The following is a 56352-nucleotide window of genomic DNA, read 5'->3' on the forward strand; positions in this document are numbered from 1 at the left end:
GGTCTCGACGCCCTCGGCGATGACCTTCAAGTTGAGGGCGCGACCCATCTGCACGATCGCGTTGACGATGCCGGCGTCGCTGGCGTCGCCCGGCAATCCGTGGACGAAGCTCCGGTCGATCTTGAGCCGCTGGATCGGGAACCGCTTCAGATAGCCCAGGCTCGAATAGCCGGTGCCGAAGTCATCGATCGACATCAGCACGCCCAGCTCCGACAGCGCCTCCATGCGGTGCAAGGCTTCCTCGGCGTCCCGCAACAGCACGGACTCGGTCAGTTCGAGCTCCAGCAGCGACGGCGGCAGATCGTAGGCACGCAAGGCCTGCGCGACCTGCTCGACGAACTGCGTCTGCTGGAACTGCAGCGCCGACACGTTGACCGCCACCGGCACGCGCAGCCCCTTCTGGAGCCAGGCGGCGGCCTGCGCCACCGCCTGCTGCAGCACCCACTGGCCGATCGAGACGATGAAGCCGCTCTCCTCGGCCACGGGGATGAACTCGGACGGCGGGACGTCGCCGCGCAGCGGGTCGCGCCAGCGGATCAGCGCCTCGGCGCCGACGAGGTCGCCGGTTTCCAGCGAGACCTGCGGCTGGAAGTGCAGCCGGAATTCATGTTCCTGCAGCGCCTGGCGCATCGCGTGGTCCAGCCGCATGCGCGACAACAGGTCCACGTCCTTGCGCGGCTGATGGAAACGGAACGCGCTGCGCCCGCTCTCCTTGACCCAGTGCATCGCGCGCTCCGCGCTGGCCAGCAGCTCCTCGGCGCTGGCGCCGTCGCCGGGGAACAGCGCGATGCCGATGCTGCAGGTGACGGTGAAGCTCAGCGTGTCGAAGCAGAAGGGCCTCGACATCGCCTCCTGGACCCGGCGCGCCGCGTGTTCCGCGCCGCGGGCGTCGGCCTGGTGGACCAGCAGCGCGAATTCATCGCCGTCGAGCCGCGCGACGGTGTCGACCTCGCGCAGCGATTCCTTCAGCCGCAGCGCGACTTCCTTCAGCACGCGGTCGCCATAAGAGTGGCCCAGCGTGTCGTTGATCTGCTTGAAACGGTCGAGATCGACGTTGAGCAGCGCAAACGGCGTCGTCTCGCGACGGGCCATCGCCTGCGCGTAGTCGACGCGCTCCATCAGCGCGCGGCGGTTCGGCAGACCGGTGAGCATGTCGTTGTGCGACAGCTCCTCGATGCGCTGGTGCGCGGCCAGCTTCTCGCTGAGGTCGCGGAACGAATACACCCGACCGATCGGCCGACCCCGGCTCCACTGCGGCAGCGACACGCGCTCGAGGACGCGGCCGTCGATCAGCTTGAGGTTGTCGCTGGTGTGCAGCAACGGCGATTCCTGGATCGCTCCGAGCCGCATCGCATAGGCGGCGCCGTCGACGACGCTGCGCCGCATCCAGGCCTGCACCGCGTCGTCGTTGCGCTCGTTGAGCAGGTCTTCCGGGATGCCCCACAGCGACGCCAGCCGCTGGTTGAAGCTGCGGATCCGACCGGCCAGGTCCGTGACCAGGATGCCGTCCGCGGTCGATTCGAGCGTGGCCCGCAGCTCTGCGAGCAGCGTCTCGCGCTCCTCGTCATGCTGACGCTGCTGGGTCTGGTCGCGCATCGCGATCAGCCACAGGCCGTCGCCCTGGGCCTGCGCGACATGGCTGATGCGTCGGGAGATCCACAGCATGCGCCCGTCGGCGTGGCGCATCATGGTGTCGGTGTGCAGGCTCTCGCGACGGCCGATGGCGGCGTCCATCCAGAACAGCGCGTCCTCCGGCGTCGAGGCCAGCGATTCGACGCTGCTTCCGACCAGGTCCTTGGCCTGCAGTCCGAGCAGTTGCTGCGATGCGTGGTTGACCGCGACCACCTGATGCGTGCGCGCATCGACGAGCCACACCGCCTCCTGCAGACCGTCGATCAACGGCAGGAACGCAGGATTGAGCGCAGCGACGGACGCTGCGGTGGCTCGGGTCGTGAGCGTCACGCAGCCATCTCCCCGGGGGGCGAGGACGGCGGGGACATCGGACCAGCGGACTCGAAGAAGTAGGCGATGCGGCTGCGCGGGCTGAGGTAGTCCAGCGAGGCGCGCGGCAACTGCTGCGGCTTGACGCTGCGACGGATGCCGAGGTCGGGCAGCTCTTCCAGGTTCAGCACCAGGGCCTCGTCGCGCGGCACCTTGGGATCGTGGACCATGACCTTGGGCTTGAGCGGACGCGACGAGTTGACCGCCACGACCAGCGCGTAGCGGTCGTCGGTCAGTTGCACCGCCGAGCCCGGCGGATACACGCCCATCATCCGGATGAAGGCGTTGAGCATGGTGGCGTCGAAACGGCTGCGCCCCTGGGCGAACATCAGCGACAGCGCCTCATGCGGCGTCATCGCCTTGGAGCTGAGCAGCGGATTGCACAGACCGTCGAACCGGTTCACGAGCGCGACGATGCGGGCGCCGATGCTCATGCGGTCGGCATTCAGGCGCTGCGGGAACCCGCTGCCGTCGGCGTGTTCATGATGCTGCGCGATGATCAGCAGCGGCCCCGCGCCGACGCCCATCTTCTGTCCCAGCACCACGCCCCTGGCGACGTGCTGCTGATAGGCGGCCACCTCGGCGGCGGTGAAGCTGTCGTCGCGATGGCGGAAACGCGCCGTCAGATCCATCTTGCCGATGTCGTGCAGCAGCGCGCCCTGGCCCAAGTCCAGCATCTCGTCGCGCCCCAGTCCGAAGGCGCGGCCCAGCAGCATGGCGATCACGGCGACATTCAGCGCGTGCGCGGTGCCGCGGTCGCCCGCCCCTTCATTGAGCAGGCGGATGTTGATGTCGCCCTCGACCAGCATCTTGTCCAGCAGCGCGCGGGACAGCGCGGAGGACCGGTCGCGCGCGTCGGTCGGCTCGCGCGGCACGAGATCCATCAGGTCACGCAGGGCGGTGGCGGCCTCGGCGTACTGGCGCTCGCACAGCAGCAGCGCGTCGTGCTGCTCGGCCAGCAGGCGACGATGGCGTTCGCGCACCTCGTCCTCGGCGCTGCGGTTCTCCTCGACGACGGCCGCGGCGGGAGCCGGGGCGGGCATCGGCGTCGCCTCCAGCGGCAGATCGCTCTTGCCCGGACTCCAGCGCACCTGCTTCAGCCCCAGACGGCGCAGGATCAGCAGCTGCTCTTCCGAGCTCAGCTTGAAACTGCTGAGCGGAAACGGATGCGACATCCAGCCGAGGTCGAGATGGATGAACATCCCCACTTTCAGCTGGTTCACATCGATGAGCGGGTCGGCCGATCTGTCCTTCATTTTCTTGTAGTTCCGCGTCCCGGTTCGGACGCCCTCGTCAGCAGCTTCGGCTGCGGAGGGGCGCAACTTAAATCAAAAGCGCGTCAACCGTACGGTGTCGCGCAAGATCCCGGGGGGACCGTGCAACTTGTCACAGGTTATTCCTGCACCCCCCTATGATCCCTCGAACCTCGCATTCTCATAAAGATACAGGAGACTTTTCATGCACGCCTTCATCTGCGACGCGCAGCGCACCCCTTTCGGGCGTTACGGCGGCGCGCTGTCGTCGATCCGCGCGGACGATCTGGGAGCGGTGCCTATCCGGGCCCTGATGGCGCGCCACCCGTCCCTCGACTGGGAAGCGGTCGACGATGTGCTGTACGGCTGCGCCAATCAGGCCGGCGAGGACAACCGCAATGTCGCGCGCATGTCCGCCCTGCTGGCCGGCCTGCCGATCGCCGTGCCCGGGGTGACCTTGAACCGGTTGTGCGGCTCCGGCATGGATGCCGTCGGCAGCGCCGCCCGGGCGATTCGCGCCGGGGAGGCCCAGTTGATGATCGCCGGCGGCGTCGAGAGCATGAGCCGCGCGCCCTTCGTCATGCCCAAGGCGGAGTCCGCCTTCTCCCGCGCCAATGCGATCTACGACACGACCATCGGCTGGCGCTTCGTCAATCCGAAGATGAAGGCGCAGTACGGCGTGGACGCGATGCCGGAGACGGCGGAGAACGTCGCCGTCGATTTCGGCATCCAGCGCGAAGCACAGGACCGCATGGCGCTGGCCAGCCAGACCAAGGCGCTGGCTGCGCAGCGCAGCGGCTTCTTCGACGCCGAGATCTGCCCCGTCACCATTCCCCAGAAGAAGGGCGACGCGGTCGTCGTGCGCCAGGACGAGCATCCGCGGGAGACCAGCCTGGAAGCGCTGGCCAAGCTCAAGGGCGTGGTCCGAGCGGACGGCAGCGTGACCGCCGGCAACGCCTCCGGCGTCAACGACGGCGCCTGCGCGCTGCTGATGGCAGGCGAAGCGGCCATCGCCAGGCACGGCCTGACCCCGCGGGCCCGCGTGCTGGGCATGGCGACCGCCGGCGTCGCTCCGCGCATCATGGGCATCGGCCCGGCGCCGGCGACGCGCAAGGTCCTGGCACAAGTCGGACTGACGCTGGACCAGATGGACGTCATCGAGCTGAATGAAGCTTTCGCCGCCCAAGGGCTGGCGGTACTGCGCGATCTCGGCCTGCGCGACGACGACCCGCGCGTGAACCCCAACGGCGGCGCGATCGCGCTGGGCCATCCGCTCGGCGCCAGCGGTGCCCGGTTGGTCACGACAGCGATCAATCAGCTCCACCGCATCCAGGGTCGGTATGCGCTGTGCACCATGTGCATCGGCGTGGGCCAGGGCATCGCGGTCGTCGTCGAGCGCGTCTGAGCCTGCCGGGGGGCCGGCGCGGACCGGCTCCTTGTCCCTCGTTCATGGCGGCGTCCGTCCGCCGTCCGGACGCCAGAAGCGAGTTGAGGATTCCAGCAATCGCCCAGGTTGTCTGACCTCATTTTGGTGCAGCGCGGGAGCGCTGAGCGGTCTGACCCTGGTGGTGCGACCCATAGCCAAAAGTTGGGGGCGACAAAGAAATAGTCATGGGCGCACGTAGGACCACGTAGGCGCCAATCGCACACCGCGTGTGATACTGACTTCGTTTGATGGCGCATACCGCTCATATATGTAGGGTATGCGGTGACAAGCATGATGTCTGACTATTGACCGCCTGCTTAGCGACCACCGACCGCGGTTTCGCGCACCTTTTTCCCGCTGAACGCCCTTTCACGCTGCCTGAGTCAGGCGGTGGGGCGTTCTGCGCAGAAAATGCACCAAATTGATGCACAAGCGTGCGATTTGCGGATAAAACATTTGCCCTGGCAAACATTCTTCACAGGGTTGTCCCTATAGTCGTGGACATCACCTGCTTACGCCCAGCAGATTTGGGCGTCAAACGCACGTCGTCCCTCCCCGCCATGTCCGCTGCACGAGCCTTTGATGATGAACTGACCGCGATCCAAGCGGTCGTCCCCGCCCCTGATGCTGAAGTCCGTACCGGTCCGCTGAAGCGCGACCTGGTGGCCGGCCTGGAAAAGGGTCTGGCCGTGATCGAAGCCTTCGATCAGGAACGCCCCAGACTGACCATCAGCGAGGTCGCCGGTCGCACCGGCCTGACCCGCGCGGCCGCCCGCCGCTACCTGCTGACGCTGACCCACCTGGGCTTCGTCTCGCAGGACCGCAAGATGTTCGCGCTGACCCCGAAGGTGCTGCGCCTGGGCCAGAGCTACATGCACTCCGCCCGTCTGCCGCGCATCATCGAACCCGAGCTGCACAAGCTGGCGTACGCGATGAAGGAAGCTTCGTCGGCCGGCGTGCTGGACGGCAACGACGTGATCTGCATCTCGGCGACGAGCGCCGGTCGCGTGGTCTCCCCGACGCTGCAGCCGGGCACCCGCGTGCCGGCCTACTGCACCGGCAACGGCCGCGTGCTGCTGGCGGCGCAGCCGCAGGCGGAAGTCGACGCCTTCATCGCCCGCCAGGAACTGTCGGCGCTGACCCCGCACACGATCACGCATCCGGAACGCCTGCGCATCGAGATCGCCCGCGCCCGCGCGCAGGGTTACGCGCTGATCGACCAGGAGCTGGAGCAAGGCCTGCGTTCGGTGGCCGTGCCGCTGAAGAATTACAAGGGCGACACCGTCGCCGCGATGGCCATCAGCGTCCACGCGACCCGCATGAGCATGGAGCAGATGGTCGAGCATTGCCTGCCCCCGCTGCTGCAGGCGCAAGCGCACCTGCGCATGCTGCTCTGAGGCTTCCGAGGCAAAGCGCTGGAGCCCTCTGGCGACAACGGAAAAGCGACCCGCGGGTCGCTTTTTTCATGCCCGGATCGGGATCCGGCCTCTGATCCGGACGAGTGGCGCGGACCGGTCGGCGACTCAGACCCAGAGGCGCTGCCGCAGCAGCGGGCTAACGCGGTAACGCTCGCTGCGGTACGCATCGAACAGTCCGTCGAGCGCGTCCACGATGACTGGCGCGCCGAGCAGCGCGAGCCACTCGAAGGGCCCGGCCGGGTAGTTGACGCCGAGTTTCATCGCCGTGTCGGCACCAGCCTCGTCGCAGACGCCTTGCCAGACTGCGTCGGCGCCTTCGTTGACCAGCATCGCGATCGTCCGCGCGACGGCAAGACCCGGCACGTCGCGCAGCCCCAGCGGCTCCCAGCCGAGGCGACGCAGCAGCGCTTCGGCGAGTGCTTGCGGAGCGGCTGCTACATGCGGGGCGAAGGCGATGGCCAGACCGTCGATGCGATCCGGCGCCAGCGGCCAGTCGATCACCGCCAGACCAGGCTGACGGCGCTCGTGCGCCAGCTGCGCGGCGCTGCGGCCGCGCGTGAAGTGCAACTGGAGACCGTCGATGGCGAGGCCGTGCCAGTCGGCCGCCGTGTCGCGCTCGAACACCAGGCCTCGCGTCGTCATCCAGGCGCCGAAGCTTTCGACCAACGCGCCCTGCCCCGCCAGCGTGACCGCACCGACGTCCACGTCGGTGGCGCTTTCCGCAGACGACGTCGGCGAGGTCGAGGTCGAGGTCGGCACGCCTTCATAGAAGCCTTTGCCGGACTTCCGTCCCAGTCGACCGCCATCGACCAACGCCTTCTGCACCAGCGACGGTTGATAACGCTTGTCGCCGTAGTTGGCCTCGAACACCGACTGCGTCACCAGGTAGTTGGTGTCGTGCCCGATCAGGTCCATCAGCTCGCACGGTCCCATGCGGAAGCCGGCGCCGCGCAGCGCGCGGTCCAACTGCGCGGGTGAGCCGGCCTGCTCCTGCAGCAGCGCGAGCGTCTCGGCGTAGTACGGCCGCGCGATGCGGTTCACGATGAACCCCGGCGTCGACTTGGCATGGACGGGCGTCTTGCCCCAGCGCCGGGACAGCTGTTCGATCGCCTGCGCGGCGGACGGATCCGTCTCCGCGCCCCACACGACCTCCACCAGCTTCATCAGCGGCACTGGATTGAAGAAGTGCATGCCGACCAGGCGGCGCGGCGTCGTCATGCCGTTGGCCAGCGCGGTGATGCTGATCGACGAGGTGTTGGAGGCGATGAGCGCGTCAGGCGCCAGCAGCGCGTCGAGCTCGCGCAGCAACGCCTGCTTGGGCTCGAGCTTCTCGACGATCACCTCGATCACGAGCGCTGCTTCCTTCAGGTCAGCAGTCGTGCCGGCCGGAGAGAGCCGGCTCATCACCGCCTCGCGCTCCGCCGCTTCCATGCGGCCCTTGGTCACGAGACCGTCGAGCGCCTTGCCGATCTGCGCGATCGCCGCAGCCGCGGCGCCCTCGCGCAGGTCCATCAGCCGGACCGGGTGGCCGGCCTGCGCCGCCACCTGTGCGATGCCCGCGCCCATCACGCCCGCCCCGATCACCGCCACCTGCGCCTGCGCGGCCGGTGCCGTCGCGATGCGCCAGGATCCCGTCGATCCAGTCGATTCCGTCATTGCTGTCTCCGTATGCTTCGCGTTCCGCTTTTCGTTCCGGTTCAAGTTCCGGTGCTGGTCAATCGGGGCGCGGCACCCAGGTCGCAGGCCGCTTGCCGAGGAAGGCGGCAAAGCCCTCCTTCGCCTCCGCGCCCATGCGCACGCGAGCGATGGTCTGCGCGGTCAGTTCGCGGACCTCATCGGTCACGGGGCCGACTTCGAGCTGCGCAAACAGCGCCTTGATCTCCGCCTGCGCCTGCGGGCCGTTCATCAGCAGCTCCGCGATCCAGCGCTCGACGGCGCCGTCGAGCCCGCCGGCCGCATCGCTCTCGACGACCTCATGCAGCATGCCGATCCGCAGCGCCTCGGCGGCGGGAATGCGGCTGGCGGTCAGCGCGAGCCGACGCGCCTCTCGCGGCCCGACCGCGTTGATCACGTAAGGTCCGATCACCGACGGCAGGATGCCGAAACGGGCCTCGCTGACCGCAAACTGCGCGCCGGCCGCGGCGACGGCAATGTCGCAGGCCAGCGTCAGCCCGACACCGCCGCCCAGCGCAACACCGTGGACCTTCGCGATCGTCGGTTTCGGGCAGCGGGCGATGCGGTCGAGCATGCCGGCGAAGCGGCGCGCATCCTCGACGTTCCAGTCCTGCGTCGCTTCGGACGCACGCTTCATCCACTGGAGATCGGCACCGGCGCTGAAGGCCTTGCCAGCCCCTTCCAGCACCACGATCCGCACGGCCGGGTCCTGGCCGAGGCGCTCGAAGGCGGCATCGAGCGCCGCGATCATGGCCTCATCAAAGGCGTTGAACACCTCGGGCCGGTTCATCGTCACGCGGGCCACGCCACGCGCGTCGGTCGATATCTGCAGGGTCTCCACGATGCAGTCTCCGTTGTGATCGCCGGAGTATCGCAGCCCGACCGGTCGGTCGAAAAAGAATCCCCTGACAGGTCCCTCAGTCCCGCCAGACTTCCTCGACCAGCTCCCGCACGGCGGTCAGCGCGTGTTCCTCGGGGCCTTCCTTCTGCAACCAGCACAACCAGGTCTCATCCTGCCAGTGCGGCCAGATGCGCAGCTCGCCGGCCTCGGCGGCCGCCTGGGCCTGGTCGAGCCGGAGAATCGCAGCCCCCAGCCCGCTCGCGACCATGCCGCGCACGGCGGACTCGGTTTCGGCCATCAGGCTGTGCGGTGGCTCGCGGCCGGCGCTCTGGAACAGCCGTTCGGCCGCGGCGCGCAGACCGCAGACCACCGGCGTGCCAATCCAGGGCAGCGACAGCAGCGCATCCCGAGACACCGGCCACTCGCGGTCGGCGAATCGGCGCGGTACCGCGATCGCGAGTTCCATGCGTCGCAGGCGATTGACGATGAGCCCTTCCGCCGTCTCGTTGTCGTGCAGCACGTAGGCGCAATCGACCTCGCCCTGGCGCAGCGCCTGCACGCTCTGCAGCGACAGGCGCTGCATCAGCTGCAGGCCGATGCCGGGATGCCGCTCCGCCAGCTTGACCAGCACGTCGCCCAGGCGCAGCGAGATCGGATCGCTGACCGTCCCCATGCGCAGCACGCCTTGGACGTCGCCGCGGATCTGTGCGGCGGCGTGCCGCAGACGCTGCGCGGCATCGAGCGTGCGGCGGGCCTCCTCGGCGAGCTTCTCGCCGGCGGATGTCAGCGTCATGCCGCGCGAGCTGCGCTCGAACAGCTGGACGCCGAGCTCCTCCTCCAGCGCCTTGATCTGCGCGCTGACGGCGGGCACGGAGGTGAACACCTTCTCCGCGGCGCGGGTCAGGTTGCGTTCGGCCACGACGGCCAGAAAACTCTTCAGCTGGTACAGCTCCATGGGTCCGGATTCTGACAAGCCGGCGTGGAAGCGGCGTTCAGATTCTCAAAACGCCTGTTCCAAAGATGCGCATGGACCGCGCGAAGGGCGGCGCCCAGACTTCCGTTCCATCGAAGTCATGCGAAAGCGAAGGCCGTCATGAGCCTCTCCAACCCCTATGCCGCCACCGTCGCGATGCTGTTCGCGGCCATCTCGTGGGGCAGCCTGTTCCTTGTCGGCAAGCCGGTGCTCAGCCGCCTGGATCCGATCTGGTTCACGGCGGTGCGCTACCTGCTCGCGGGTGTCGGCATGACGCTGCTCGTCGTTGTCTTCGGCGAACGCCCCTGGGCCAAGCTGCGCGCCCATTGGGGCACGCTGACGGGCTACGGCGTGCTGGGTTACGGCTTCTTCGGCATCCTGGTGCTGGAAGGGCTCAAGCTCTCGCTGCCCTCGCACGGCGCCGTGCTGATGGCGACGATGCCCATGACGACCCTCCTGCTGCGCTGGCTGCTCGACGGCCAACGGCCGGGAATCGCCGTGGCCGGCGCGGCCGTGCTGGCGCTGAGCGGCGTCATCCTCGTCTCCGGCGTGCTCGGACGTACCGACGGTCCGCCGCACATGCTGCTGGGCGACGCGCTCACTCTGCTGGGTACCGTCGGCTGGGTGCTCTACACACGCGGTGCGGCGAAGGTGCCGGACCTCAGCCCGCTCGAATACACCGGCCTGACCGCCATCGCGGCGCTGCCGTGGCAGGTGGCGTTCGCCCTCGTCGCGACCGCGGGCGGATGGATCGCCGCGCCCGCGTGGACCGACGTCACGCCCGTCGTGCCGCACCTCGTTTACATCGCGGCCGTGCCGACGGTCGCGGCGGTCGTCGCCTTCAACTTCGGCGTGCGTCAGCTGGGTGCGTCGCGGGGGACGCTGTTCCTCAACGGCGTGCCCGTGTCCGCGCTGCTGATGAGCGTCGCGCTGGGTCAGCATCCGGCGATGCAGGAGTGGATCGGCGCGGCGCTCGTCATCGCGGCCCTCACGTTGAGCACGCGGTCGCCCACTGCCGCCTCCGGTAAAGCCGAGGTAAAGGCCGGGGCGATGGCCGGTGCCGGCGGGCGCTGCCCAGCCACTTGATGCGCCTCCCGGCAAGCTGGAAAGTCCCGGTGCGACGGGCGCCACAGGCGGCCTCATGCCTTTTGTCATGGGCCTGTCTTCTGGCATAGGCTGGCGGCCTCGTCGGGCCCGGCCCGCGCTCATGAGCTGCTTGCGATGAAGAATGCCCTCCGCCTCACCACCCTCGCCCTGCTGATGCAGCTGGGCGGCTTCGCGATGGCGGCACCGCCGCAATCGGGCCTGGACCTCAAGGGCTACGACAAGTCGGTCCGGCCGCAGGACGACCTCTTCCGCGCCGCCAACGGCCACTGGCTCTCGACCACCGAGATCCCCGCGGACAAGTCCTCCTACGGCGCCTTCCACCTGCTGGCGGATCTCTCCGACAAGCGGGCGCGGGCCATCATCGAGGACCTCTCGAAGAAGAAGGCCAAGGCCGGCACCGTCGAGCAGAAGATCGGCGACTACTACGCCGCCTACATGAACACCGCGGCGATCGACAAGGCCGGCCTGGCGCCGATCAAGCCGCTGCTGGACAGCATCGCCGCGATCCAGACGCGCGAGCAGCTCGCCACCTGGCTGGGCGCGCAGACCGGCGTCGTCGACCTGCCGGTGCCGCTGGGCATCGAGGCCGACTACCAGGACCCCACCATCAACCGCCTGCAGACCTGGCAGGGCGGCCTGGGCCTGCCGGACCGCGACTACTACCTGAAGAAGGACGACGAGCGCCTGGGCAAGGCGCGGGGCGCCTACGTCGACTACCTGCAGACGGTCGCGAAGACCGCCGGCATCGCCGATCCGGCCGGCAGCGCGCAGCGCGTGCTGGCGCTCGAGGAGCGCCTGGCACAGGTGCAATGGGACAAGGTCGAGCTGCGTGACCCGCAGAAGACCTACAACCCGATGACGCCGGCCGAGCTGGCGCAGAAGGCACCGGGCTTCGACTGGAACGCGTTCTTCACCGCCGCCTCGCTGCCGGGCCTGGACAAGCTGTCGGCCTCGCAGCCGAGCTACCTGACCGGTGCCGCGAAGATCCTGGGCGAGGCGTCCCTCGACGACCTCAAGCTGTACCTGACCTTCCGCACCATCGACGCCAACGCCTCGACGCTGCCCAAGGCCTACCGCGACGCGCACTTCGCCTTCCACGGCGCGGCGCTGACCGGCGCGAAGAGCCAGCAGCCGCGCTGGCAGCAGGCCGTGGGCAACGTCAACGGCGCGCTGGGCGAGGCCGTCGGCGAGGTCTACGTCAAGCGCCACTTCCCGGCCGCCGACAAGGCGCGCATGGTGCAGCTGGTCAACAACCTGCTGGCCTCGTACAAGGAGTCCATCGACAAGCTGAGCTGGATGACGCCGGCGACCAAGGCGCAGGCGCAGGACAAGCTGTCGAAGTACATGGTGAAGATCGGCTACCCCGACGTCTGGCGCGACTACGGCGCGCTGGAAGTGAAGGCCGGCGACCCGGTGGGCAACAACCTGCGCGCCTCGGTCTTCGAGTGGAAGCGCCAGGCCGCCAAGGCCAGCAAGCCGGTCGACCGCCGCGAGTGGCTGATGACGCCGCAGACGGTCAACGCGTACTACAACCCGACGCTCAACGAGATCGTCTTCCCGGCCGCCATCCTGCAGCCGCCCTTCTACAACACGAAGGCGGACGACGCGGTGAACTACGGCGCCATCGGCGCGGTGATCGGGCATGAGATCAGCCACGGTTTCGACGACCAGGGCAGCCAGTTCGACGGCGACGGCAAACTGCGCAACTGGTGGACCGACGACGACCGCAAGGCTTTCGACGCCATCGGCAACAAGCTGGTCGCCCAGTACGAAGGCTACGAGCCCATCGCCGGCAAGCACCTGAACGGCAAGCTGACGCTGGGCGAGAACATCGCCGACCTGTCCGGCCTGCAGATCGCCTACAAGGCCTACCTGCGCTCGCTGGGCGGCAAGCCGGCACCGGTGATCGACGGCTACACGGGCGAGCAGCGCTTCTTCATGGGCTGGTCGCAGGCCTGGCGCGAGAAGGCGCGTGACGAGCGCAAGCTGCAGCTGCTGACCATTGATCCGCACTCGCCGCCGGAGTTCCGTGCCAACGGCGCCGCCGTCAACCATGATGGCTTCCACGAGGCCTTCAAGACCAAGCCGGGCGACAAGATGTTCAAGTCCAGCGAGGACCGCATCCGGATCTGGTAATCAGACCTCAGCAAAGCAAATCGGCCGGGAATCCCGGCCGATCTTTTTAGTGCGTCGGAACGTCCCGATCCAACGCCCGGCTTGCTCCGAGCAGTGGGGCCTGGTCTGCCTCGTGGACGACGAAGGTCGGGATGGCGCGCAGATACGAGGTGAGCCGGCCGCAGGTTTCGAAGCGCGTCCGGAACGGGCTGCGGTCAAACCATTCACCGAGGCGAGGCACGATGCCGCCGCCGATGTAGAGCCCGCCGCGTGCGCCGAGCGTGAGGGCGACGTGGCCGGCGATGTCACCGAGCAGCGCGCAGAACATGTTGAGGACATCGCTGCTGAAGTGCTCGCCCGCCAGTGCGGCCGTGGTGATGGCGTGTGCACTGCGGCCTTCGCCGGGTGCGAGTTTGAGCCCACGCAGTTCGGCGAGCGCCGTGTAGAGATTCTCCAGGCCGGGCCCGGACACGGCGCGCTCCGCCGACACATGTCCGAAGCGGCGGTGCAGCAGGTCGAGCACGACGCGCTCCTCGGGCTCGTAGGACGAGAGCGTCGCATGCCCGCCCTCGCCGCCGACGGCGACCATCGAGGTCCCGTCCTCGGATGGAAGCAAACCGGACACACCCAGACCCGTGCCGGGTCCGACCAGGCCGCGCGCTGCGCCGACGACGGCTTCGCCGCCACCCACCTTGCGCGTCGACTGCGGCCCGATCGTCGGGAGCGCGAGCGCCAGCGCGGTGAAGTCGTTGATCACCAGCAGCCGCTCCGCCCCGAGCGCCGACTGCAGCGCCCGTGTGGAGAAGCTCCAGTGGTGGTTGGTCATCCGGACGTGGTCGCCGGTGACCGCCGTCGCGATGCCGATCGCGCAGCTCTGCGGCGTCCGCAGACCTTCGCGATGCAGGTGATAGAAGATCGCGTCGGCGAGCGTGTCGAAGTCCCGGCAGACATACCGCGCCACATGCTCCAGCGGATCGGCCGCGCCACCCTGGCTGGCGAACCGCACATGCGTCGCGCCCACATCCGCCAGCAAGCGCGCCGGCGCCGTTCTTGCGCCCTGTCTCATGCCCTGTCTTCCTTCACCGCTGCTCCAGACCTTCGCCGGGCAAGCTCGTCGCCTGCCCGCAAAAGCCTCGGATGCTGCCACAGCCCGCCGGCGGATCCCGATGGCGGACGTCATCGCGGCCGGTGTTTAGCGCGTCACGCTGAACGCCCCTTCAACGACCGGCCTTGAACGCCGCGATCGCATCGCGATACCAGTGCGCGCTGTCCTTGGCCAGCCGCTCCTGCGACGCGTAGTCGACGTGGAACAGCCCGAAGCGCTTGAGGTAGCCCGAGTTCCACTCGAAGTTGTCCAGCAGGCTCCAGTAGAAATAGCCGCGCACGTCGGCACCCAGCGCCACCGCCTGGGCCAGCGCCTCCAGATGGCCGCGCAGGTAGGCGATGCGCGCCGCGTCGGGCACCCGGCCGTCGACGATGCTGTCCGCATTGGCCATGCCGTTTTCGGTGATGACGATCGGAGGCGGCGTGTATTCGCGGGTGATGCGCAGCAGATGCTGCGTCAGCGCCTGCGGGTAGATCTCCCATCCCATGTCGGTGAAGCCGAGTTCCCCCGGCGGCGTCACGAACTGCTGCTGCCCGTTGAGCACGCTGCGCGTGTAGAAGTTGATGCCCAGGAAGTCCAGCGGCTGCTGGATCAGCGTCAGGTCGCCGTCCTGGATCTTCGGCGCGTCGGCACCGAGGTGCTCGACGATGTCGGCCGGGTACTGGCCGCGGAACACCGGGTCCATGTACCAGCGCACGTTGGTGCCGTCGTCGATGCGCGCGGCGCGGCGGTCGTCCTCGCTGAGCGGGTCGGCCGGGAAGGACGGCGTGTGGTTCAGCACGATGCCGAGCTGCGCCTTCGAGCCGACCGCGCGCATCGCCCGGATCGCGGCCCCATGCATCATCAGCAGGTGGTGAGAGACCTGGTAGGCCTCGGCGCGGTTGGTGTGGCCGGGCGCGAACTGGGCGGTCTCGTAACCCAGCGTCGCCGAGCACCACGGTTCGTTCAGCGTGGCGATGGTCGACAGCCGGTCGCCGAAGCGGCGCGCGATCTCGGCGGCGTATTCGGCGAACAGCGGCACCACGTCGCGCGACAGCAGCCCGCCGATCGACTCGTCCAGCGCCTGCGGCAGGTCCCAGTGGTACAGCGTCGCGTTGGGCTTGATGCCGGCGGCGAGCAGCTCGTCGATCAGCCGGTCGTAGAACGCGAAGCCGGCCTCGTTCCACGCGCCGCGACCCAAGGGCTGCACACGCGGCCACGAGAACGAGAAGCGGTAGGCGTCCAGTCCCAGCCACTTCATCAGCTTCACGTCCTCCGGATAGCGGCGGTAGTGATCGCAGGCCACGTCGATGTTGGACGCGTCCTTGATGCGGCCGGGCTGAGCGCAGAAGCGGTCCCAGATCGACTCGCCCTTCCCTTCTTCACGGGCGGCGCCCTCGATCTGCGCGGCGCTGGTGGCGGAGCCCCATTGGAAGTCCGCGGGCAACGACTGGATCAGCGATTGGAAGGTGGCGGTGTCTGCGGCGGGGTTGGCGTCGTTCGCGTGCATGGTGGTGTCAGTCGAGGTCGAGGAAGTCGATGAAGACGATGGGGTCGATGGCATCGCAGGAATGGGCATGGCGTTTCCGGCGTCGGTTCGGTCAGCCGCGCACGGCGCCCGAGGTCAGCCCGGCGACCAGCCGCCGGGCACTGAAGAAGTACGCCACCAGCAAGGGCAGCATCGCGATGGCGCTGCCGATCATCAGCGCGCCCCATTCGGTGTTGTTGGGCGCCTGCATCGATCGCAGCGCCAGCGGCAGCGTGTAGTGCTCCGCCGAGCGCATGACGACCAGCGGCGCGACGAAGTTGTTCCAGCTCGCGATGAAGGTGATCAGGCCCAGCGTGCCCAGCGCCGGCATCAGCAGCGGCAGCACGATGCTCCAGAAGATGCGCAGCTCGCCGCAGCCGTCGATGCGCGCGGCGTCGATCAGGTCGGGCGGGATCGCCGAGCCGATGTACTGCCGCATCAGGAAGATGCCCAGCGCGCTGGCGGCCGCCGGCACGTAGAGCGCGCGCGGCTCGTCGATCCAGCCCAGCGCGTCCATCACCATGAAGCTCGGGATCATGTGCATGAACGCCGGCAGCATCATCGAGCCGAGCACGATCGCGAAGAGCGTGCCCTTGAAGCGGAACTCGTAGATCGCGAACGCGTAGCCGGCGAGCGAGCACAGCAGCAGGTTGAGCACCGTCGTCATCGCCGCGACGTAGAGGCTCATGCCGAGGTTGCGCCAGAACGGCAGACGCTCTTCGAGCAAGCGCAGGTTCGACGCCGCCGCATCGCCGAACCACAGCGGCGGCGGGTTGTCGAAGATCTCCGTGCGCCCGTGCGTCGCGAACACGAAGGTGAAGTACAGCGGCGCCACGAGCAGCACCGCGCCTGCCGCCACGAGCAGCCGCGCCGGCCACGCCGACCGGACCCGCGAATGGCGTTCAGCGCTTGCCATGGGCGCTCCGCGGGTCGCGGCCGAACAGCCGCGCGTTGAGCCAGGTCAGCGCGGCGATCAGCACGAACATCAGCCACGACATCGCCGACGCGGTGCCGAAGTCTCCGTCCGAGAATGCCGTCCGGTACATGAAGATCGCCGTCGTCATCACCGACGAGGACACGCCCTTCTCGCCGTCGACGAGGATGAAGGGTTCCTCGAACAGCTGCAGGTTGCCGATGAGGGTCAGCGTCACCGCGAAGAACATCATCGGCTTGAGCAGCGGCAGCGTGACGTGCCAGAACTGCTGCCACTCGGTGGCGCCGTCCAGCGTCGCGGCTTCGTAGAGGTCCTTGTCGATGACCTGCAGGCCCGACAGGTAGAGCACCAGGTTCCAGCCCAGGTAGCGCCAGAACACGACGAACGCCACGGCGGGTCGTGTGACGTCCGCGTCGCCGAGCCAGTCGATGCCGCCGTCCTTCAACGCCGTCAGCGACGCCAGCGGGCTGCCGATGAACGGGATGCGCGTGAGCTCGGCCAGCGCGGCGTTGATCAGGCCGTAGTCCTTCGAATACAGCGTCGTGAAGATCAGCGCGATCGCCACGCTCGACGTGATGTACGGGACGAAGTAGGCGCCGACGATCAGGTCGCGCCCGCGCTTGAAGCGCCGATGAATGAAAAAGGCCAGCGGCAGCGCGACCAGGTGCTGCGGCACGCCGGCCACCAGCGCGAACCAGGCGGTGTTGTAGAGCGCGTCCCAGAACCACGGGTCGGTGAGCGCGTAGCCGTAGTTCTCCAGCCCGACCCAGTGCATCGTGTGCAGGCCCTCGGCCGGGTTCCACTGCTGCAACGACAGGTAGATCGAGAAGACCAGCGGGAACAGGCTGAACACCAGGAACAGCGCGAAGAACGGCGCGATGAACAGGTAGGGTGCGAGCCGGCGCGAGCGCAACGCCGGCAGCCGCAGCCACGAAGGGCGCGGGGCGGCGAGCGACGAAGATGGGCGCGCGGTCATGCGGGTGGTCTCAGCGGTGGCGAGCGCGGCGCTCGATGAGATATCGCGCATCGGCCAGTGCCTCCGCGATGGCTTTGCCCTTGGAGATGACGCGCTCGAACTCGTCCCGGATCACGGTCGTGGCGAGCACGTCGAACCGGTTCACCGGGATCGCGGGGATGTGCGACGCAGTCTCGCGCCACAGCTGGCGCGCGCGTTGTCCGCCGAGGAAGGCGATCGGCTCGTCCATCACCGGATCGCGCAATACCGCGCGCATCGCGGGGAAGCTGTCCAGCACCTTGAGCGATTCCAGCTGCACCTGCGCGTCGGCCGTCATCAGGCGGACGAAGTCCCACGCGGCGGTCTTGTTGGTGGCCTTCTTCGGGATCGCATAGAACGATCCGCCGTACGCGGCCTGCACGCCGCCGGGCAACGGCGCCGAGCGCCACAGGCCGGCCGTCTGCGGCGCGATCCAGTTGCGCAGTTGGCCCACGAGCCAGGCGCCCATCATCTGCGTCGCGATGCGGCCCTGCTTGAAGCCGGCCGCCCAGTCGTTGGTCCATGAGATCGCGCGCGCGTCCAGGCCCGCACGGCGCGCGGCGCGGCCGAGTTCGAAGGCATGGCGGAAGCGCGCGGACTCGACGAGCACGCGACCTTCCGCGTCGAAGTAGAGGCCCTCGCCGTCCTGCAGCCCCTGGCGCAGCGCGATGTCGCGCAGGTCGGCGGCGTCGGCCATCAGGTAGGCGCCGGTGGTCTTGCGGATGCGCTCGCCGGCGGCGAGATACGAGGCCCAGTCCCGGGTGATCTCGGCCTCGCTGACGCCGGCCTTGTCGAGCAGATCCTTGCGATAGATCAGCGTGCCCGGGCCGATGTCGGCGGGGATCGCGATCTGCGCGCCGTTCGGGCCCACGCCCTGCGCCATCGCGAAGCGGACGTAATCGTCGGCGTGCGCGGCCGCGTTGAACGGCGCCTGGTTCAGGTCGACGAAGCCGCCCGAACCCGCGAACTTGCCGATGTAGCGCAGGTCGATCGCCATCACGTCGGGCAGGCCGGAGCCCGTCGCCAACGCCGTCGTCATCGACAAGTGGTGATCCGCGTACTGCATCGACAGCAACTTGAGCTCGACGTCCGGATGCAGCGCACGCCAGCGGGGCGCCGCCGCGATCGCGGCGCGGTCGAGGTCGGGGAATGTGGCGACGCGCAGCACCGAGGTCGGCGCGCGCGTCGGGGCCACCTGGGCCACCGCCTCCACTGCTGCAGGGAAACCTGCAGGGAGCGCGGCGGCCGCCCCGGCCACCAGCAGCGCACGCGCTGCCGATCGCCGGGTCAGGGGGAAGTCGGGCACAGCGGTCAGAAGTTGTAGCCCGCGTTCACGCCGAAGGTCCGCGGCGCCGCGTACTGCGCGGTCCACACCGGATTGGCGAAGCTCACCGCGCTGCCCGCGCTGGTCTTGATCTTCTCGTCGGACACGTTGCGCACGAAGCCGTCGACGTACCAGTTCTTCTTCGACGTGTAGCGCACGCTGATGTCCGCCGTCGAATACGCCTTCTGCCGGTCGCCGTCGCCCAGGTTGAAGACGGACAGCCAGTTGGCCGACTGGTAGTGGTAGCTGATGCGCGGCGCGACCTGGTCGCCGTTGGCGAGCGGGAAGACATGCTCGTACATCAGCTGGATCGCCACCTTGGGGGCGTGCGGCAGCTCGTGGCCGGTCACATTCAGGCAGGTGCCCGTCAGGTTCGGTTCCGTGCAGGCGGGCAGCTGATAGTCGTTGGACGCCGCCACCAACTGACCCAGCTTGGTCTTCGTGTACGACGCCGACAGCATCAGCTTGTCGTCGTTGGTGATCATCCAGGCGGTCTCCAGCTCGATGCCGGACACCTTCGCGCCCTCCGCGTTGGAGTAGGCGAACTGGCGGTTGCCGTTGACGATCACCGGGGCGCTGAACTGGAAGTCCTTGAACTTCATGTGGTACGCGCTGACGTTGAAGGTCATGCGGCCGTCCAGCAGCGAGGTCTTGTAGCCGACCTCGTAGTTGGTGAGCGTCTCCGGGCCGTAGGGCAGGCCGCCGTCGCCGGTGCCGCCGGACTTGTAGCCGGTGGATACGCTGCCGTAGGCCATCGAGCTCTTGTCGATGTCGTAGGTCGCGCGCGCCAGCCAGGTCGTCTTGCTGCCGGTGTAGTGGGCGTCGTTGATGTTGCCCGCGACGTAGCCGTTGGCCGGGTCGGTCGGATCGATCGTCGGGTTCAGCGGGATCTGCGGCGCGGTGGGGTCGCCGTTCCAGGTCCAGCCGCGGCCGCCGATGTTCTTGCGGTCGTCATGCGTGTAGCGCAGGCCGCCGGTCACGTGGAAGGCGTCGGTCAGGTTCCAGGTCGCCTGGCCGAAGGCGGCCTTGGAATCGACCGTCTCCTTGGGCTGGATGAATGAGCCCTGCCAGCTCACCGTGCCCTGCTGCGTCCCGTTCATGATCGGGATGTCGAAGCGGATGCCGTTGTCCTCGGCCGCGTAGTACAGGCCCAGCACCCAGTCGATGGTCTGCTTGGCCGTGCTCTGCAGCGTCAGTTCATGGCTCTGGCTGCGGTAGCTGGTCCAGACGGTGTTGTCTTCCTGGTGGTTGGCGCCGGTCGTGAAGCTGGTCGGCATCTGCACGCCGAAGTCCTGGTCGTAGGTGCCCGATCCCTTGAAGTGGGTGTAGCCCGCGACGTAGGCCAGCGACATGCCGCCCAGGTCGTACTCGGCGCGGCTGCGGATCGACGTGGAGTCGCGCTTGAGCGACGGCGCCGTATCGATCAGCGCGGACCAGAGCTTCTGGCCGTCGCGCGGCGTCTGCATCAGGCTCATCGCCGGCGTGCCGCGATCAGCGAACTGTTCCACCGAAACGTCCCAGCGGAATTCCTTGATCGGCTGCCACAGGAAGCTCAGGCGCGCGGCGGTCTGGTCCTGCGCGTTGTACTTCGGTCCGCCGGTGGTGAACAGGTTGTAGTTGATCGGCTGGAACGGCGGGAAGGTGCCGGCCGTGTTGCCCGCGTTGTAGGCGGCCTGCTGCTGCGCGATCGTGTACTGCGTCGGCTTCTGGTAGTCGACATAGCCATCGTGCTGCTCGTGGATGAAGGCCACGCGCGCCGCGAGCGTGTCGCCCAGAGGGATGTTGATCGCGCCCTTGGCGCCCAGGCGGTTGTAGGTGCCGGTGCCGAGCTCGACGTAGCCGGAGTTGTCCTTCAACACCGGCTTGGCGGTCTTCATGTTGATGGTGCCGACGGTGGAGTTGCGTCCCCACAGCGTGCCCTGCGGGCCGCGCAGCACTTCGATGCCGTCGAGGTCGAACAGCATGGTCGCGGCGCCCTCGGGGCGCGGTGCGAAGACGCCGTCGACGAAGAGCGCGACCTCGGGGTCGGCGTACTCGGTCTTGGCGGAATCGTTGCCGATGCCGCGCAGCGTGATGCTCACGATGCCGTGGTCGCCCTGCCCCGTGCCCTGCATGCTGGGCACGAGGTTGAACACGTCGAGCATGCTCTTGACGTGGGCGTCGTCGATGGTGGACGCGCTGATCGCGGTCACCGCGATCGGGGTTTTCTGCAGCGACGTGGCGCGTTTGGTCGCCGTGACGACGACTTGAGGCAGGGCCTTGCTTTCCTTGCCGTCGGCGGAGGCCGTGGAAGCGGCGCTGGTATCGGCCTGCGGCGTCGGCGCGGGGGCCTCGGTCGATTGGGCATGGGCCGCTCCGGCCAGCAGCGCGAGCACGGCGATCTGGACGGGCGAGGAAAGGCCGAGGCGCGGCCGGCGGATGAGGCGGTCAGTCATGTTGTCTCCTGGTGGGCTCTCGATGCGAAGCTCTGTTCCGGGTCTTGTTCTTCTAATTTGAGTGCATCGTAGGCAACGCATGACAACGTTGTCAACGCTCCGATTGACATCGTTGTCATTTTGCTCACTATCATTTACCCGTAGACGTGGTCTCGATGCCGCGTCCCACAAGACCACCGGAGACAAGCCCCATGCAACCCATCCAGGACATCCTCATCGTCGGCGGCGGCACGGCCGGCTGGCTCACCGCCGCGTTCCTCGCGCGGCAGCTCGGCACCGCGCACGGCGGCGTCCGCATCACGCTGGTGGAGTCCAGCGACATCGGCATCATCGGCGTGGGAGAAGGCACCTTCCCATCGATCCGCGGCACGCTGTCGGCGATCGGCATCGGGGAAGCGGAGTTCCTCGAGGCCTGCTCGGCGACGTACAAGCAGGGCATCCGGTTCGAGCACTGGGTGCGGCCGCCGGGGGCAGCAGGGGCCGATCACTACTTCCATCCGTTCAGCCAGCCGAGCCAGCGTCCCGGCGCGCCGGAACTGCTGCCGTACTGGCTGATGGGCGACGCCGGCGAGGGGCGCGCATTCGCCGAGGCAGTGACGCTGCAGAAGGCCGTGGCGGATGCGCGGCACGGGCCGAAGCGGGCGAGCGATGGCGACTTCCTCGGGCCGTTGAACTACGCGTACCACTTCGATGCGGGACGCTTTGCAGCGCTGCTCGCGGAGCATGGCCAGGCGCTCGGCGTGAAGCGCGTGATCGCGACGGTGGATCGTGTGGATCTCGATGAACAGGGGGCTATCGCCGCCGTGCACACGAAGGAGGCCGGCACCTTGACGGCCGGTCTCTACGTCGATTGCAGCGGCTTCCGGGCGCGGTTGATCGGAGAGGCGCTGGGCTCGCCGTTCAAGTCGATGCGCGACGTGCTCTTCGTCGACAGCGCGCTGGCGATGCAGGTGCCGTATGCACGGCCCGATGCACCGATCGCGTCGTACACGATCGCGAGCGCGCAGGATCACGGCTGGATCTGGGACATCGGGCTGCAGGAGCGCCGCGGCATCGGCCATGTGTACAGCAGCCGGCATTGCGGCGACGAGGAAGCGGAACGCGCGCTGCGCCGCTACATCGGTCCGGCGTCGGATGCGCTCACGCCGCGCAAGCTCGCGCTCAACATCGGCTATCGCGAGACGCAGTGGGTGAAGAACTGCGTGGCGGTCGGGCTGTCAGGCGGTTTCCTGGAGCCGCTGGAGTCGTCGGGCATCGGGCTCATCGAGACCGCGGCCTACCTGATCGGGCAGCTGTTCCCGTTCAACGGCGATACGGCGCCGGTGGCGAAGCACTTCAACGCGTTCATGAACGAGCGCTACGCGCGCATCGTCGACTTCATCAAGCTGCACTACGGACTGACGCAGCGCACGGACACGGCGTTCTGGCGCGAGAACGCGGACCCGGCGTCGTTCACCGACACGCTGAAAGAAAAGCTCGCGATGTGGCGCTGCCGGCCACCGCAGCGGCTGGACTTCATCACCGACGTCGAGATGTACCTGCCGGCGAGCTGGCAGTACGTGCTCTACGGGATGGAATTCGAGACGCAGCTGGGCACGGGCGCCGCCGCGCTGATGCGCAGCGAGGAGGCGCGCAAGGAGTTCGCGACGATCGCGCAGCTCGGCGCACATGCGCTGAGGGATCTGCCGCCGCATCGGATGCTGATCGAGCAGCTCCTCGCGCGGACGGGCAAGCGGGCCGCATAGAGCGGCATAGAGCCCGGAAAGCCGAGTGAAGGCGCTCAGGCCTTCTTGAGGCGCGGCGCGGCCTTGGTGCCGAGCACCGCCGTGGAGTCGCGCACGACGAGTTCGTGCGGCAGCACCCGGTGCTTGGGTTTCGCAGCTCCTTCGGCGCCGACCTCGGGATCGGCATCGCGCGGCGCGCCGATCAGCAGGTCGACGGCGGCGCGCGCCATGTCGTCCATCGGCTGGCGGACCGTCGTCAGCGGCGGCCATACGCGCGCCGCGGCGGGTGTGTCGTCGAAGCCGGCGATCGAGAGGTCGCCCGGAACCGCCAGGCCGAGGCGTTGCGCCGCGGCCAGCACGCCCAGCGCCATGTCGTCGTTGCTCGCGAAAACCGCGGTCGGGCGCTGGCGCCGGCTCAGCAGCTGATAGGCGGCCTCGACGCCGGTGTCGAAGGTGAAGTCGCCCTGCACCACCAGGTCCTTGTCCAGCGGCAGCTTGTGCGCCTTCAACGCGGCCAGGTAGCCCTGGTAGCGACGCTTGGACGCGACCTGCTCCTTCGCGCCCTTGATGATCGCGATGCGCGTGTGCCCGAGGCTGATCAGCAGATTGGTGATCTCCTCCGCCGCGTGCACGTCGTCCATGCGGACGCTCGGATGGTCGGGCTCGTCGGCGGCCGGGGAGATCAGCACGCACGGCGTCTGGCTCTCGCGCAAGGCGGACAGCACCTGCGGGTTGTCGCACAGCGGCGGCGTGAGGATCATGCCGTCCGGCCGCAGCGCGGAGACCATGCGGTCGACCTGCATGGCGAGGTCGGGCGCGTCGTTGTGGAGGGACTCGACGACGAGGTGGTACCCCGCCTCGCGGCAGCGCAGCGTCGCGCCTTGCTGGACACCGCCGACGAAGGCGGCCGACGGGTCGTAGTACAGCAGGCCGATCAGGAAGGACCGTCCACCAGCGAGGCTGCGAGCCGATTGCTTGGGCCGGTACTTGAGGTCGGCCACGACCTTCAGCACCGTTTCGCGGGTTTCGGAATGGACGCCCGGCTCTTGATTCAGAACCCGGGATACCGTCTTGATGGAGACGCCCGCTTCGCGAGCGACGTCGATGATGGTGGCGGGTTTACGTGGCGGCATAGAGATCCGGAATGCTCGCCCGACTTTGCCATACGGACACGATCCCTGCGGGAGAGTGCGAATCCGGAGCGCCAATGAGAAAAGCCGGCGCGAGGCCGGCTTTTCGTATTTGGTGCCCAGGAGAGGACTCGAACCTCCACGGAGTTACCCGCTAGTACCTGAAACTAGTGCGTCTACCAATTCCGCCACCTGGGCTTTCAGGATTTCTTCGTCACAACTTGCGTTGCAGCGAGGAATTGGACTTTAGCACGCTTTTGAATACTGGCAAGCGATTCAGCCGCCCCAACTCACTTTTCCGAGTCGGGTGTGCGGATCCCACAACGCCTGTACTCTCCTCGCCCAATCCAGCATCGCCGGCTCCACGCGCTCCCAATGCGCCCGGTACGCCGCCTGCAGTTGAGGCCCGACCCCGTGCTCCGCGCTGATGGACCCGCCGAGCTCCGCGACCAGCGCGTACAGGCCCTCACGCAGGGTCAGCTCTTGCTCCGGCGTGAGGGATCCGGCATTCGCCGGCCAGACCATGTTGAAGTGCATGCCGCCGTCGCCGAGGTGGCCGAAGTCGGCCAGCCGCACCTGCGGGAAGCGCTCGGCCAGCCACGCCGCCCCACGCTCGCGGAAGGCCATGAAATGGCGCCGCGGCAGCGAGAGATCGAGCCCGATCACCTTGCCCTGCACCCGCAGTCCTTCGCTGATGCGATGACGCAGGCCCCAGATCGCCTCGTCGGCATCCAGCACGGCATCGCGCACGCGACCGGATTCGAAACCGGTTTCGAGCCAGTCCTGCAGCAATCCGGTCAGCGCGAGTTGATCCGCCGGCAGCTCGCTGCTGAGCTCGACGAGCATCGCGTAGTCCGGCAGCTGTCCTTCGAACCACCGCGTCACGTCCTGACCGTGCAGACCGGCCTCCAGCGCCGCGCGGCTGATGCCTTCAAAGGCGGACACCAGCCCGCCCCAGCGCTGCATCACATCGGCGTACAGCGGAAACACCTCGGCCAGCGAGGCCGGCGCCACCAGCGCCACGGCCCGCTGGCGCGGCAGGGGCGCGAGCTTGATCGTGACTTCGCTGACCAGCCCGAGGCTGCCCGACGAGCCGATGAAGAGCTGCCCGAGCGCCAACGCCGAGTTGTCCTTCTGCAGCCCCTGCCCCAGGCGCAAGACCTGACCCGCCGGCTCCGCCAGCACGACCTCCAGCGCCAGCGTGTTGGCGCGCACGTCGCCATAGCGCAGCATCCGCGTGCCGCCGGTGTTGTGCGCGACCATGCCGCCGATCGACGGATCGGCGCTCAGGTCGACCGGGAACCACAGGCCGTGCGGCTCGAGACGTTCGTTGATCTCCGACAGCCGGAAGCCCGACGACACGCGCAGCGTGCGGTCGAGCAGATCGAGCTCGAACACCTCGCGCAGTCGTTCGGTGCTCAGGAGCACTTCGCCGTTCGCGTCGTCCGGCGTTCCTGCGCGGACCAGCCCGGTATGCGCGCCCTGCACCACCACGCGCAGCCCGCTGGCCGCCGCGAGCGCCAGCACCCGTGCCGCCTCGTCGCGACTGCCCGGGCGAACGAGCGCGGCCGCACGCCCCGCCGCGTAGCGCGCGGGCTGCAGGAAGCGCGGCTCGATGTCTGCGCCCACCTGCACGAAGGTTTCGCCGCAGACGGCAATGGCTTCCGCGAGGAAACCGCCGGCCTGGAAGCTCAGCACGCCGTGGCCTCGCCCGTCGTGTCCGCGTCCTTGGCCGCGCCGGCCGTCATCTTGAAGATGCCCGTCGCGTTGCCCGCGTCGAAGGCCAGATCCAGCGCGCCCGATTCATCGAGCGGCGCGCGCTGGATGAATTCGTGGAAGCTGCCCGGCACTTCGAGCATCACGCGCTGGCCGCGATCGAGGAACTCGCGCATCACGCGTGCCGCCTTGAACGCGGTCTGGCGCACACGCCCGGTCGCCGAGGTCTCGATCGAGTCCTTCACCGGCCGGTCGAGCGCGCGCTGCGCCGCGACGACGGCTTCGATGTCGGCCACGCGATCGGTCGCGTGGTTGAAGGCGTTGCCTTCGGTCGCAATCCAGGCCATCTCGGCCGATTCGGTGAGCATCAGCTGGTAGTCGTCCGCCTCGAACAGCGCATGCTGCCGGGCGAAACAGCCGACCAGCTTCGGCAGCAGCGCCACTGCGGCGGCGGCCGGCAGATCGCCGTCGCGCGCGAGGTGCTCCAGCATCGCCAGGTCGGCCGGCGTCAGCGGATCCCGCGAGGTCGACAGCACCCGCGTCACCGCGCCCTGGAAGCTGCCGGAGAAACGCTCCGGATGCAGCTCCGAGACGAAGAACTGCGCGATGTCTTCCGGGAAATCAGCATGGCGCCAGGCGCGGCCGGTCATCTTCAAGCGCGGCAGCGGATAGGTCGCCGCCATCGCGAAGCCCAGCGGTCTCAGCACCCGCGTGATCGCGGCCTCGCCCGGCGGCAGCGCGCCGGACGGCCACGCCACCGTGCGCAGCGCGCCGTGGTCGAAGACCAGTTGCTGTCCGTCGCGCTGCAGGTCGGCGACATAGGCCGCCGCCATCGGCACGCGATCGGTGACGTCAAGGAAGAGCGCCATGTTCAGTGCCTGCGCCAGCTCGGCGCGCGACACGCGCTCGCCGGCCGGACGCAGCAGCGAGGGCACGACCTGCACGCGCGCGAAGGCGGCACGGGCCGCTTCTTCGCCGAGCGCGCCGCGCAGCAGCTGGAACAGCCCGCTGTCCACGGCCGCCGCGACTTTGGCATTGAGCGCCGGCAACGCCACAGGCGCCTTCAGCTCCGCGGTCCGCTCAGACATCGAACTTCACGCCCTGCGCCAGCGGCAGCTCGCGCGAGTAGTTCACGGTGTTGGTGGTGCGGCGCATGTAGGCCTTCCACGCATCCGAACCGGATTCGCGGCCGCCGCCGGTCTCCTTCTCGCCACCGAAGGCGCCGCCGATCTCCGCGCCCGAGGTGCCGATGTTCACGTTGGCGATGCCGCAATCGGAGCCGCTGGCGCTGACGAAGGTCTCAGCCTCGCGGATGTCGTTCGTGAAAATCGCCGAGGACAGGCCCTGCGGCACGTCGTTCTGCAGCGCGATCGCCTCGTCCAGCGTCTTGTACTTCAGCGTGTACAGGATGGGGGCGAAGGTCTCGTGCTTCACGATGGCCGATTGCGCCGGCATGCGGACCAGCGCCGGCACCGCGTAGAACGCTTCCGGGTACTGGGACGCGAGGGCGCGTTCGCCGCCGCTGACCTCGCCGCCCTGCTCGCGCGCGGCGGCCAGGGCCGATTGCATCGCGTCGAAGGCGGCCTTGTCGATCAGCGGGCCGATCAGGTTGCCGGGCTCGACCGGGCTGCCGATCTTCAGCTGCGCGCGGGCGCGGTCCAGGCGGGCGACGAGTTCGTCATGGATCGATTCATGCGCGATCACGCGGCGGGTCGTAGTGCAACGCTGACCGGCCGTGCCGTAGGCGCCGAAAAGGATGCCGCGCACGGCGAGGTCCAGGTCGGCGCTCGGCGTGACGACGATCGCGTTGTTGCCGCCCAGCTCCAGCAGGCAACGGCCGAAACGCGCCGCGACGCGCGGGCCGACCGCGCGGCCCATGCGGGTCGAGCCGGTCGCGGAGACCAGCGCCACGCGCGTGTCGTCGACCATCGCTTCGCCGACACCGGCGCCGCCGATGAGGACCTGCGACAGGAACTTCGGCGCGCCTTCGAAGCGGGCGACGGCCTTCTCGAACAGTGCCTGCGTGGCGAGCGCCGTCAGCGGGGTCTTCTCGCTGGGCTTCCAGATGCAGGTGTCGCCGCAGACCAGCGCGAGCGCCGAGTTCCACGCCCACACCGCCACGGGGAAGTTGAACGCCGAGATGATGCCCACCACGCCCAGCGGCAGGTACTGCTCCATCATGCGATGGCCGGGACGTTCGCTGGCGATCGTCAGGCCATGCAGCTGGCGCGACAGGCCGACGGCGAAGTCGCAGATGTCGATCATCTCCTGCACTTCGCCTTCGCCCTCGCTGGTCACCTTGCCGGCTTCCAGCGAGACCAGACGGGCCAGCGCCGCCTTGTTGGTGCGCAGCTCCTCGCCGAACAGGCGCACGAGCTCGCCGCGCTTGGGCGCCGGCACGGTGCGCCAGGCCAGGAAGGCCTGCTGCGCGTTGGCGATCGCGGCGATCATGTCGGCGGCCTTGGCCTCATGGACCGCGCCGATCACGGCGCCGTCGATGGGGCTGCGGACGGTCATGGAACCGCCGGTGACGGCGGCGGCCGGCACGCCCAGGGCGGCCAGCAGGTCGGTGGTGGTGGAAGTCATCGGGGAATTCTCCTTCAGGCGTTCAGGCAAGTCGTGCGAGGGGCCGATCGAATCGATGGATGCGATCGATCGACCGACCGATCAACCGATCGATTCCACCTGACGCGACTGTTGATACGCCTTGCCGAAACGGTTGGCCAGGAAGTCCGGCAGCGCGACTTCTTCCTGACGGACGAAGCCCGACTGCGGCAGCTTGCCTTCGCGGAACAGATCGACCGCGGCGCAGATGCCGGCGGCGGTGGTGATCTGGATGGCCGACAGCGGCTGGGCGCCGTCGCGCTCGGCGAAGATCTTGCGGGCGAAGACTTCCTGCATCAGCACGCCGTTCTTCATGCCCGAGACGGTCACGAACACCAGGACCACGTCCTGCATGGTCGCCGGCATGCTCTTGCGCATGATGTCCTTGAGCTTCTCCTGGTCGTTCTTCAGCGCCAGGTCGTCCAGCAGGAACATCATCAGGTCGCGGTGACCCGGATAACGGACGGTCTTGTAGTCCAGGTTGCGGACCTTGTTCTCCCAGGTCTCGCACAGCGTGCCCAGGCCGCCGGAGGTGTTGAAGGCCTCGTACTCCGTGCCGTCCAGCGAGAAGTGCTCCAGGCCTTCCAGCGGCAGCGCGGCGATGGACGCGCCGTCGTGGATGGCTTCGCAGGGATGGCAGTACTCGTTGATCAGGCCGTCGACGGACCAGGTCAGGTTGTACTTCAGCGCGTTGGTGGGGAACGCCGGCAGCGCGCCGACGCGCATCTTGACGTCGCTCAGCGAGTCGAAGCTCTTGGCCAGGTGGTGCGCGACGATGCCGATGAAGCCCGGCGCCAGGCCGCACTGCGGCATGAACGCGGTCTTCGCGCCTTCGGCGATGCGCTTGATCTCCTTGGTCGCGGCCACGTCCTCGGTCAGGTCGAAGTAGTGGCAGCCGGCTTCCAGCGCCATGTGCGCGGCGGTGATGGCCAGGTGGTACGGCAGCGCGTTCACGACCACGTCGTTGCCGCGCAGCGCGGCGGCGAGCTGGGCCTTGTCCTCGGTGTCGACGGTCTTGGTCGCCAGGCCCTGGCCGGCCAGCAGCTTCAGCGCGGTGTCGTTCTTGTCGATCACGGTGACCTGGTAGTCGCCGCTGCCCTGCAGCAGTCGAGCGATGGTCTGGCCGATGTGTCCGGCGCCCAGCAGTGCCACTTTCATGTCGTACTCCTTGTGATCCTGTGCGGATGAGGTTTCAGATGCGATGCCGGCAGTGTCCCGACCTGCTCTGACGAAAGAAAGCGCGAGTTCGACGAAAAACACCTCGATACTGACGATCCGTCAGCCGGATCATTCATTCCGGCGAAAACGAGGGTTTATCCCGAGAACTCCGTCACAGCCTGTCGAAGGCCCCGCCCATGAACGCCAGGAAGACCTCGCCCGCATCGACCGCCGCAGCCGCGCCCGTATCGCAGCCTGAATCGCCGAGCGTCTCGCCGGCGACGCTGCGCGACCAGACCGATCGCGCGCTGATTGCGTTGCTGCAAGCGAATGCGCGCGAGAGCACCGCCGACCTCGCACGCAAGTTGGGCGTGGCCCGCACCACCGTGGTGGCGCGGCTGGCGCGGCTGGAGGCGGACGGGCTGATCGCCGGCTACACGGTGCGTCTGGGCGGCGAGGCGGTGGAGCGCGGCGTGCAGGCCTTCGTCGGCATCACGGTGCAACCCCGCGCCGGGCGCGAAGTGGTGAAGCTGCTCTCGCGGCTGCCCGAGCTGCGGCAACTGGCATCGGTCAGCGGCGAGTTCGACTACATGGCCACGCTGCGCGCCGACAGCACGGCGCGGCTGGACGCGCTGCTCGACGAGATCGGCGACATCGAAGGCGTGATCAAGACGCACACCTCGGTGCTGCTGGCGCTGCGGGTGGACCGGAGCGCGTGAGGCGCCATCGCCCGGACTGTGTCGGTCGCGTGGCGCGTGAGTAACGTCATGTTTTAGGGGGTCGCTGCCGTCAACGCGGGGAGTTGGCACGCCGTTTGCAAACCATGAGTCGCCAGCTCAAGGAGCGCACCATGTCGAAGCCTGCCGTCACTGCCAAACACGTCCCGCCGATCTTCATCGGCATGAAGGCCCTCGCGATCCTCGCGGTGGCCTGGGGCGCGGTTTATCCGTCGCTGCTGTGGGGCCTCGGCGCCGTGCTCCCCTGAGCACTGCGGCGACCTCCACGTCCACCGGAGTTCCGCCATGAAAGCCCCTGCCCGTCTGCACGGCACCGCGCCGCCCATCCCGGCGCAACCGCCCATTGCCGCCCACCGCTGGCGACGCCTGCTGCTGCCCGCGATCGGCGTCGTCGTCGCGGTGCTGGCCCTGCTGGCCGCGATGGCCTGGCTCGACCACGCCGAAGGCGACTTGCGCCAGGTCCAGGCCCCGACGACCCAGCCGTCCGCCACCACGCCGTCGTCGCCCGCATTCCAGCCGTCCGCGACAACGGTCTCTTGATCCGGATGCCGCTGGTGATCTCCTCCCCGCGAGCGCATAGTCCGCGCCGCAAAGGAGCGACTTCACCATGTGGGCACTCATCCTCGGACTGATCCTCTTCCTCGGACCGCATTCGGTCCGCATCGTCGCGCCGGCCTGGCGCGAAGCCCGCCTCGCCGACTGGGGCGAGAAACGCTGGAAGCTCAGCTACACGGCCGTCTCCGTGGTCGGCCTGCTGCTGATCATCTGGGGCTACGGGCAGGCGCGGCTGGATCCGCATCCGCTGTGGGCGACGCCCCGCGGCATGAACCATCTGGCCGGGCTGCTGATGCTGCCCTCGCTGATCCTGCTGGCGGCGTCCCACGTGCCGCGCAACCACTTCAAGGCGAAGCTGCATCACCCGATGCTGCTGGCCGTGAAGCTGTGGGCCTTCGGTCACCTGCTGGCCAACAACACCGTCGCGGACCTCGTGCTGTTCGGCGCCTTCCTGGCCTGGGCGATCCTGGATTTCCGCTCGGCCCGGCGCCGTGCCGCGCCGCCGCCGCCCGCGGGGACCGCCAGGGGGACGGCGATCTCGGTGGCGATCGGCGTGGTCGCCTGGATCGCGCTCGTCATGGGGCTGCACCGGTGGATCATCGGCGTCAGCCCATTCCCGACGATGGGATGAAAAAAGCGCCCGCTAGGGGCGCTTCGTGTCCGTTCAGAGGCTGCGCTGGCGCTGCAGGACCAGCAGCCAGAAGCACAGGCCCGCGATCATCAGCCCGCCGATGAACTGCGGATGCCACGCGGCCTGCAATACCTGCGGCAGACCTTCCCGGGCGTAGTCCGGGAAGCTGTAGAGCATGTTGAAGAAGTCCTGCAGGTTGAGGTGGCCCTCGCTGTCCGAGTCGATGAACAGCCTGGTCCCCGTCTGGAACAGCGACCGGCCGACGCCGGCGACCTGTGTGATCAGCACGTTGCGCAGCACCTCGGCGGCGGTTTCGTTCTTGTAGATGTTGAGGAAGGCCGAGACCGCGATCACGAGCAGCGGCGCGCCCCAGCGCTTGAGCCAGGCCGAGGCGGCCATCAGCGCGAGCACGATGGGCGAGAGCCACAGCGCCGCGAGCACCAGGCCGACCGCCAGCCTCAGGCCGAGCCAGACGGTGGCCGCGAAGAGCGCCGACCACTGCGTCTGCTGCAGCGCGGCGAAGCCGAATTCCTTGAATGCCATCGCCGAGCCGACGATCGCGCCGCCGATCAGCGCCAGCAGCGTGGCGACGACGGGCACCAGGATGCCGTGGGCGACGATAGGCGCGCCGATGCTGGCGGCATGGCTGCCGGGCAGCGAGGACCAGAATTCGATCGAGCGGTCCTGCTGGTCGCGGCGGGCCAGGCCCATCAGCTGGTAGACGGACACGGCCAGCGCCAGCGCCAGCACCAGGCCGACGGTCAGCAGGCCGGCGATCAGCGCGACCGGCTCGGGGCTGGGCACGTCGATGCCGTCGACCTGGCTGAACGGCACGAGCACCAGCAGCACCAGCACGGGTGCCAGCACCAGGCCGATCCAGGCCCGCTTGTATTGCAGCCACTCGCGCAGCAGCAGCGTGTTGAAGAGTGTCATGGGTGGTGGTCCTTTGAAGAGGGTCGCTGAGCGTCTGTGAGCGTGGCGATCGGGCCGGTCAGGCTTCGGTCGCCTGGCGCTCGGGCTTGCGGGTCAGCGCCATGAACAGGTCGACGAGGCTGGGGCGCACGCGTTGACCCAGATGCGCGACGGCGTCGGGCGGCACGCCGTCGAAGAGCGCGGCGGGGCGGCCCTGGACGCGGTAGCGCAGCAGCGGGTGGTTGGCGGCGACCAGTTCCGCGGCGTCGGGGTCGTGCGACAGCGCAACGAAGCGTTCGTCCATCTCGGCCAGCGAGATGTTCAGCACCAGCCGGCCCTCGTCGAGCATCAGCACGTCGGACAGCAGGCTTTCGACTTCCTCGACCTGGTGGGTGGAGATCAGCACCGAGCGCTCGCCGTCGCACCACTCGTCGATGAGCATCTCGTAGAAGCTCTTGCGTGACATCACGTCCAGGCCGAGCGTCGGCTCGTCGAGGATCATGAGCTTGGCGTCGATGGCCGCGATCAGCGCGAGGTGCAGCTGTGTGACCATGCCCTTGGAGAGGTGCTTGACCTTGTCGTTCTCGGTGACCGAGGTGCGCTTGAGCAGCTGCCGGGCGCGGTCGGCGGAGAACCTGGGCTGCAGGCCGGCCATGAGGCGGATCAGCTCGGAGACCTTGGCCCAGCGCGGCAGGACGGCGACGTCGGGGATGTAGCAGAGCGAGGTCAGGAGCTGGGCGCGGTCCGCATGCGGATCCAGGCCGAGCACGCGGAGCTCGCCTTCGGCGCGCTTGAGTCCGACGAGCGTCTTCATCAGCGTGGTCTTGCCGGCGCCGTTATGGCCGAGCAGTCCGACGACGCGGCCGGCGGGGATGGTGAAGGACAGGTCCTGCAGGGCGGCCTTGCGGCCATAGTTCAGGCTCAGATGGCTGGCCTCGATGAGCGTCTTCATGCGTCCTCCCAATTCAGGTCCTGGGGCTTGAGGCCCAGGCGGCGAAGTTTCTCCCGCAGACGGGGCCATTCCTCCTGGAGGAACTGCTCCCGCTCGGTGTGCAGCAAGCGGATGCGGGCGCCGTCGCGGACGTACATGCCCACGCCGCGGCGGCTCTCGACGAGGCCCTCGTCGACGAGGGCCTGCAGCGCGCGGCTGACGGTCAGCGGGTTGATGAGGTACTGGCTAGCCAGCGTGCGCACCGACGGCAAGGCTTCGCCCTCGGGGGGATCGCCGTCGAGCAGCTGCGACGCCAGACGGTCGGCGAGCTGCTGATAGATCGGCGCTTGATCGTTCCAGCTGTGCATGACGCGGGGCGCGGAAGCGCCGGTGTGTTGCTGATGTAGCACACCATAGCAAGCCACCCCGCGCGGACCCAGCGGGGGGCGACAGACTGCAGAAAAGAGGGGATGAAGCGGAGGTGTCGGTTCTCACTCAAGGTGGAACCTTTTTCACTCAAGATGGAACGCGGTTGCGCATTGATCGCGGTGGTAGACCTTCCACCGTCGCGCAAGTTCACGGTCACGCAAAGGCTGTGCTCATTCCAGCCGCCAAGTTGGCTGCGAACAACCTGAGGGCGCCCGTCTTGGCAATAGAACGGATCTCGATCTGGATGCCTACGATCTGAACCGCATCGACCACAACTTTCTCAATGACCATGCAGGTTCCCACAGGCTGCAGGGCATCGCCTGGCTGCGCTGGATAGGCCAGTGCCACCAAGTTGCATCCGGTGGCTTTGGCGAAGGCCAACGCCTCGTAGATGTCTGCCTCACTGATGCGAAGCTGCCCCTTCTCCACGTGGCTCTTGTACTTGGCATCCAGCAGCATCCTTGGGCGTACCCCTTCGGGCTCAATCACGCAGTCTGGATACACCGAAAGCTTGCTCACAGCACCCGTGCTGGTCTTGGTCTTGGTGCCCAAGGGGTAGCCTCGTTGAGGCACTACGGCATTGCGGCCAAAGCCCAAGCGAGCGGCCACCGTCAACAGGTCTTCCCACACGCGCCACGTATCGACCAAATAGCCCGGTGCATGCGCCTGCCCCTGCTTGTAGTTGAGGCCCAAGCCTCCAAGCACATCAATGGAGAGCTCGTGCAGTGGCTTCCACGCTCTGTGTCGCGCAGGGATAGGCTTGCGACGATTGGCTGGGGTGTCTTGAGGCGAGAGGTCTTCGATCATTCGCACCAAGGAACCCGCAGCCGATGGATCACTCACCTCAGGCAGCAGTTCCTTGGCCGCAGCCACGATGTCCGCGTTCCAACCGTTCCTGCGATCAAAGCGAATGAGCTCTTGCTCAAAGCCATCAGGCGAGGGAAAGATGAGGTCCACCGGATCGGGGTCCCCATCGATGAAAAAGTCTGCCTCACGCACCCTGCGATAGCTGCGCAGTGGGCGCCTCTTTCGGGCCTCGTACATGCTGGTGATGGAGCGCGCCACCAGCGTGGAGAGGTCCCGTGGTGTGCCTCCTGAGGCTGACAAACGCTCAGAGGCCAAAAGCCGTCCATGGCGCGAAAGCGTGGAGAGAAAAAAGAAGTCCTCGCGCCACGCAGCATCGGTGTCATCGAGTCCCAAGAACTTGGGCGCAACTTCCAGTTCCAGTGAAGGCGCCAAGCGAATGAGCCCCGCAAAGTCGATGGCCCGTGTGCCCTTGGCATCCACACTGATGGGGTTGTAGTTGAGCCGAAGGCTCGACGCAGCACGATTGCCAGCCTCCATCAACAGGCTGTTGGCCTTCGTGCGATCTACCCCAATGGCCTCGGCAATGGTGCGACCAAGGTCAACCGGGGCTCCGTACTCAACGAGGGACAGCCGTGTTCGGGTGTGCGCCACGCGCTACCCCCGAGGATTGGCAACTGCCCGCAGCGCTGCGTAGATGTTCCCCTCCGCAAAGTTCGTGGGGCCTTCGAGGCGAAACCTCAGGTCATCCGCAAAGGTCGTCTCAGTGAGCTTGAAGGGATTGAAGGCTGGGCCATCGAGCGCATTGAGGGCTGCGGCGATGCCTCGCGTGTCTCCGAAAAACACCTCTTCCACGTGCGCCCGCACCTTGGCCCAACCCACACACAGCGCACTCAGCGCTTCGGGAAGTGCAAGGGTCTGGGGCTTCACATCGCACATGTGCACACCATGCCCGATCTGAAACTCGGGGCCACGTCCAAGGGCAATCTGCGCATTGACGGCCACCCATGCACGAACCGACGCCTCCAAGGCATCGCCCACATTGGCAGGCACATCAGGCAACGCGTCGGCACCCTTGGCACCTAGACCGTAGAAGGTTCGCAGCGCCGCTTCATCGGGCTCCAAACGCAAAGGCTCCCAGCGCCGCAAGAAGGCGACATCCAAGGGCTCCACCGACGCATCGGCCTGATTCATTGCGGCCAAGATGTAGAGGTCATGTGGCAACGCGTACTCGATCACATTGCCAGTGGCCGGATCGAGCATTTCAAAATACTGCGTCTCCGCGCGGTTGGCCCCACCGGGGGCGAGGCGCTTATCGGACTCGATGGCCACGATGGCACCACCGAACACCTGCACCGCAGGGCCTCGGTTGATCTCATCGATGATCAACAGTGCAGCCCCATTGGCCCCCTTTGCGTGCTCACTCGCGCGGTACAGCGTGCCCTTCACGATGGTGAAGTCTGGGCCCCCTGCCGCCTTGTTGACTGCCGGCGTGATGCCCGAAACGAAGTCGCGGTACTTGGAGTTTTGGTGAAAGACCGTGCGAAATACCTTGCGGTCCACCTTCGTGGGGGCAGGAATGTCCTTAACACCGCCGCCGGCAGCGGGCGGGATCGGGATGCCGCCCACGGGATTGAGCTTTGGAGCCCCACCTGCGGGAGCCAGTCCAAAAGCCGTCTCGAAGGCCAGCGCGACCTCGGCTAACAGCTTTGATTTGCCCGTACCCGGTGGGCCAGACACCAGCACGTTGCGCGAGCGTGCCAGCAGCATCAATGCCTTTTTGCAGTCCTCACTTGCCATTGCAGTAGCTCGTTGTACTCGTGAAATCGCGATAACCGATTACGGCGTGATTCGGATGCCGCTTCGCATCGATGCAAGCCACGATTTCCTTTGCCACAGCGGCGTGCCAAACCCCCGGAGTTCTGAGCGTCTTTTCCTCTGCGAAGTGAGGCCAGACCGAGTCGTCATCGAGTTGAATTAGCAGCAGTAGAACGCGATTGCCTTCGCCACCCTTCGGAATCAGCTTGGTATCGAAACACGCATACTCTGGAACACGAACAATGCGCCCCTCTGCGCCACGCGCATCGGTGGGCGACTCAAAGAACGAGTCCTTCCGGAATACCGTCCCTTGCGGGTCCTCCCAGAAAAATTCGCCCTTGTGAACGTCGATTTGAATGTTTGTTCCATCGCGTTTTCTGGTTTCTTTGACCGACGCCGGAAACATCCTTTTAATGACTGGAAGCAGCCGCTTGTAGGATCCAAACCGAAAGTCCCTGGCGCCCCCGCCGGATTGCGTCTTATTCGACCGCGCAACGATTTTTAGAAGATCGCCTTGCTTGATTTCTTTATAAAGGATTCTGGCGACTTGTTTCGTACCACTAGCCATGACTCCGGGCTCCTTCTTCTTCGATTTCTTCGCCACCAAGGGCGAGTTCTGAGGGCACATAAGCAATGGCCCCCAACGCACGTGCCTCCACCGCACGGCGCGACCAAACTGTAGACCGACTTCCTGTGCGTTTTGCCATAGCGGCTAAAACACTGTCTCGGGTAATCGTGGACTTTGCCTCCCCAGGCAGCCCCAGTTGGCCCCGATCCAAAATTGGGAAGTCTTGGAGCACCAGCTCCATGTCCTTTAAATCGAGCCCGTAGGCCACGGCCACTTCGGCATCAATTTCCCCACGAAGCTGCGCCATACGCTCGTAGGTTTCACGGGTAGCCCCTGCACCATCGAGAGAGCGCAGCTCGCGCGCAGCGCTCACCAACTTCTTCCACGGCAAGCCCTCGTTGGCGAGCTTCGGCATTGGCACGCTTTGCAGCAAGAAGTAGTTCACCGTGGTGGTGAGCACGCGCCGAAGCATCCAGTCAAAAGCAAAGCTGTTGGCGATGGATACCCACACCAGCAGCCGCTCTTCCGAGGGGTCATCTGGGAAAAGGATCGTGGGCACCTTGTTGCCACAGACCACTCCCGCAGGAATCAACGAGGCCATGAGTGAGCGCTCGTTGGTCTGACCGGCAATGTCGCAAAAGCCCACGCGCAGCACATCTGCACGGTGCTGATTGGCACGGGGCATGTCGCTGGGACGAATCCAAAACTGAGGCGAGAGGCGCGAACCTCCGATGGGGAAGGCCTCCCACAAGGCACTGCGGCCGGTACCAGACACGTGGCCTTTCACACCAAAGCGATGTGCCTGCACCATGCGCCCTTCCACCAGCGGTAGAGCACCAGGCGTGGCCCGAATGAGGAACTTTGGGCGCTCCTTGGTCATATCGACTTCACGGCAGAACTTCGGCGTCCAGCCACAACCCGGCTCTTCCCACGACACACCGGCTTCTGCGATCTTTGAGAAGAGTTTCCACTCTGCAACGCTACGGACCTCTGGAAGGCTCAGATCGTCCCGAACCGCCGCCAGAGCTGCACGTCCAATGGTGGCCGTTCCAGTCGTCTCCAAGCCCGTGGGGGTACCCCGTTCGTGCAAGAGCGTGATCGGCTCGCGCTTGCTCTTTTCAGAGCCCGCTTTGGTGAGGGCCACGGCCAAAAACTTAAAGCGCGTGTCGATGGCGAAGAACCGTGCACGGTTGTCGATGATCGAGAGCGACACGCTTTGGCTGGCGTCAAAAATCTTTCGCCGCATGGCCTGGGTGCCTTGCGAACGAATGAGGCCACCGGGGATCAGCGCGGCCACAACTCCCTGCCCTTTGCACAGCTCAAAAAAGAGATCCGTGAAGGCGATGTAGAGGTCTGGCTCACCGTTGCCCAAATCCGGGTAGCGAGCCAACAGGCGCCGGGAGTAGTCGGCAACCTCATCGCGTCGCTGAGCAAAGCGCTCTTCATCGAGCCCATGAATCTGGGCCCCGTAGTGGCGCTTGGTACCTGAGGACTTCAAGAACTCATGCCGCGAGAGCTTGACCTTCTCCCACGGTGGGTTTCCGATCACCGCATCGAAGCCCTCAGGAACCATCGCAGTCCAGACCTTGCCATCTGCCATCAAGCTGTCGCCGCAGTACCAACGCGCGCGCATAGCTTTGAGAGCCGATACATCGTCAGTAAAGGAGGCCAGTGCTAACAGTGCAGCACGTAGCGAATTGGCCGAGAGATCCGCTGCACACACGCCATGAGCCAACCAATGGGCCGTCTTAGCGCGGTCCATTCCACACACCGCATGGGTCAGTGCTGCAAGCAAAATTCCCGCGCCACTTGCCGGATCAATCACCCGGCTCTTGTAGGTGAGCTTGGGGGCTGCAAGCTGGGCCAACCGCGTGGCCAATCGAAAGTCTGTGTGATACGCGCCCGTGCTCTTTCGGTCTTGTTCATGCAAGGCTTCGCGTGCCAACGCACTCAGCGCCAAAGCAGGATGAACAGGTGAGCGCTCGATGGCACTTGCCACGGGGGCAGCAAGCTCCAGGAGCTCCACGGCTGAGCGCTTGCTTTTGGTTCCAAACGCCTCATGAAACGTTGCCAGGTCGAACCCACCAAAGCGCGCCGATGCCGCCTCCAACACTTGAAGACGAAGCTCAAAACTCGCTGGCCCATGCCCTCCCCCCACCGCCCGCGTGAGGGCCGCTTCTGCTGAGGACAGGTACTCCGCTTCAACGGGGCGCGGTGCGCTCATGCATAGCTCTCCACGAGGATAGGTTTGGTCGCTTTGACCACCTTAGGCTGCGCCTTGGGAAGCTGCGCCACGGGCCGCTCCACCACCACCAAGAACTCGTTCACGTCAGAGGCTGTGCTGCTGGCAACCTTGTTGGGCCGATAGCGGCCGATGGCCCCTAACGGGTGCATCTTGGACTTGCCGATCTTCGAGAGCTCGGCCTTCATGTCCTGCATGCAGATGTGCCCTTCACTGCTGTACGAGAGCAGCACCTTTTGAGCCTTCAAGCCACTGACCAAACGCGAGAGCGTTTTGAGCGCTCGGGTCTTGTAGCAAAAGTCGGAGGCAAGGCCCTTCCAAGGGCGCAGGCCCGCAACGCCCTCGACTTCGGGCTCATCCCCCAAGGCCACGGTTTCGAGGATGTGGTAGTAGCTCGCGTACTGGCGCTTGGTGTAAGGCGGGTCCAGATACACCAAGTCGTCCACGGCATTGGGCACGTCAAACACATCGCCAACGGTGGCTTCCACGCGCACACCACTGGCTTTGAGTTCGCGGCAACGCATGGCAATCTTGTCTTGCGATTGGCTGGTCCACTTGGAGAGGAAGCAGCCAAACGTGCCCGCGATGTTGGCCACACGATTGAGCGCCCCAAAGAGGTCTGCAATGAGCAGGCGCTCTTCCACTTCATCAATGGCTCCAGCCTCTACCCACTCACCGATCAATGAGCGCATTGCGTCGATGCGTGCTGCGTTCTCTTGGGTGAAGTAGCGTCGTTCAAGGCCACACGTGTCCATCGATGCGGGGCTGTACTCCCGCCACATGAAGCCGTTCTTTGGCTTAGCAGCATTGAGCTTGGCGATGGCCCTGGCATAGCCCCCAAGCTTTTTGAAAGCCGCTTGCTCTGTGCTGATGAGCCGTGCTCCTGCGGAAATCACCGCAGAGTGCAAGCTGTCGTTGATGCGCACGTTCCAGCCGAGGTCGGCAGCAGCCTCAGCCACCACCCCCGTGCCGCAGAAGGCATCCACAAAGAAGGCACCCTGTTTGGGGTCCCCCATGTAGGCCGTGATCTGATCGATGAGCCGAGACTTCGAGCCGATGTAGCGAAAGGTCATGCTGGCGCTCCCACGTGCGCCCTACGGACAGCACGCGCCCGCTTGTGAGCAGGAGGAGTAGCTTTTTGGCCAGGCGGCACGATGCCCTTGCGGTCGCAGTAGTCCCCCAGCAGCACTTCGAGCATGTTCACCATGCTGCGTTGCTCGTGGTCTGCGGCCTCTTTGAGCACCTGCTTGAAGGTCGGGGAGACCCGCAGGTTCAGGGTGTCGCTTTTGGTGTCGGTGAATCGCATGGTGTGCCCCGCAATTGTCTGTGCAGTTGCGTTAATGTACAGACATCCAGTTCTTCGAAAAGAGTCGGCGTTCGCGGATCGGTAAGTTTCAGCCGAAATGCCACGCCGGTTGATTCAGTTCGGCTCAGCTGACTATTGTTTAGTCGTTGCCGTACTGCCTTCCCCAACTTCAACACGCTTCGCCCCAGGGTCAAGCAATGCATACGGGTCGTCATCGTCGATGGCCCAGAGGTCGTTACCGCTACATGCGGCTCCCGGGGGCGGTCCTCGGTGCCCTCCGAGCTGCAACACATTGAGGCCCCAGTGATGGAGATTGACGCGCTCGTCGGCAGTCCTGTCGTTGCTTGGATTTTTCAGCGATACATCGGTAGTGCGATTCTTTGACTGAACCATCGCGACCGGGTTCAACGCCCAGCGGCAGTCGTCTCCGTACATCCCATCGAGAACCTGTCGGCCGACGACCACCAGCTGGCGTTCTGTAAGCCGGGGGGTGGACCTCCTTGTGGCGTGGAACATCACTTCCACGTAAGCGCTGAGGACCCTGCGGTAGTTCCCTGCGGGAAAACCGGGGCGTCGGCCGTCCAACTCAGCCATTGGCATAAACCGCTCTTCAATCAGGTCAGACAGCGCTTGTGCGATGCCCCCGCAGACGAGCATCGGGCCTAGCAAGACCATAAGGCGCCAAACATTTGTTCCCCAACCGAAGGCAGCGGCTTGGCGCTGCTCCAGGTGAGCAAGGCGGAGCAGCAAGAGAGCTGCTGCCAGCGCGTCGAGACCGGCGCGTCTTTCCAGCATCGCAGCTGCCACAGGGCAGACGGTGACGCTGCGGCGCGCCCGCATGGCCGGGACCTGAACATCCGAATCGAGCTTGCAAAGCAGCGACCTGATTCGCCGCACGCTCAAGCACGCTTCGCCCAGAACAGTCCAGAGCAGACTGCCCCAGCAGGCGCTGGCTTCTGGACACATCTCCGAAACCGCTGCGAGAACTCTTTGGCGTGGGCCGTGTCGACCATAGCAATAGCCCTTCCACGAGTTTGTCAAAACCAGAGGCGCATCTCGCAGGTGGTCCCGGCGGGAAGAAAAACGGCGCTCCAAGGCTTTGGGGCCCTCGCTGAACTTCGAAGCCACGCAGAACGCCCAGCAGATCGTCTTCAACACGCAGGAACGATCTCTTCTGCGTCTGCGATGCGTTTCCCGTTCTGCGGACGATGGGAAATGGGCACGCGCCAAGATCGCGGCCAGTGATAGACCAGCGGATTCAATGGCTTGCGCGGTTGCCGACATCACAGTTCGGGGGCTGAGGTGCTCTTAATTTCACCCCTTACGAAAGCCTCCGCCTATTCCTACGATCCCGAGGTCATTGGTGACGAGGCGACTCCATGCAGCAGTCAACCGCCGATCTGGCGCTCAAGCTTGAACAGCAACTCCTTGAGAAGTACGGGCCGCTGCTTGGCGGCCCGTCTCTCTATCGGGTGTTGGGCTTCAAATCAGCCGCGGCGCTGCGGCAGGCCGTACAGAGGGACCAGATCAGACTGCAGTTGTTTGCCATCACCAACCGGCGAGGCAAGTTCGCGTTGACGCTCCATGTCGCGCAATGGCTGGCCGAGTGCTGCCAGTCCGACGCGCCGGCGGTAGCGGACAGATCGCAGCGCGCGGCAACCAGTGCCGTCGAGACCATTGAAACTTCGAATACCTCTCGGCATTCCTCTGGTACGCCGGCGGGCGTCGTGTCCAGCACAGCCATCGGCTGCCGGTGACACTCCCCTCAACCCCCTTCCTTGAAAGGAGCTGACCACCTACGACCCTGACTTTCTTGCCCAGAAACGACAAAACCCGAGGAACCTCGGGTTTCGCGTCCGGACCAACAGCCGAATCAAGTGGGGACTTGTTGAGGCCAGTATGGGCCGCATACCGTGAGGCGTCAAGCCTTGGGGTAGCTGGGCGAACTCATCCCTTCATCCTGAAAGGACCGCCCATGCGGAAGCCCAGTACTTCAGCAGGCCCTACCGTGCCTGCGACGCGCACCAGCGCACCAGAACTGCCTCCTGACGTCATCCACGCCGCGATGAGGCGAGGTGACGTGCTTCACGTGCCTGCACGTCGGCTCGTCAAGCCCACGACGCCGCGAACGGTGCACTTGCTCAACATCCCAGCGCTGGCCGCGCCCGTTCAAGCCGAAGCGACGACCGAGGCCGACTTTGTGCGCCTGGCCGCGCTGTGCCCGGCCGTCAAGCAGATCGTCGCGCAGCCCTGCACCCTGCTTTTCGACGGCCGGGCGTATACGCCGGACTACCGCGTTGAGTGCCACGGCGGCGCCGTGTCGTACTGGGAGGTCAAGCTCGAGAAGCGCTTCGATGACTACCGAGCGCTGTTCAACCAGGCTGCGCAATACCTCCACCACCGGGGCGAGCGCTTCTACGCCATCTCCAACGTGTCGCTGCGCTTCCGCGGACAACACCTGCACGCCGAACTGTTGCACCGCTATGGCAAGGCAGCGCCCCCCGAGGACGACGTCTCGCGCGTGCTCGCAGAAGTGCGCGCCCATCCGCATGGGTACTCGGCCGTGCGACTCGCCGCCCGCGCCCGCGCACCGCTAGAGCTGATCTACCACTTGCTCGCTCGCCGCCGGCTGACCTTCAAGCGCCGCATCGGTGAAGCCGACCTCATCACATTGCCCGAATTCCTGGAGAAACAAGATGACCTTCTGCTTGCAAGCTGGCTTGATGTTTCGCCGTGGCGAACGAACGCTGGAATTGATGCGCGAGCTACCGGACGGCAAGCTCGCCCTTGAAGACTGTGTGACACGGCGGCAGGCCTTGTTCGAAAAAGCTGAGTTGCTGAAGCAAGTCTGGAACGGCCGCTTGAAGCTGCTGAATCACGGCGCCGATGCGCCAAGCGAGGCCCGCGCCGCAGCACCAAGCATCCAGACGCTCGCCGTTTTGAAACCAGCGGCGCGCCAGGAGCTTGAACGGCGCCTGGCGTACTTGAAGGGGATCGAACAAGCGCACGTCTCCTTGGGCCGGCGTCCGCAGATCGCGAAGGTGATCGACAGCGTTGCTGCGCGCCTGGGCGACAGCAGGAAGCCGTCGACCTCGGCGGTCATGCGTTGGGCGCGTCAGTTGCATGCAGCTCAGGGGTACGCCGGCGCGGTGGTCGACAAACGGGCGACAAGGAAAGCCCTCCGCCGCATCTCGCCGGTCATGGAGCAGATCGTGGCTAAGGCCTTGCAGCAGATCTACCTGACCCGGGCACGCAACTCGCTCGTCCATACGCAGGCTGTCATCCATGCCGAAGCCGCGAAGAAGGCCCGGGCTGGCCAGATCAGCCAGGACGATGCCCGTATCAGCTTGGCCACGCTGAGCCGCCGCGTCGCTGACATCGACCGCTATCGCGTCATCGAGGCTCGCCAGGGCGCAGCGCGCGCACGCATGGTGTGCAGAACCAGCATGGACGGCGGTGCCGCGGAGTACCCGCTGCAGCGTGTTGAAGTCGACCACACGCCGCTGAACTGGGTCGTCGTCTGCGATCGAACCGGCCTGCCACTGGGACGACCCATGCTGACGGCGCTCGTTGACGCGTTCTCGAACTACGTGCTCGGCTTCTATGTGAGCTTCTATGGAGCCGGCCTCACCAGCGTCTCAGGCGCCTTGCGTTGCGCGGTCCAGGCGAAGGACGACATGACGAAAGGGCTGTCGTTATCCAACCGCTGGCTGGCCGAGGGCGTTCCGGACCGGCTCGTGCTCGACAACGGCCTGGAGTTTCACAGCCCGGTCTTCCAGTTGATGGGCTGGGAGTTGGGCATGGACTTCACCTACTGCCGGGTTCGTACGCCCTGGCTGAAGCCGCACGTCGAACGCTTCTTTTCAACGCTTGACACGCTGACGCTGGCCAAAGGGCGCATCCACAAGCGGATGGCGAACGTGGTCGAGATTGACCCGGTCGACGGCGCTGCCGTGATGTTCTCCGAATTCGTCAAAGGCATCGTCCAGTTCGTCGTCGACGTGCATCCCTTCCAGATCAACCAGCGCAAGCTGGCTCGGCCGCACGACCTGTTTCTGGAGGGCATTCAGCGCCGGCCGCCCGTTCATTTCCCGCCGGACCTTGAAGCCCTGCGCCTGACTTCTGCGTTGTCGGCGACGAGAACCGTGGGACCTGGGGGAGTGGAGCTTGCCGGACTGCCCTACGGAGGTCCAGAGCTTCTGGACATGCGCAAGTGCCACGGCGAGCGATTCAAGGCGCTCATCAAGTGGGACCCGGACGACGTGAGCCGCATCTGGGTGCAAGACCCAAGGAGCAAGCAATGGGTGGCCAGCGATTGCCGCTGGCACGCGTACGCCCACGGACTGAGCTCGATCCAGCATCGCACGATCAGGAAGTTCGCGCGCCAGGAGCTGAAGAATTGCAACGCTGTCGAGTACCTGGAGCAGGCCAGGCTGCGGCTCCATGAGCATTGGACTGACGCCACCGCCTGGAAAACTCGTGCCGATCGCAAGCTTGCAGCCGTCATGACGGGCTACACGTCGGCGCGCGTATTGGGCGCGGACGATGTTCAGGCTCTCCCGGGCAAAGGCGCAACACCCCTCCCCGAGCCGCCACCACCGCTGTGCGATGAGGACTTCGAGGCCGTTGTGCTGAAAGGAGCCAGCTCATGGCGCGCGATGTGATCGACGGTGGGTTAGAGCCTGGGGACGACGATGACGGCGAAACGCAGGCACGACGCATGTCGATGTACTCGGTTCAGGCCATCAGGGTGGCCCGCGACGTAGCAGACATGTATATCCTGTTCCCGCAGATCAAGACAGCGCTCGCAGCGTTCGATCGCATCTATCAGCTCTCGCGTGCCGTCTCGATCCCGCAGGGCGCCCTGTTGACCGGGCCGCCCGGGTCGTCCAAGACCAGCGTCGCCCGCTACTTCATGCAGTCGCTGCCGCCTGCTCCTGACGTGGTCGACGGCTTCGGCGCGCTGTACGTGCGCTTGCGGCCAGGGGCTTCCGCCGGAGTGATCGTGTCGCAGGTGCTCAACGCGGTACGGCACCCCTTCACGAACGTCCGCAACGACCGCATCACGCCCATGCGTGACATTGCCTGCGAGTCGTTGCAGCACAAGGGCACCCGGCTTCTGTTCGTCGACGAAGCCCAGTGCCTATGCCTGCGCGGGAGAGGTCGCGCCGCGGACGACAGGGACACATCCGCCGTGAACATGTTGCGCGAGATCATGGATCGCGCGGGCGTCGGGCTCGTGCTCCTAGCGGACCACCGACTGCCCCGCATCGATCAGGTTGATCGGGCGCTGGCCGACCGGGTCTCCGTCACCCTCTCGCTGTCGCACTTCCCGAACGACGGCGCCTGGTCGGCCTTCTTGCGCGGCTTGGCTCTGAACGTTCGAACCCCTAGCCTGCAGCTTCTGACGGAAAGCTCCGTCCGGACTGCCACCCACCTGGCCACGGGAGGCAGCCGACGGGCGACGATGCGCTTGGTCATCGAGTCGGTGCTGATCGCTGTCGATGCCGACGCCAGCGAAGTGAGCCTCGCTCATCTGCGGCTGGCTTTCGAGCGGTCGCACGGTGCAACCACTGAAGTCCCGAATCCGTATGGCAGTGCTTGACCCCCGCCAGCTGCCGGTGCGGCTGCATCTCGCGGCTGCGGAGTCCGGTCTGGGATTCGCGCTGCGTGCGCTGCGCGCCAACGGCATTGCGTTCGAGCAAGGCATGCGATGGCTCGGCCTCGAACGGCACCGGCCCCTTGATGCCGCAGCCGTACGTCGTGTCGCCTGGGCGCTGAATGTGGACGTAGACGAGTTCGGGTCGCGGGTTGTCACCCGAGACCCGGGCGCTGGCCAGGGCTGGGTGAGGTACGCCGGCATGCGCTTTCGCCGACATGTGGCCACCAACCGGCTGTACGCGAAGGTGTGCCCGCAGTGTTTGCGTGAGCATGGCATCACGCGGCTGAGCTGGCAGCTTCGCGCGACGGTGGGTTGCTTTCGCCATGGCTACAGCCTGATCTGGTCATGTCCTCACTGCGGCCAAGCGATCGGCTGGGACCGACCCGATGTCGACATCTGTCGCTGTGGCCGGCACCTCAAGCCGCAGGACGCTCCCCCGGTGGAAGGGGAGGTGCAGTCCTGGCTGTGCTGGCTGGAGACGGCGCTATCTGGCGACGACGCTGTGCCGGTGTCCGGAGCGCTTCCTCAGGCGCTGTTGCACCTCAGCCTCGACGGCGCCTTTGGCATCGTCGAGGCCCTGGGCATTTGTGCGGCGCCCGGGCGCTCGGTGAGGGCCGCGCTGTCGAACTGCAAGACGCTCCCCGAACTGGGCGTCGTGGTGCATCGCGGGCTGGAGCGGCTGAGGACTATCGAGGCCGACGCGGGAGTTCTTATGCGTTGGGCGACGATGGCGAATCAGCCGGCGTTGGCCAGGTTGGCGGCGGATGGAGCGAACGACGAGGACAGAGCGCTGGCGTGGTGGCTTCTGCAGGGGATGCGCAGCGGCGTGGATCACGGGAACACGAGAGCCGGTGGACGGCCACGAGGGCAGCTCCCGCTGTTCATCGCATGAGCGTGTTGCTATTTGGGGTGCCAGCCCCGTTGCCGTTTGAGGCCCCCAGTAGCTGGCTGAGTCGGCTGGCATTGGCCCAGGGCTGCAAGGTCGAGGAGGCTAAGCGCTTCCTTGGCGTTCCATCGCGAGAAGGGCGAGACGTGGACCGTCTTGTGAGGGGTGCTGTTCTGGCCGTTGTGCGGCAGAGGTGCAATCTTCCGGCGCACGCCTTCGCGGAGGTCGAACGCTTTATGGATGCCGCCCCAGAACGCCTTTGGTGCGCCAGCGGCTGGCCACGCTTTCACTACTGCCCTCTTTGCCTGTCCGGGCGGCCGACGGCGTACCTAGATGTTCATTGGCGGCCATTGAGTCGGCGTTATTGCCTGGTCCATGGCTGCCTGCTGGAGAATCGATGCCAGGGCTGTCAGGGATCGGTCACGGGGCCAGGCGACACCATCAGGACCCATGCTGGACGGGAGGGGCACGGGTCGCTGGGGCGATGCCAGCGATGTTGCTTCAATCTGGCGTCGGCGTCCCCCAGGTTCATCGATCCTCTTCGTGCGCTGCCCTTCACGCAGCTTGAACTTCGTTTGATACAAAAGCCTGGATTGATCCCCATCCATGGCGGCCTTGCCCTCGACACGCTGCCCGTGAACATGATCACGGATCCGCACAAGCGTCCGCGGCGCTCTACTCCTTCGAGATCACCATGACAAATACCTCCAAGGCAGCACGTCGCTGGGCTCACGAGCAAGCGCTGGCCAGTACCCGCATTGAGGGCCACCAGCCGAGCCCGGAGTTTCTAGCGGATTGCGAGGCCGTCATCGCCGGAACAATGACCAACGAAGAAGCTCGTGCTGCGAGCTTGGCGCGAGCGCTTGCCAAAGACTCCGAAGTTGCCTGCAGCGGCGGCGGGTTCACCGCGAACAACACGGGCCAGCCGGATGAGGTCGACCGCTCCCGCTAGCAGGCGATGCGACTGCGCAGTGGTCGTGAGCGTCTAGGAATCAGCAGAGTCACAGGCGGCGGCTGCAGTGCCGGGCTGTCCGGCTGACGGGTGGAGTCGCGTGAGCAGGAGGGGACGTCACGTTTGGCGGGCACCTCGGCTAAGAACTGCGGTGCTTGGAGGGCAGATCCCTGCGAACTAGGCCACGCGGGCGATGCAAAGCTGCGCTCTTGGGGAAGTCTTGGAAACGGCACCGTCGTAGAACGAGTTTGCGGTGCCGGGTTGCCTGGCCGACGCCAACTGCTTTCCCTGGCTTGTGGCTCATTCCATGAGCTAGGCGATACCTACCCTTGTGACGCCAGATCCATGGCGCACACCAAGGGAAGCAGATGAGCGAGACACAGCAGGTGGCTGACGGCCAAGCAGGTAAATCTGAGCATCGGGCGCCGAGCCTAATGGATGCCGAAATCAGGACGGTTGCGCTGCTCTTGAAGCAGGAGCTCTTCAAGGATCTGCCCTTTTTCGGCACGTGTGGCTTCGTCGTAGGGTGGCTGATGCTCGTTCAGTACCGGCTCACGCAGAACGGCGTGGGGCCGAAGGATTCGTTGGCGGACGCGCTTTTTTCAGACTTCGTGTCTTTCAACGCGTTCGGGCTCGTGTTCCTTGGCTTGCTGGCCCTCGGTTCGGCGGTCACCTGTTTGGCGGCGCTGAACATTCGCTGGCCCAGGCTTGAGCGCGTGGTTGACCATCTGCAAACTAGGCTGGCGCAACTGGCCAGTTCGATCATCGCTTTCACGCTGGGGCTGTCGCTGACAGCACTTTGCCACTCGCTGCTCACCATCACCGCCGGTGGCGTCGGGCTGTTCTCGATGATCGCGCTGTTCGACGGCATGCTGGTTGTCGGCTTCGGCTCGGCCATGCTGGTGGCGAGGCGCAGGTCCCCCTTCGATCGATGGTGGGTCGGTGTGATGTTCCTGGTTCTCGCTCTCGGCGCGACCCTCTCGCTCATCTTTTGGGGCGTCAAGTAGGCGCATACGCCGGTCCATCGGAGGTTTGGCGCGCCGCCCAAGTTTCATCTTGAACGAAACGGATTCCGGAAAGTTCTATCTTCAGTGAGACGGCGGTTCAAAGTGTCGTGAGGCGGTCGTGGCTAAGCCCGCGACGCTTCGGGCGACCAGTTTCGGCATGAGCGAGAACCGACAGGAGGGTGGTTGCAGGAGCGACAGCAAGCCAATCCGCACTGGCCGTCCGCTTGGTCAGCAGTCCTTCGGCCACTGTTCACCAAGCCCACTGGCGATAGCGTTCGCTTCGTCGCGGTCTACAAGCGTCATCCTTGGTGGGACACGGTCACGGATCTTGGAACTGTCGAGCTGCACCCCCTAAGGGGGCGAGCCAGGCTGCTCGCGGAATGTAAAGAAGCATTGCTGTCGCCCCATCCGCGCCCTCCATAATCCCCGATAGCGCAGATACGTACTATACGCAGAGATAATAGTGATACGCAGTGATATGGCTAGAACATCGCAAGCTGTTGATTTCAGTTGAATAATCTGAATTTTCTATCCGCAAATTGCAAAACTCACAATCTGAGTTAGACTGAAATCACGACATCTGACCCTTGCGACTTATCCTTATTGCACGACCACCGAGTGACTAGGAGATTCTAAGTCGTTGATTTCAAAGGGCGGTGTTTGGAAAATTGAGCCATTCCAGACCACTTGCGACCCGCCATGACGACCATCCCTCTGCCACCTCTCAATGCAGCGCCCGCCGCAACGCCGCCTGCGGCACCCGCCAGCGTGAGCCCAGTCCTGCCCACTGCGGCTATGCCTGTGCTTCCCACGACGCTGCTGCCGACGCCGTTCGATGCGACGGCTCACCTTGAGGCGAAGAATCAGAAGCAGACGGCTAAGGCTCACTCCAAGGCGAAGCAATCGGCCATCGACATCCGAAAGCTGTATTGGCCCGAGGTCACCGACGAAGAATTGTGGCTTCTTGGAGATCGCAAGCGAGGTGGCTTCGCGCAGGTCCCCCGACCGCTATCACTGGTGATGAACATCATCAACGACATCACAAAGCGGAAGTATGGCAAGTCGGTGCCAGCGGGAAAGACGTACCTCGTCCTGTGGCTGCACCACTTCAGCGAAGGTCTGGTGAAGATTCAGAGCGAAGCGGACGCCGCCTACGAAGCTGGCTACGACGGACAGCGGAACATTACGACGTTCCGCGCTCACATGAAGATCCTCCAAGAAATCGGCTTCATCGACTTCCGCAAGGGGCCGAAGGGCCCGATGCAGTACGTCCTGATGCGTAGTCCTTACAAGGTGCTGAAAAAGCTGCACAGCGAGAAGGACGAGCACGGGATGCAGCTCGTCTCGGACGAGCAGTACGCGGCGCTTCTCGAACGCGTCAACGACATCGGTTCTCGCGACGAGCTGGAGGACTGATCATGCAGCGCATTCTGGTTGAGGAGTTCTACCGAGAGCTGGACGCAACGCGCGAGGACTACGTGCGTCACAAGTTCGCTACCGGGGGTTACGCTGGCTGGAAATCCAAGCATGCCAAGCAGTGGCTCGATGGTCGCGAGGCCGCCGCCAAGACGAAACGCGAAGAGTCAGTCCGTTTCTGGACGATAGTCGTCGGCATTACTGGAATCGCCGGGTTGCTCATCACTGGCGCGTCCAGCTTGGTGAAGGGCTAGCCTTTCACCAGGTCAAAACGCAAAAGTCGCCTGCTGATCGTGATGATGTCCTGCCACGACAGCGGTAGTTCTATGACATCGGGCTGGCGGCCCTGAGCGGACTTGTCCACGTGCCGCCAGCTGACTTGGGTCGGCAACGGAGACTGATCCATTTAAAGGATAAGTCTTAGTCATTCACGCCACTACTCATTCACTGGACGATGACCCAAAGTTCATCCCGACGCCACCCCGGCGCCGCTATCCAGAGATTGAACCCATGACCACACTCACCAACAAGGTCGCCATCGTCACCGGCGCTTCCAAGGGCATCGGCGCGGGCATCGCCAAGCAGTTCGCCAAGGCTGGCGCTTCGGTCGTCATCAACTATTCGACCAGCAAAGACGCCGCCCATGCGCTGGTCGACGAGATCACCAGCTCCGGAGGCAAGGCCGCCGCGATTCAAGCCGACTTCTCGAAGACGGCCGACATCAAACGCCTGTTCGAAGAAACCAAGCGGATCTTCGGCACGCTGGACATCCTCGTGAACAACGCCGGCGTCTACGCCTTCGGCCCCGTCCAGGACGCCACGGAGCAGGAGTTCCACCGCGAGTTCAACACCAACGTGCTGGGCCTGATCACCGCGACGCAGGAAGCCGCGAAACACTTCGGCCCGAACGGCGGCAGCATCATCAACATCAGCTCCATCGCCAGCATCGGCTACATGCCCAACTCCGCCGTCTATGCGGCGTCCAAGAGCGCCGTCGACGCCGTCACGCGCGTGACCTCGGTCGAACTCGCGCCCAAGAAGATCCGCGTCAACAGCATCGCGCCGGGTACCACGATCACCGAAGGCATCGCGGCGCTGGATCTGCCGAAGGAGGCTGTCGACGCCTTGATCGCCACGATCCCGCTCGGTCGACCGGGTCAGCCGGAAGACATCGCGCGCGTCGCGCAGTTCCTGGCCTCGGACGATTCGGCCTGGGTGACCGGCGAACGCCTCACGGCCTCCGGCGGCCAGCGCCTCTGATCAGCGAGGCAGCTCGGCGATCAGGTACTCGACGAACGCCCTGGCCGAGGGCTTGGGCGCCCGACCCGGCGTGAACATGCCGTGGACCTCGACATCGTTCATCTTCCAGTCGGGGAGCAGTTGGACGAGCGCGCCGCTCGCGAGTTCAGAACGGCAACCCCAGAGCGCCGTCGTGACGACGCCCATCCCCGCAACGGCGGCGGCGACGGCGCCTTCGTTGATGGACACGCTCAGCCGACTGTCGAGGCGGACCGTCATGTCCCGACCGTCCTTCCGGAAGAACCATCCCGCGGCACTTGTGCCCGTCGGGCCGACGATGGCCGTGAGGCTCGTGAGGTCGCCCGGGGTCCTGGGCGTGCCGTTCGACTTCAGGTAGGCCGGGGATGCCGCGATCAAGCGATGCGTGCGGCCGATGAGGCGCGCGGTCGCGCTGGAGTCGGCCAGTGCGCCGATACGCAACGCGACGTCGACGCCCTCCTTGAGGGTGTCCTGGCGCTGATCACTCATCAACAGATTGACGTTCAACAACGGATGCAGGTCGAGGAAGCCCGGCAGCAAGGGAACGATTTCGCGGACGCCGAAGCTCGCGGACAAGGCCACACGCAGCGAGCCGCGCAGTTCCAGCGACCCTCGCGCCACATGATCGGCTTCTTCGAGGGAAGCCAGGATCCCCTCGACGCGCGCCAGGTAGTCCGTCCCCGCATCCGTCAGCGTGAGCGCCCGCGTCGTGCGGGTGACCAGCGCCGCGCCGACGTCCTGCTCCAGCGCCGCGATGATGCGCGAGACCGACGGCTGGGACAGGTCCAGCTCCCGCGCGGCGGCCGAGAAACTTCCGGTGCGGGCGACGCGTACGAAGACCCTCAGGGCCAGCAGCTTGTCGTTCATGGGTTGCAGCCTTGAATCGGATTTGCCGCCTCCTCGACCAGCCACGCGGCGACGTCTTCCAACGGCGCCTCGCTGCGTCCGCGCCGTGGCGACACGAGGTAGTAATCGAGCCCCAGGTGCAGCACCTGCGGCGTCACCTGCACCAGCCGACCGGCCGCGAGATCGGACTCGATGAAGAACCGGCCGGTGAGTGCCAGGCCTTGCCCGGCGATCGCCGCATCGATCGCCAGTCCTGTCTGGTTGAACCGGATGCCCTTGGACGACTTGGCCGGTGAAGACGTCACGCCCAGTTGCGCGAGAAAAGCGGGCCACGAGTCATGCCCGTCGTGGATCAGCGGGCCATTCGCCAGCCGCTTCGGTGTCAGGGCTTGCGCGCCGGCGAGCATCGCCGGACTCCCCACCGCGATCAGATCGTTCTCGAGCAGCAGTCGCGCCTCGACGCCCGGGCCGAACGGCGGACGCCCACAGCGGATCGACAGATCCACGCCCTCCGAATGGAAGCTGGACACCCGTTCCGTCGCCAGCACCCGCAGGTCGATGTCGGGATGCCGCGCGGCGAAGCGGGGCAGACGCGGCAACAGCCACTTGGTGGCGATCGTCGGGGCCACGCTGATCGTGACATGCCGGTCGCCTGGTCGCAGCAGGCGCGTGGCCTCGGCGATCTCCTCCAGCGCGAGCCGCACGCGGCGTGCGTAGGCCGCGCCGGCGCCCGTCGGCGTCAGGCCGCGTGGATGCCGTTCGAAGAGCTTGATGCTCAGCTCGACCTCCAGCGCGCGGATCTGCTGCGCCACGGCGCCCTGCGTGACATCGAGTTCCTCAGCCGCGAGCCGGAAATTCAGATGCCGCGCCACGACTTCGAAGACGCGGAGCGCCTTCAGCGACGGGAGCCCTTCCAGCGGAACGTTCATGGACTGGACTGTAGCTTTTCTACTGGATTAATGTAGCCGGGCGGACTCCCCGGATCGAGACGGCGCTGATAGCGTATCGCTCAACGTGAGCAGACGCCATCCGGCGACCGCACGACATCTGCACGACAAAGGAAGAGCGCCATGACAGCCAATGAGACAGCCGACAAGACAGTAGAAAAGGTCGCCATCGTCACCGCTGGCGGCAGCGGCATGGGCGCCGCCGCGGCGCGCCGTCTCGCCCAGGACGGCTTCCGGGTCGCCGTGCTCTCCTCGTCGGGCAAGGGCGAAGCCCTCGCGCACGAACTGGGCGGCATCGGGGTCACCGGATCCAACCAGTCCGAGTCGGATCTGCAAGGCCTCGTCGATCAGGTGCTGGCGCGCTGGGGTCGCATCGACGTGCTGGTCAACAGCGCCGGACATGGCCCCCGCGGCCCGTTGCTCGAGCTCTCCGACGACGACTGGCACCGCGGCCTGGACACCTACCTGCTCAACGTCGTGCGCGCGTCGCGGGCCGTGGTGCCGACGATGCAGCGGCAGAAGTCCGGCACCATCATCAACATCTCGACGGCGTGGGCCGTCGAACCGTCTGGCCAGTTCCCGACTTCGGGCGTGTTCCGGGCGGGCCTGTCCGCCTTCACGAAGATCTTCGCGGACACCTACGCGGCGGACAACATCCGCATGAACAACGTGCTGCCCGGGTGGATCGACAGCCTGCCGGCGACCGACGAACGCCGCGACAGCGTGCCGATGCAGCGCTACGGACGCAGCGACGAGATCGCCGCGACGATCGCGTTCCTGGCGTCCGAAGGCGCCGGCTACATCACGGGCCAGAACCTGCGCGTCGACGGCGGCCTGACGAGATCCCTGTAAGACGCCATCGCTGTCGGAGCGCTCCATGCATGCACTGGTCTTCCACCAATTCGGCGATGCCGACGTCCTCCACTACGAGGCGGTGCCCGATCCCGTGCCGGGCGCCGGACAGGCGCTGGTGCGCATGCGCGCCGTCGGCCTGAACTTCGCGGACGTCTACCGCCGCAAGGGCAACTATCACCTGGCCGGCTCCCCGCCGTGGATCCTGGGCTACGAGGGCGCGGGCGAGATCGTCTCGGCGCCTGAGGGCAGCGGCCTGCGGCCCGGTCAGCGGGTCGGTTTCGCCGACAGCCCGTTCGCCAACGCGGAGCTTTGCGCGGTCGATGTGAGCCGTCTCATTCCGCTGCCGGACGACACCTCGTTCGAGACCGCCGCCGGCTGCCTGCTGCAGGGCCTGACGGCGCAGTACCTGTGCCGCGACAGCTACGCGGTGCGGCCCGGCGACTGGGCCGTCGTTCACGCGGCGGCGGGCGGCGTGGGGCTGCTGCTCGTGCAGATCCTGCGGCACCTGGGCGCGCGGGTCATCGGCATCGCGTCGACCGACGCCAAACGGCAGGCCGTGCGCGAGGTCGGCGCCGACGCCGTGATCGCGACCGACGGATGGGGGGATGCCGTGAAGGCGCTCACCGGAGGCCGCGGCGCGGACGTGGTGTACGACTCGGTCGGCACCACGCTGCGCGACAGCCTCGATGCCGCGCGCATCGGCGGCACGATCGTGTTCTACGGCATGGCAGCGGGCGACCCGGCGCCGGTGGATCCCCGGCTGCTCATGGATCGCTCGCTGACTCTCGTGGGTGGTGATCTGTGGAACGTGCTCACGACCGCCGAAGAGCGCCAGACCCGCGCGACAGAGCTGTTCGGCTGGATCCGGTCAGGCGTCGTGCGACTGCGCCTCTCGCAGACGCTCGCGTTGCGGGACGGCGCGCAGGCGCACCGGGCGCTCGAAAGCCGTCAAGCCATCGGCAAGATCGTGTTGCTGCCGTGAGTCCGCCAGCCCTCACCGCACTTGTTGCGCCTGCGGCGTTTGCCGCGCTTACTGCGCCGGCTTCCTGAACCGCAGCACGAAGCGGTCGGTCTTCCCACGGATCGCCGGATCGAAGACCTTCAGCGTGCGGTCGTCGGCGGGATTGGCCAGCGCGTCGGTTTCCCCGTCGAGCACGAAGCCGGCCTTCAGCACTTCGGCCTTCACCGTCTCGCGGTCGATCCGGTGCAGGTCCTCGGTGTTCTTCAGACCTGACCCCGCCACGGCGGAATGGTCGGCCACGATGTAGTAGCCGCCCGGCTTCAGCAGGCTGAAGACCGCCTTGTTGTAGGCGTTCACGTCCGCCCCCTTCATGAAGCTGTCGTGGAAGTCGTGATAGTTCTCGAAGGTCCAGAAGACGTCGAGCGTGTTGTGGATCGCCGCCGGCGGCTGCTCCGCGAGCGGGCTCGAGGTCTGCTCGACATTGCCGTGGCCGGGCTCCAAGGCGATCGCCCGGGCGGTCGCCGCCGGGTTGGACTTGAAGACGGCGAACTCGGCCGGCACGTAGGCGTAGACCCGGCCGGTCGACCCGACGAGGGTCGAGAAGATCCGTGTCCAGTAGCCGCCGCCGGGCACCGCGTCGATGACCTTGTCGCCAGGCTTCACCTTGGAGAAGGCGACCAGGTCCACCGGTCGGCGCGAAGCGTCCTGCTGGACGTCCTTGGCCGGCCGGGTCGCATCGGCGACCGCGGCGGCGACGGCCGGCGAGGTGGAGAGCGCGGTGGCGGGCGTCTGCGCCACAGCCAATGAGGACACGAGCGCCGCGGCGGTCGCGATGGCAAACAGTCTTGAACTCATCGTGGGTCCTTCTGCAAGTTGGTGATGGCTGGCGGCGTCAGGCGGCGCCAGGCGGCTTCAGGCGGCGTAGCCCTTGGACGCGCGCATCGTCAGCGCGACCGTCGTCCCCTTCTCGGGCGCGCTCTCGATCCTGAGCGTCGCCCCCAGCGTCTGGGCCCGTTCCCGCATCGACGCGAGTCCCATGTGCCCGTGCTTGCCGGTCGCGGCGAGATCCACCGGCATGCCGGCGCCGTCATCCCTCAGCTCGACCCGCAGCCGCCACCATCCGAAGCGCCAGGTCATTGTGATCCGGTTGGCCCGGGCATGCCGGAAGGC

At 66.3% G+C, this 56352-nt stretch carries 52 protein-coding genes and 1 tRNA gene (1 of these 53 only partly in view); 22 read left to right on the top strand and 31 right to left on the bottom strand.

What is annotated here, in order from left to right; genetic code table 11:
* Together VF536_RS11440 and VF536_RS11445 are read right to left on the bottom strand one after the other, a co-directional pair.
* On the bottom strand, positions 1-1962 hold a 1962-nt coding region (locus VF536_RS11440), incomplete at its 3' end, for a putative bifunctional diguanylate cyclase/phosphodiesterase (RefSeq protein ID WP_331614969.1).
* Positions 1959-3257 (bottom strand): HD-GYP domain-containing protein, encoded by a 1299-nt coding sequence (locus tag VF536_RS11445; protein ID WP_331614970.1) that lies wholly within the window; start codon positions 3255-3257, stop codon positions 1959-1961. The genes VF536_RS11440 and VF536_RS11445, both read right to left, overlap by 4 nt.
* A gap of 202 nt (positions 3258-3459) precedes the next feature.
* Between VF536_RS11445 and pcaF the strand changes: the two genes are divergently transcribed.
* Together pcaF and VF536_RS11455 are read left to right on the top strand one after the other, a co-directional pair.
* A complete protein-coding gene (pcaF, locus tag VF536_RS11450; protein ID WP_331614971.1) occupies positions 3460-4659 on the top strand; it encodes a 3-oxoadipyl-CoA thiolase in 1200 nt (399 codons plus the stop codon).
* A gap of 581 nt (positions 4660-5240) precedes the next feature.
* Positions 5241-6077, top strand: a complete 837-nt coding sequence (locus VF536_RS11455) for an IclR family transcriptional regulator domain-containing protein (RefSeq protein WP_331614972.1) — start codon at positions 5241-5243, stop codon at positions 6075-6077.
* A gap of 126 nt (positions 6078-6203) precedes the next feature.
* On the opposite strand, the gene VF536_RS11460 is transcribed toward VF536_RS11455, so the two are convergent.
* The 3 genes from VF536_RS11460 to VF536_RS11470 form a co-directional block, all read right to left on the bottom strand.
* Complete coding sequence (locus VF536_RS11460; RefSeq protein ID WP_331614973.1) at positions 6204-7754, bottom strand: 3-hydroxyacyl-CoA dehydrogenase; 1551 nt, start codon at positions 7752-7754, stop codon at positions 6204-6206.
* Positions 7755-7812: 58 nt separating this feature from the next.
* Complete coding sequence (locus tag VF536_RS11465) at positions 7813-8613, bottom strand: enoyl-CoA hydratase-related protein (RefSeq protein WP_331614974.1); 801 nt, start codon at positions 8611-8613, stop codon at positions 7813-7815.
* Positions 8614-8689: 76 nt separating this feature from the next.
* Positions 8690-9568: a LysR family transcriptional regulator gene (locus tag VF536_RS11470; protein WP_331614975.1), complete on the bottom strand. Its 879-nt coding sequence runs from the start codon at positions 9566-9568 to the stop codon at positions 8690-8692.
* A 138-nt stretch (positions 9569-9706) separates the two neighbouring features.
* Between VF536_RS11470 and VF536_RS11475 the strand changes: the two genes are divergently transcribed.
* Positions 9707-10672: a DMT family transporter gene (locus tag VF536_RS11475; RefSeq protein WP_331614976.1), complete on the top strand. Its 966-nt coding sequence runs from the start codon at positions 9707-9709 to the stop codon at positions 10670-10672.
* A 135-nt stretch (positions 10673-10807) separates the two neighbouring features.
* Positions 10808-12829, top strand: a complete 2022-nt coding sequence (locus VF536_RS11480) for a M13 family metallopeptidase (RefSeq protein WP_331614977.1) — start codon at positions 10808-10810, stop codon at positions 12827-12829.
* 46 nt (positions 12830-12875) lie between these two features.
* Here VF536_RS11480 and glk read toward each other — a convergent pair whose 3' ends face one another.
* From glk to VF536_RS11510, 6 genes are all read right to left on the bottom strand, one after another.
* A complete protein-coding gene (gene glk / locus VF536_RS11485) occupies positions 12876-13874 on the bottom strand; it encodes a glucokinase (protein WP_331614978.1) in 999 nt (332 codons plus the stop codon).
* A 151-nt stretch (positions 13875-14025) separates the two neighbouring features.
* The gene (locus VF536_RS11490; protein WP_331614979.1) at positions 14026-15402 is read right to left on the bottom strand and encodes a GH1 family beta-glucosidase; all 1377 of its coding nucleotides are present in this window, start codon (positions 15400-15402) and stop codon (positions 14026-14028) included.
* A 91-nt stretch (positions 15403-15493) separates the two neighbouring features.
* Entirely contained in the window at positions 15494-16336 is an 843-nt protein-coding gene (locus VF536_RS11495; RefSeq protein WP_331614980.1) for a carbohydrate ABC transporter permease, read from the bottom strand.
* Positions 16323-17381 carry a sugar ABC transporter permease gene (locus tag VF536_RS11500; protein ID WP_331614981.1) on the bottom strand — a complete coding sequence of 353 codons (1059 nt, stop codon included), beginning with the start codon at positions 17379-17381 and terminating at the stop codon, positions 16323-16325. Before VF536_RS11500 ends, VF536_RS11495 begins: the two co-directional genes overlap by 14 nt.
* On the bottom strand, positions 17341-18654 hold the full coding sequence (locus VF536_RS11505) for an ABC transporter substrate-binding protein (RefSeq protein WP_331614982.1): 1314 nt from the start codon (positions 18652-18654) through the stop codon (positions 17341-17343). Before VF536_RS11505 ends, VF536_RS11500 begins: the two co-directional genes overlap by 41 nt.
* Before the next feature lie 5 nt (positions 18655-18659).
* Positions 18660-21107, bottom strand: a complete 2448-nt coding sequence (locus tag VF536_RS11510) for a TonB-dependent receptor (protein WP_331614983.1) — start codon at positions 21105-21107, stop codon at positions 18660-18662.
* Positions 21108-21298: 191 nt separating this feature from the next.
* Here VF536_RS11510 and VF536_RS11515 point away from each other — a divergent pair, with 191 nt between their 5' ends.
* Positions 21299-22852: a tryptophan halogenase family protein gene (locus tag VF536_RS11515; protein WP_331614984.1), complete on the top strand. Its 1554-nt coding sequence runs from the start codon at positions 21299-21301 to the stop codon at positions 22850-22852.
* Positions 22853-22887: 35 nt separating this feature from the next.
* Here VF536_RS11515 and VF536_RS11520 read toward each other — a convergent pair whose 3' ends face one another.
* The 6 genes from VF536_RS11520 to VF536_RS11545 form a co-directional block, all read right to left on the bottom strand.
* Positions 22888-23964 carry a LacI family DNA-binding transcriptional regulator gene (locus tag VF536_RS11520; protein ID WP_331614985.1) on the bottom strand — a complete coding sequence of 359 codons (1077 nt, stop codon included), beginning with the start codon at positions 23962-23964 and terminating at the stop codon, positions 22888-22890.
* Between the two features lie 110 nt (positions 23965-24074).
* A tRNA-Leu gene (locus VF536_RS11525) sits at positions 24075-24159 on the bottom strand.
* Positions 24160-24237: 78 nt separating this feature from the next.
* On the bottom strand, positions 24238-25659 hold the full coding sequence (locus tag VF536_RS11530; RefSeq protein ID WP_331614986.1) for an FAD-binding oxidoreductase: 1422 nt from the start codon (positions 25657-25659) through the stop codon (positions 24238-24240).
* Positions 25653-26765: a 2-oxoadipate dioxygenase/decarboxylase family protein gene (locus VF536_RS11535; protein WP_331614987.1), complete on the bottom strand. Its 1113-nt coding sequence runs from the start codon at positions 26763-26765 to the stop codon at positions 25653-25655. Before VF536_RS11535 ends, VF536_RS11530 begins: the two co-directional genes overlap by 7 nt.
* Positions 26758-28263, bottom strand: coding sequence for an aldehyde dehydrogenase family protein (locus VF536_RS11540; RefSeq protein WP_331614988.1), 1506 nt, complete (start codon positions 28261-28263; stop codon positions 26758-26760). The genes VF536_RS11535 and VF536_RS11540 overlap by 8 nt, the downstream gene beginning before the upstream one ends.
* An 81-nt stretch (positions 28264-28344) precedes the next feature.
* The gene (locus tag VF536_RS11545; RefSeq protein ID WP_331614989.1) at positions 28345-29439 is read right to left on the bottom strand and encodes a saccharopine dehydrogenase family protein; all 1095 of its coding nucleotides are present in this window, start codon (positions 29437-29439) and stop codon (positions 28345-28347) included.
* 197 nt (positions 29440-29636) lie between these two features.
* Between VF536_RS11545 and VF536_RS11550 the strand changes: the two genes are divergently transcribed.
* From VF536_RS11550 to VF536_RS11565, 4 genes are all read left to right on the top strand, one after another.
* Positions 29637-30158, top strand: a complete 522-nt coding sequence (locus tag VF536_RS11550; protein WP_331614990.1) for an Lrp/AsnC family transcriptional regulator — start codon at positions 29637-29639, stop codon at positions 30156-30158.
* Between the two features lie 131 nt (positions 30159-30289).
* Entirely contained in the window at positions 30290-30424 is a 135-nt protein-coding gene (locus VF536_RS11555) for a hypothetical protein (RefSeq protein ID WP_331614991.1), read from the top strand.
* A gap of 37 nt (positions 30425-30461) precedes the next feature.
* Complete coding sequence (locus VF536_RS11560) at positions 30462-30716, top strand: hypothetical protein (RefSeq protein WP_331614992.1); 255 nt, start codon at positions 30462-30464, stop codon at positions 30714-30716.
* 67 nt (positions 30717-30783) lie between these two features.
* On the top strand, positions 30784-31362 hold the full coding sequence (locus tag VF536_RS11565) for an NnrU family protein (protein WP_331614993.1): 579 nt from the start codon (positions 30784-30786) through the stop codon (positions 31360-31362).
* A 33-nt stretch (positions 31363-31395) separates the two neighbouring features.
* Here VF536_RS11565 and VF536_RS11570 read toward each other — a convergent pair whose 3' ends face one another.
* From VF536_RS11570 to VF536_RS11615, 10 genes are all read right to left on the bottom strand, one after another.
* On the bottom strand, positions 31396-32295 hold the full coding sequence (locus tag VF536_RS11570) for a hypothetical protein (RefSeq protein ID WP_331614994.1): 900 nt from the start codon (positions 32293-32295) through the stop codon (positions 31396-31398).
* A 58-nt stretch (positions 32296-32353) separates the two neighbouring features.
* Positions 32354-33226 carry an ABC transporter ATP-binding protein gene (locus VF536_RS11575; protein WP_331614995.1) on the bottom strand — a complete coding sequence of 291 codons (873 nt, stop codon included), beginning with the start codon at positions 33224-33226 and terminating at the stop codon, positions 32354-32356.
* Positions 33223-33573, bottom strand: coding sequence for a GntR family transcriptional regulator (locus VF536_RS11580; protein WP_088407671.1), 351 nt, complete (start codon positions 33571-33573; stop codon positions 33223-33225). Before VF536_RS11580 ends, VF536_RS11575 begins: the two co-directional genes overlap by 4 nt.
* A 214-nt stretch (positions 33574-33787) precedes the next feature.
* Positions 33788-35092 (bottom strand): 5-methylcytosine restriction system specificity protein McrC, encoded by a 1305-nt coding sequence (locus VF536_RS11585; RefSeq protein WP_331614996.1) that lies wholly within the window; start codon positions 35090-35092, stop codon positions 33788-33790.
* Between the two features lie 3 nt (positions 35093-35095).
* The gene (locus tag VF536_RS11590) at positions 35096-36238 is read right to left on the bottom strand and encodes an AAA family ATPase (RefSeq protein ID WP_331614997.1); all 1143 of its coding nucleotides are present in this window, start codon (positions 36236-36238) and stop codon (positions 35096-35098) included.
* Positions 36228-36824: a hypothetical protein gene (locus VF536_RS11595; RefSeq protein WP_331614998.1), complete on the bottom strand. Its 597-nt coding sequence runs from the start codon at positions 36822-36824 to the stop codon at positions 36228-36230. Before VF536_RS11595 ends, VF536_RS11590 begins: the two co-directional genes overlap by 11 nt.
* The gene (locus VF536_RS11600) at positions 36817-39048 is read right to left on the bottom strand and encodes an Eco57I restriction-modification methylase domain-containing protein (RefSeq protein WP_331614999.1); all 2232 of its coding nucleotides are present in this window, start codon (positions 39046-39048) and stop codon (positions 36817-36819) included. The genes VF536_RS11595 and VF536_RS11600 overlap by 8 nt, the downstream gene beginning before the upstream one ends.
* The gene (locus VF536_RS11605; RefSeq protein ID WP_331615000.1) at positions 39045-40139 is read right to left on the bottom strand and encodes a DNA adenine methylase; all 1095 of its coding nucleotides are present in this window, start codon (positions 40137-40139) and stop codon (positions 39045-39047) included. The genes VF536_RS11600 and VF536_RS11605 overlap by 4 nt, the downstream gene beginning before the upstream one ends.
* The gene (locus VF536_RS11610) at positions 40136-40372 is read right to left on the bottom strand and encodes a hypothetical protein (RefSeq protein ID WP_331615001.1); all 237 of its coding nucleotides are present in this window, start codon (positions 40370-40372) and stop codon (positions 40136-40138) included. Before VF536_RS11610 ends, VF536_RS11605 begins: the two co-directional genes overlap by 4 nt.
* Positions 40373-40504: 132 nt before the next feature.
* The gene (locus VF536_RS11615) at positions 40505-41530 is read right to left on the bottom strand and encodes a hypothetical protein (RefSeq protein ID WP_331615002.1); all 1026 of its coding nucleotides are present in this window, start codon (positions 41528-41530) and stop codon (positions 40505-40507) included.
* A 221-nt stretch (positions 41531-41751) separates the two neighbouring features.
* Here VF536_RS11615 and VF536_RS11620 point away from each other — a divergent pair, with 221 nt between their 5' ends.
* From VF536_RS11620 to VF536_RS11665, 11 genes are all read left to right on the top strand, one after another.
* A complete protein-coding gene (locus VF536_RS11620; protein WP_331615003.1) occupies positions 41752-42129 on the top strand; it encodes a hypothetical protein in 378 nt (125 codons plus the stop codon).
* 218 nt (positions 42130-42347) lie between these two features.
* A complete protein-coding gene (locus VF536_RS11625) occupies positions 42348-43163 on the top strand; it encodes a hypothetical protein (RefSeq protein ID WP_331615004.1) in 816 nt (271 codons plus the stop codon).
* Positions 43069-45036, top strand: coding sequence for a Mu transposase C-terminal domain-containing protein (locus tag VF536_RS11630; protein WP_331615005.1), 1968 nt, complete (start codon positions 43069-43071; stop codon positions 45034-45036). Before VF536_RS11625 ends, VF536_RS11630 begins: the two co-directional genes overlap by 95 nt.
* Positions 45021-45977: a TniB family NTP-binding protein gene (locus tag VF536_RS11635; RefSeq protein WP_331615006.1), complete on the top strand. Its 957-nt coding sequence runs from the start codon at positions 45021-45023 to the stop codon at positions 45975-45977. The genes VF536_RS11630 and VF536_RS11635 overlap by 16 nt, the downstream gene beginning before the upstream one ends.
* Entirely contained in the window at positions 45964-46926 is a 963-nt protein-coding gene (locus VF536_RS11640) for a TniQ family protein (protein ID WP_331615007.1), read from the top strand. Before VF536_RS11635 ends, VF536_RS11640 begins: the two co-directional genes overlap by 14 nt.
* A complete protein-coding gene (locus VF536_RS27725) occupies positions 46923-47618 on the top strand; it encodes a TniQ family protein (protein ID WP_414710346.1) in 696 nt (231 codons plus the stop codon). Before VF536_RS11640 ends, VF536_RS27725 begins: the two co-directional genes overlap by 4 nt.
* Entirely contained in the window at positions 47615-47872 is a 258-nt protein-coding gene (locus VF536_RS11645) for an antitoxin VbhA family protein (RefSeq protein WP_331615008.1), read from the top strand. Before VF536_RS27725 ends, VF536_RS11645 begins: the two co-directional genes overlap by 4 nt.
* 368 nt (positions 47873-48240) lie before the next feature.
* On the top strand, positions 48241-48879 hold the full coding sequence (locus VF536_RS11650) for a hypothetical protein (RefSeq protein WP_331615009.1): 639 nt from the start codon (positions 48241-48243) through the stop codon (positions 48877-48879).
* Positions 48880-49578: 699 nt separating this feature from the next.
* The gene (locus VF536_RS11655; RefSeq protein ID WP_331615010.1) at positions 49579-50295 is read left to right on the top strand and encodes a hypothetical protein; all 717 of its coding nucleotides are present in this window, start codon (positions 49579-49581) and stop codon (positions 50293-50295) included.
* Between the two features lie 2 nt (positions 50296-50297).
* On the top strand, positions 50298-50549 hold the full coding sequence (locus tag VF536_RS11660; protein ID WP_331615011.1) for a hypothetical protein: 252 nt from the start codon (positions 50298-50300) through the stop codon (positions 50547-50549).
* A 256-nt stretch (positions 50550-50805) separates the two neighbouring features.
* Positions 50806-51555 carry a glucose 1-dehydrogenase gene (locus VF536_RS11665; RefSeq protein ID WP_331615012.1) on the top strand — a complete coding sequence of 250 codons (750 nt, stop codon included), beginning with the start codon at positions 50806-50808 and terminating at the stop codon, positions 51553-51555.
* Here VF536_RS11665 and VF536_RS11670 read toward each other — a convergent pair whose 3' ends face one another.
* Together VF536_RS11670 and VF536_RS11675 are read right to left on the bottom strand one after the other, a co-directional pair.
* Positions 51556-52440 carry a LysR family transcriptional regulator gene (locus VF536_RS11670; protein WP_331615013.1) on the bottom strand — a complete coding sequence of 295 codons (885 nt, stop codon included), beginning with the start codon at positions 52438-52440 and terminating at the stop codon, positions 51556-51558.
* Entirely contained in the window at positions 52437-53348 is a 912-nt protein-coding gene (locus VF536_RS11675; protein ID WP_331615014.1) for a LysR substrate-binding domain-containing protein, read from the bottom strand. Before VF536_RS11675 ends, VF536_RS11670 begins: the two co-directional genes overlap by 4 nt.
* A 141-nt stretch (positions 53349-53489) precedes the next feature.
* On the opposite strand from VF536_RS11675, the gene VF536_RS11680 reads away from it, so the two are divergent.
* Both VF536_RS11680 and VF536_RS11685 read left to right on the top strand, forming a co-directional pair.
* On the top strand, positions 53490-54218 hold the full coding sequence (locus tag VF536_RS11680; RefSeq protein ID WP_331615015.1) for an SDR family oxidoreductase: 729 nt from the start codon (positions 53490-53492) through the stop codon (positions 54216-54218).
* A 25-nt stretch (positions 54219-54243) separates the two neighbouring features.
* Entirely contained in the window at positions 54244-55203 is a 960-nt protein-coding gene (locus VF536_RS11685) for a quinone oxidoreductase (protein WP_331615016.1), read from the top strand.
* 48 nt (positions 55204-55251) lie between these two features.
* On the opposite strand, the gene VF536_RS11690 is transcribed toward VF536_RS11685, so the two are convergent.
* Both VF536_RS11690 and VF536_RS11695 read right to left on the bottom strand, forming a co-directional pair.
* Entirely contained in the window at positions 55252-56037 is a 786-nt protein-coding gene (locus VF536_RS11690) for a methyltransferase (RefSeq protein ID WP_331615017.1), read from the bottom strand.
* A gap of 57 nt (positions 56038-56094) precedes the next feature.
* Positions 56095-56352, bottom strand: the 3' portion of a protein-coding gene (locus VF536_RS11695; RefSeq protein ID WP_331615018.1) for a sensor histidine kinase. It continues 2784 nt past the right edge of the window; the window shows 258 of its 3042 coding nt (coding positions 2785-3042); its start codon lies beyond the right edge, outside the window; the stop codon is at positions 56095-56097.

The organism is Roseateles sp. (assembly GCF_036486225.1).
Taxonomy (GTDB): domain Bacteria; phylum Pseudomonadota; class Gammaproteobacteria; order Burkholderiales; family Burkholderiaceae_C; genus Roseateles.

What these genes read in the sequence shown, in the direction of transcription:
- VF536_RS11475 (WP_331614976.1), top strand. Translation starts at nt 9,707, where the DNA reads ATGAGCCTCTCCAACCCCTATGCCGCCACCGTCGCGATGCTGTTCGCG.
- VF536_RS11610 (WP_331615001.1), bottom strand. Translation starts at nt 40,372, where the DNA reads ATGCGATTCACCGACACCAAAAGCGACACCCTGAACCTGCGGGTCTCC.
- VF536_RS11645 (WP_331615008.1), top strand. Translation starts at nt 47,615, where the DNA reads ATGACAAATACCTCCAAGGCAGCACGTCGCTGGGCTCACGAGCAAGCG.
- VF536_RS11455 (WP_331614972.1), top strand. Translation starts at nt 5,241, where the DNA reads ATGTCCGCTGCACGAGCCTTTGATGATGAACTGACCGCGATCCAAGCG.
- VF536_RS11640 (WP_331615007.1), top strand. Translation starts at nt 45,964, where the DNA reads ATGGCAGTGCTTGACCCCCGCCAGCTGCCGGTGCGGCTGCATCTCGCG.
- VF536_RS11495 (WP_331614980.1), bottom strand. Translation starts at nt 16,336, where the DNA reads ATGGCAAGCGCTGAACGCCATTCGCGGGTCCGGTCGGCGTGGCCGGCG.
- VF536_RS11460 (WP_331614973.1), bottom strand. Translation starts at nt 7,754, where the DNA reads ATGACGGAATCGACTGGATCGACGGGATCCTGGCGCATCGCGACGGCA.
- VF536_RS11470 (WP_331614975.1), bottom strand. Translation starts at nt 9,568, where the DNA reads ATGGAGCTGTACCAGCTGAAGAGTTTTCTGGCCGTCGTGGCCGAACGC.
- VF536_RS11480 (WP_331614977.1), top strand. Translation starts at nt 10,808, where the DNA reads ATGAAGAATGCCCTCCGCCTCACCACCCTCGCCCTGCTGATGCAGCTG.
- VF536_RS11520 (WP_331614985.1), bottom strand. Translation starts at nt 23,964, where the DNA reads ATGCCGCCACGTAAACCCGCCACCATCATCGACGTCGCTCGCGAAGCG.
- VF536_RS11630 (WP_331615005.1), top strand. Translation starts at nt 43,069, where the DNA reads ATGACCTTCTGCTTGCAAGCTGGCTTGATGTTTCGCCGTGGCGAACGA.
- VF536_RS11510 (WP_331614983.1), bottom strand. Translation starts at nt 21,107, where the DNA reads ATGACTGACCGCCTCATCCGCCGGCCGCGCCTCGGCCTTTCCTCGCCC.
- VF536_RS11600 (WP_331614999.1), bottom strand. Translation starts at nt 39,048, where the DNA reads ATGAGCGCACCGCGCCCCGTTGAAGCGGAGTACCTGTCCTCAGCAGAA.
- VF536_RS11545 (WP_331614989.1), bottom strand. Translation starts at nt 29,439, where the DNA reads ATGAAAGTGGCACTGCTGGGCGCCGGACACATCGGCCAGACCATCGCT.
- VF536_RS11500 (WP_331614981.1), bottom strand. Translation starts at nt 17,381, where the DNA reads ATGCGCGATATCTCATCGAGCGCCGCGCTCGCCACCGCTGAGACCACC.
- VF536_RS11515 (WP_331614984.1), top strand. Translation starts at nt 21,299, where the DNA reads ATGCAACCCATCCAGGACATCCTCATCGTCGGCGGCGGCACGGCCGGC.
- glk (WP_331614978.1), bottom strand. Translation starts at nt 13,874, where the DNA reads ATGAGACAGGGCGCAAGAACGGCGCCGGCGCGCTTGCTGGCGGATGTG.
- VF536_RS11565 (WP_331614993.1), top strand. Translation starts at nt 30,784, where the DNA reads ATGTGGGCACTCATCCTCGGACTGATCCTCTTCCTCGGACCGCATTCG.
- VF536_RS11575 (WP_331614995.1), bottom strand. Translation starts at nt 33,226, where the DNA reads ATGAAGACGCTCATCGAGGCCAGCCATCTGAGCCTGAACTATGGCCGC.
- VF536_RS11650 (WP_331615009.1), top strand. Translation starts at nt 48,241, where the DNA reads ATGAGCGAGACACAGCAGGTGGCTGACGGCCAAGCAGGTAAATCTGAG.
- VF536_RS11540 (WP_331614988.1), bottom strand. Translation starts at nt 28,263, where the DNA reads ATGACTTCCACCACCACCGACCTGCTGGCCGCCCTGGGCGTGCCGGCC.
- VF536_RS11550 (WP_331614990.1), top strand. Translation starts at nt 29,637, where the DNA reads ATGAACGCCAGGAAGACCTCGCCCGCATCGACCGCCGCAGCCGCGCCC.
- VF536_RS11555 (WP_331614991.1), top strand. Translation starts at nt 30,290, where the DNA reads ATGTCGAAGCCTGCCGTCACTGCCAAACACGTCCCGCCGATCTTCATC.
- VF536_RS11635 (WP_331615006.1), top strand. Translation starts at nt 45,021, where the DNA reads ATGGCGCGCGATGTGATCGACGGTGGGTTAGAGCCTGGGGACGACGAT.
- VF536_RS11570 (WP_331614994.1), bottom strand. Translation starts at nt 32,295, where the DNA reads ATGACACTCTTCAACACGCTGCTGCTGCGCGAGTGGCTGCAATACAAG.
- VF536_RS11675 (WP_331615014.1), bottom strand. Translation starts at nt 53,348, where the DNA reads ATGAACGTTCCGCTGGAAGGGCTCCCGTCGCTGAAGGCGCTCCGCGTC.
- VF536_RS11680 (WP_331615015.1), top strand. Translation starts at nt 53,490, where the DNA reads ATGACAGCCAATGAGACAGCCGACAAGACAGTAGAAAAGGTCGCCATC.
- VF536_RS11655 (WP_331615010.1), top strand. Translation starts at nt 49,579, where the DNA reads ATGACGACCATCCCTCTGCCACCTCTCAATGCAGCGCCCGCCGCAACG.
- VF536_RS11620 (WP_331615003.1), top strand. Translation starts at nt 41,752, where the DNA reads ATGCAGCAGTCAACCGCCGATCTGGCGCTCAAGCTTGAACAGCAACTC.
- VF536_RS11685 (WP_331615016.1), top strand. Translation starts at nt 54,244, where the DNA reads ATGCATGCACTGGTCTTCCACCAATTCGGCGATGCCGACGTCCTCCAC.
- VF536_RS11445 (WP_331614970.1), bottom strand. Translation starts at nt 3,257, where the DNA reads ATGAAGGACAGATCGGCCGACCCGCTCATCGATGTGAACCAGCTGAAA.
- VF536_RS11560 (WP_331614992.1), top strand. Translation starts at nt 30,462, where the DNA reads ATGAAAGCCCCTGCCCGTCTGCACGGCACCGCGCCGCCCATCCCGGCG.
- VF536_RS27725 (WP_414710346.1), top strand. Translation starts at nt 46,923, where the DNA reads ATGAGCGTGTTGCTATTTGGGGTGCCAGCCCCGTTGCCGTTTGAGGCC.
- VF536_RS11580 (WP_088407671.1), bottom strand. Translation starts at nt 33,573, where the DNA reads ATGCACAGCTGGAACGATCAAGCGCCGATCTATCAGCAGCTCGCCGAC.
- VF536_RS11590 (WP_331614997.1), bottom strand. Translation starts at nt 36,238, where the DNA reads ATGGCAAGTGAGGACTGCAAAAAGGCATTGATGCTGCTGGCACGCTCG.
- VF536_RS11690 (WP_331615017.1), bottom strand. Translation starts at nt 56,037, where the DNA reads ATGAGTTCAAGACTGTTTGCCATCGCGACCGCCGCGGCGCTCGTGTCC.
- VF536_RS11665 (WP_331615012.1), top strand. Translation starts at nt 50,806, where the DNA reads ATGACCACACTCACCAACAAGGTCGCCATCGTCACCGGCGCTTCCAAG.
- VF536_RS11490 (WP_331614979.1), bottom strand. Translation starts at nt 15,402, where the DNA reads ATGCACGCGAACGACGCCAACCCCGCCGCAGACACCGCCACCTTCCAA.
- VF536_RS11605 (WP_331615000.1), bottom strand. Translation starts at nt 40,139, where the DNA reads ATGACCTTTCGCTACATCGGCTCGAAGTCTCGGCTCATCGATCAGATC.
- pcaF (WP_331614971.1), top strand. Translation starts at nt 3,460, where the DNA reads ATGCACGCCTTCATCTGCGACGCGCAGCGCACCCCTTTCGGGCGTTAC.
- VF536_RS11595 (WP_331614998.1), bottom strand. Translation starts at nt 36,824, where the DNA reads ATGGCTAGTGGTACGAAACAAGTCGCCAGAATCCTTTATAAAGAAATC.
- VF536_RS11670 (WP_331615013.1), bottom strand. Translation starts at nt 52,440, where the DNA reads ATGAACGACAAGCTGCTGGCCCTGAGGGTCTTCGTACGCGTCGCCCGC.
- VF536_RS11535 (WP_331614987.1), bottom strand. Translation starts at nt 26,765, where the DNA reads ATGTCTGAGCGGACCGCGGAGCTGAAGGCGCCTGTGGCGTTGCCGGCG.
- VF536_RS11625 (WP_331615004.1), top strand. Translation starts at nt 42,348, where the DNA reads ATGCGGAAGCCCAGTACTTCAGCAGGCCCTACCGTGCCTGCGACGCGC.
- VF536_RS11660 (WP_331615011.1), top strand. Translation starts at nt 50,298, where the DNA reads ATGCAGCGCATTCTGGTTGAGGAGTTCTACCGAGAGCTGGACGCAACG.